General features: G+C 72.4%; 53 protein-coding genes (2 of these 53 only partly in view). 23 read left to right on the forward strand and 30 right to left on the reverse strand.

From position 1 onward, the window contains the following. The 3 genes from ACIPRD_RS11865 to ACIPRD_RS11875 all read right to left on the reverse strand — a co-directional run. On the reverse strand, positions 1–25 hold the 5' end (the start) of the coding sequence (locus tag ACIPRD_RS11865) for an ArsR/SmtB family transcription factor (protein ID WP_401563169.1). The gene continues 743 nt to the left of window position 1, outside the view; the window shows 25 of its 768 coding nt (coding positions 1–25); its start codon is at positions 23–25; the stop codon falls past the left edge of the window. Between the two features lie 55 nt (positions 26–80). Further along, positions 81–605 carry a GNAT family N-acetyltransferase gene (locus ACIPRD_RS11870; RefSeq protein ID WP_401562381.1) on the reverse strand — a complete coding sequence of 175 codons (525 nt, stop codon included), beginning with the start codon at positions 603–605 and terminating at the stop codon, positions 81–83. 87 nt (positions 606–692) lie between these two features. Next, complete coding sequence (locus ACIPRD_RS11875) at positions 693–2153, reverse strand: APC family permease (RefSeq protein ID WP_401562383.1); 1461 nt, start codon at positions 2151–2153, stop codon at positions 693–695. 134 nt (positions 2154–2287) lie between these two features. Between ACIPRD_RS11875 and ACIPRD_RS11880 the strand changes: the two genes are divergently transcribed. Both ACIPRD_RS11880 and ACIPRD_RS11885 read left to right on the forward strand, forming a co-directional pair. Further along, a complete protein-coding gene (locus tag ACIPRD_RS11880) occupies positions 2288–3499 on the forward strand; it encodes an ROK family transcriptional regulator (protein ID WP_356407206.1) in 1212 nt (403 codons plus the stop codon). A 236-nt stretch (positions 3500–3735) separates the two neighbouring features. Next, positions 3736–6531 carry a glycosyl hydrolase 2 galactose-binding domain-containing protein gene (locus ACIPRD_RS11885; RefSeq protein ID WP_356407209.1) on the forward strand — a complete coding sequence of 932 codons (2796 nt, stop codon included), beginning with the start codon at positions 3736–3738 and terminating at the stop codon, positions 6529–6531. 38 nt (positions 6532–6569) lie between these two features. On the opposite strand, the gene ACIPRD_RS11890 is transcribed toward ACIPRD_RS11885, so the two are convergent. Next, positions 6570–8015 (reverse strand): hydrolase, encoded by a 1446-nt coding sequence (locus ACIPRD_RS11890; RefSeq protein ID WP_401562386.1) that lies wholly within the window; start codon positions 8013–8015, stop codon positions 6570–6572. 216 nt (positions 8016–8231) lie between these two features. Here ACIPRD_RS11890 and ACIPRD_RS11895 point away from each other — a divergent pair, with 216 nt between their 5' ends. Further along, positions 8232–8495 (forward strand): GlsB/YeaQ/YmgE family stress response membrane protein, encoded by a 264-nt coding sequence (locus tag ACIPRD_RS11895; protein ID WP_356407215.1) that lies wholly within the window; start codon positions 8232–8234, stop codon positions 8493–8495. A 3-nt stretch (positions 8496–8498) separates the two neighbouring features. On the opposite strand, the gene ACIPRD_RS11900 is transcribed toward ACIPRD_RS11895, so the two are convergent. The 3 genes from ACIPRD_RS11900 to ACIPRD_RS11910 form a co-directional block, all read right to left on the reverse strand. Beyond that, on the reverse strand, positions 8499–9275 hold the full coding sequence (locus ACIPRD_RS11900; protein WP_401562388.1) for a GNAT family N-acetyltransferase: 777 nt from the start codon (positions 9273–9275) through the stop codon (positions 8499–8501). A 115-nt stretch (positions 9276–9390) separates the two neighbouring features. Then, entirely contained in the window at positions 9391–10245 is an 855-nt protein-coding gene (locus tag ACIPRD_RS11905) for a GNAT family N-acetyltransferase (RefSeq protein WP_401562390.1), read from the reverse strand. 225 nt (positions 10246–10470) lie between these two features. After that, on the reverse strand, positions 10471–11124 hold the full coding sequence (locus ACIPRD_RS11910) for a chaplin (RefSeq protein WP_401562392.1): 654 nt from the start codon (positions 11122–11124) through the stop codon (positions 10471–10473). Positions 11125–11476: 352 nt separating this feature from the next. Here ACIPRD_RS11910 and ACIPRD_RS11915 point away from each other — a divergent pair, with 352 nt between their 5' ends. Beyond that, positions 11477–13165, forward strand: coding sequence for an alpha/beta hydrolase (locus tag ACIPRD_RS11915; RefSeq protein WP_401562394.1), 1689 nt, complete (start codon positions 11477–11479; stop codon positions 13163–13165). A 131-nt stretch (positions 13166–13296) separates the two neighbouring features. Beyond that, a complete protein-coding gene (locus ACIPRD_RS11920; protein WP_401562395.1) occupies positions 13297–13869 on the forward strand; it encodes a DUF4232 domain-containing protein in 573 nt (190 codons plus the stop codon). Here the strand turns inward: ACIPRD_RS11920 and asnB are convergent. Beyond that, complete coding sequence (gene asnB / locus ACIPRD_RS11925; protein ID WP_401562397.1) at positions 13842–15683, reverse strand: asparagine synthase (glutamine-hydrolyzing); 1842 nt, start codon at positions 15681–15683, stop codon at positions 13842–13844. The two genes, ACIPRD_RS11920 and asnB, sit on opposite strands and share 28 nt — an antisense overlap. Before the next feature lie 445 nt (positions 15684–16128). Here asnB and ACIPRD_RS11930 point away from each other — a divergent pair, with 445 nt between their 5' ends. After that, entirely contained in the window at positions 16129–17154 is a 1026-nt protein-coding gene (locus tag ACIPRD_RS11930) for a Gfo/Idh/MocA family oxidoreductase (RefSeq protein WP_401562399.1), read from the forward strand. A 149-nt stretch (positions 17155–17303) separates the two neighbouring features. Here ACIPRD_RS11930 and ACIPRD_RS11935 read toward each other — a convergent pair whose 3' ends face one another. Then, positions 17304–17717 carry an SsgA family sporulation/cell division regulator gene (locus ACIPRD_RS11935; protein ID WP_356407239.1) on the reverse strand — a complete coding sequence of 138 codons (414 nt, stop codon included), beginning with the start codon at positions 17715–17717 and terminating at the stop codon, positions 17304–17306. 350 nt (positions 17718–18067) lie between these two features. Here ACIPRD_RS11935 and ACIPRD_RS11940 point away from each other — a divergent pair, with 350 nt between their 5' ends. Further along, positions 18068–19549 carry a PP2C family protein-serine/threonine phosphatase gene (locus tag ACIPRD_RS11940; RefSeq protein WP_401562401.1) on the forward strand — a complete coding sequence of 494 codons (1482 nt, stop codon included), beginning with the start codon at positions 18068–18070 and terminating at the stop codon, positions 19547–19549. Between the two features lie 43 nt (positions 19550–19592). Here ACIPRD_RS11940 and ACIPRD_RS11945 read toward each other — a convergent pair whose 3' ends face one another. Further along, complete coding sequence (locus tag ACIPRD_RS11945) at positions 19593–21086, reverse strand: hypothetical protein (RefSeq protein WP_356407245.1); 1494 nt, start codon at positions 21084–21086, stop codon at positions 19593–19595. Between the two features lie 487 nt (positions 21087–21573). On the opposite strand from ACIPRD_RS11945, the gene ACIPRD_RS11950 reads away from it, so the two are divergent. After that, the gene (locus ACIPRD_RS11950; protein WP_356407248.1) at positions 21574–22719 is read left to right on the forward strand and encodes an aminoglycoside phosphotransferase family protein; all 1146 of its coding nucleotides are present in this window, start codon (positions 21574–21576) and stop codon (positions 22717–22719) included. A 382-nt stretch (positions 22720–23101) separates the two neighbouring features. Then, positions 23102–25102 carry an N-acetylmuramoyl-L-alanine amidase gene (locus ACIPRD_RS11955; RefSeq protein ID WP_401562404.1) on the forward strand — a complete coding sequence of 667 codons (2001 nt, stop codon included), beginning with the start codon at positions 23102–23104 and terminating at the stop codon, positions 25100–25102. Positions 25103–25232: 130 nt separating this feature from the next. Here ACIPRD_RS11955 and ACIPRD_RS11960 read toward each other — a convergent pair whose 3' ends face one another. The 4 genes from ACIPRD_RS11960 to ACIPRD_RS11975 all read right to left on the reverse strand — a co-directional run bounded on the left by ACIPRD_RS11960 (position 25233) and on the right by ACIPRD_RS11975 (position 28193). Further along, positions 25233–25730, reverse strand: coding sequence for a hypothetical protein (locus ACIPRD_RS11960; RefSeq protein ID WP_356407253.1), 498 nt, complete (start codon positions 25728–25730; stop codon positions 25233–25235). Positions 25731–26030: 300 nt separating this feature from the next. After that, entirely contained in the window at positions 26031–26270 is a 240-nt protein-coding gene (locus ACIPRD_RS11965; RefSeq protein WP_356407256.1) for a DUF397 domain-containing protein, read from the reverse strand. Between the two features lie 133 nt (positions 26271–26403). Then, positions 26404–27108: an alpha/beta fold hydrolase gene (locus ACIPRD_RS11970; protein WP_401562406.1), complete on the reverse strand. Its 705-nt coding sequence runs from the start codon at positions 27106–27108 to the stop codon at positions 26404–26406. Positions 27109–27266: 158 nt separating this feature from the next. After that, complete coding sequence (locus ACIPRD_RS11975) at positions 27267–28193, reverse strand: alpha/beta fold hydrolase (RefSeq protein ID WP_401562408.1); 927 nt, start codon at positions 28191–28193, stop codon at positions 27267–27269. Between the two features lie 309 nt (positions 28194–28502). Here ACIPRD_RS11975 and paaK point away from each other — a divergent pair, with 309 nt between their 5' ends. After that, positions 28503–29795, forward strand: a complete 1293-nt coding sequence (gene paaK, locus ACIPRD_RS11980) for a phenylacetate--CoA ligase PaaK (RefSeq protein ID WP_356407263.1) — start codon at positions 28503–28505, stop codon at positions 29793–29795. A gap of 71 nt (positions 29796–29866) precedes the next feature. On the opposite strand, the gene ACIPRD_RS11985 is transcribed toward paaK, so the two are convergent. Continuing rightward, the gene (locus ACIPRD_RS11985) at positions 29867–31363 is read right to left on the reverse strand and encodes an acyl-CoA synthetase (protein ID WP_356407266.1); all 1497 of its coding nucleotides are present in this window, start codon (positions 31361–31363) and stop codon (positions 29867–29869) included. A 201-nt stretch (positions 31364–31564) separates the two neighbouring features. Between ACIPRD_RS11985 and ACIPRD_RS11990 the strand changes: the two genes are divergently transcribed. After that, entirely contained in the window at positions 31565–33418 is a 1854-nt protein-coding gene (locus ACIPRD_RS11990) for a serine hydrolase (protein WP_401562411.1), read from the forward strand. 92 nt (positions 33419–33510) lie between these two features. On the opposite strand, the gene ACIPRD_RS11995 is transcribed toward ACIPRD_RS11990, so the two are convergent. Further along, entirely contained in the window at positions 33511–35070 is a 1560-nt protein-coding gene (locus tag ACIPRD_RS11995; RefSeq protein ID WP_401562412.1) for a phytoene desaturase family protein, read from the reverse strand. Between the two features lie 136 nt (positions 35071–35206). After that, complete coding sequence (locus tag ACIPRD_RS12000; protein WP_356407275.1) at positions 35207–35581, reverse strand: ferredoxin; 375 nt, start codon at positions 35579–35581, stop codon at positions 35207–35209. Positions 35582–35722: 141 nt separating this feature from the next. Between ACIPRD_RS12000 and ACIPRD_RS12005 the strand changes: the two genes are divergently transcribed. Next, positions 35723–36097: a DUF6479 family protein gene (locus tag ACIPRD_RS12005; protein ID WP_356407278.1), complete on the forward strand. Its 375-nt coding sequence runs from the start codon at positions 35723–35725 to the stop codon at positions 36095–36097. Between the two features lie 135 nt (positions 36098–36232). Here the strand turns inward: ACIPRD_RS12005 and ACIPRD_RS12010 are convergent, their stop codons facing one another. Further along, the gene (locus tag ACIPRD_RS12010; protein WP_401562414.1) at positions 36233–36688 is read right to left on the reverse strand and encodes an RpiB/LacA/LacB family sugar-phosphate isomerase; all 456 of its coding nucleotides are present in this window, start codon (positions 36686–36688) and stop codon (positions 36233–36235) included. A gap of 172 nt (positions 36689–36860) precedes the next feature. Then, positions 36861–37034, reverse strand: a complete 174-nt coding sequence (locus ACIPRD_RS12015) for a CsbD family protein (protein WP_356407284.1) — start codon at positions 37032–37034, stop codon at positions 36861–36863. Between the two features lie 272 nt (positions 37035–37306). On the opposite strand from ACIPRD_RS12015, the gene ACIPRD_RS12020 reads away from it, so the two are divergent. Both ACIPRD_RS12020 and ACIPRD_RS12025 read left to right on the forward strand, forming a co-directional pair. Further along, on the forward strand, positions 37307–38407 hold the full coding sequence (locus ACIPRD_RS12020) for an NADH:flavin oxidoreductase/NADH oxidase (protein WP_401562416.1): 1101 nt from the start codon (positions 37307–37309) through the stop codon (positions 38405–38407). Between the two features lie 187 nt (positions 38408–38594). Then, positions 38595–38948 (forward strand): VOC family protein, encoded by a 354-nt coding sequence (locus ACIPRD_RS12025; RefSeq protein WP_356407290.1) that lies wholly within the window; start codon positions 38595–38597, stop codon positions 38946–38948. 28 nt (positions 38949–38976) lie between these two features. Here the strand turns inward: ACIPRD_RS12025 and ACIPRD_RS12030 are convergent, their stop codons facing one another. Continuing rightward, a complete protein-coding gene (locus ACIPRD_RS12030) occupies positions 38977–39924 on the reverse strand; it encodes a GNAT family N-acetyltransferase (RefSeq protein WP_401562418.1) in 948 nt (315 codons plus the stop codon). Positions 39925–40153: 229 nt separating this feature from the next. Here ACIPRD_RS12030 and ACIPRD_RS12035 point away from each other — a divergent pair, with 229 nt between their 5' ends. Together ACIPRD_RS12035 and ACIPRD_RS12040 are read left to right on the forward strand one after the other, a co-directional pair. Then, on the forward strand, positions 40154–41581 hold the full coding sequence (locus tag ACIPRD_RS12035; RefSeq protein WP_401562420.1) for an alkaline phosphatase family protein: 1428 nt from the start codon (positions 40154–40156) through the stop codon (positions 41579–41581). Positions 41582–41912: 331 nt separating this feature from the next. Then, on the forward strand, positions 41913–42899 hold the full coding sequence (locus ACIPRD_RS12040; protein WP_401562422.1) for a DUF4232 domain-containing protein: 987 nt from the start codon (positions 41913–41915) through the stop codon (positions 42897–42899). A gap of 140 nt (positions 42900–43039) precedes the next feature. Here ACIPRD_RS12040 and ACIPRD_RS12045 read toward each other — a convergent pair whose 3' ends face one another. The 3 genes from ACIPRD_RS12045 to ACIPRD_RS12055 are packed head-to-tail and all read right to left on the reverse strand — an operon-like array spanning position 43040 to position 46103. Next, positions 43040–43435, reverse strand: a complete 396-nt coding sequence (locus ACIPRD_RS12045; protein WP_356407300.1) for an STAS domain-containing protein — start codon at positions 43433–43435, stop codon at positions 43040–43042. Further along, a complete protein-coding gene (locus ACIPRD_RS12050) occupies positions 43432–44520 on the reverse strand; it encodes a B12-binding domain-containing protein (protein ID WP_401562424.1) in 1089 nt (362 codons plus the stop codon). The genes ACIPRD_RS12045 and ACIPRD_RS12050 overlap by 4 nt, the downstream gene beginning before the upstream one ends. After that, positions 44517–46103: a PP2C family protein-serine/threonine phosphatase gene (locus ACIPRD_RS12055; RefSeq protein WP_356407497.1), complete on the reverse strand. Its 1587-nt coding sequence runs from the start codon at positions 46101–46103 to the stop codon at positions 44517–44519. Before ACIPRD_RS12055 ends, ACIPRD_RS12050 begins: the two co-directional genes overlap by 4 nt. Before the next feature lie 448 nt (positions 46104–46551). Here ACIPRD_RS12055 and ACIPRD_RS12060 point away from each other — a divergent pair, with 448 nt between their 5' ends. Both ACIPRD_RS12060 and ACIPRD_RS12065 read left to right on the forward strand, forming a co-directional pair. Further along, positions 46552–46878, forward strand: a complete 327-nt coding sequence (locus ACIPRD_RS12060; protein ID WP_356407305.1) for an STAS domain-containing protein — start codon at positions 46552–46554, stop codon at positions 46876–46878. Beyond that, a complete protein-coding gene (locus ACIPRD_RS12065; RefSeq protein ID WP_356407307.1) occupies positions 46875–47372 on the forward strand; it encodes an ATP-binding protein in 498 nt (165 codons plus the stop codon). Before ACIPRD_RS12060 ends, ACIPRD_RS12065 begins: the two co-directional genes overlap by 4 nt. On the opposite strand, the gene ACIPRD_RS12070 is transcribed toward ACIPRD_RS12065, so the two are convergent. Then, positions 47347–48279 carry a YihY/virulence factor BrkB family protein gene (locus tag ACIPRD_RS12070; protein ID WP_356407310.1) on the reverse strand — a complete coding sequence of 311 codons (933 nt, stop codon included), beginning with the start codon at positions 48277–48279 and terminating at the stop codon, positions 47347–47349. The genes ACIPRD_RS12065 and ACIPRD_RS12070 overlap by 26 nt on opposite strands. 492 nt (positions 48280–48771) lie before the next feature. Between ACIPRD_RS12070 and ACIPRD_RS12075 the strand changes: the two genes are divergently transcribed. Beyond that, positions 48772–49080 carry a DUF4235 domain-containing protein gene (locus ACIPRD_RS12075; protein WP_356407313.1) on the forward strand — a complete coding sequence of 103 codons (309 nt, stop codon included), beginning with the start codon at positions 48772–48774 and terminating at the stop codon, positions 49078–49080. A 132-nt stretch (positions 49081–49212) separates the two neighbouring features. On the opposite strand, the gene ACIPRD_RS12080 is transcribed toward ACIPRD_RS12075, so the two are convergent. Next, positions 49213–49749, reverse strand: a complete 537-nt coding sequence (locus ACIPRD_RS12080; protein ID WP_401562427.1) for a DUF4240 domain-containing protein — start codon at positions 49747–49749, stop codon at positions 49213–49215. Positions 49750–49815: 66 nt separating this feature from the next. After that, entirely contained in the window at positions 49816–50040 is a 225-nt protein-coding gene (locus ACIPRD_RS12085; RefSeq protein WP_401562429.1) for a hypothetical protein, read from the reverse strand. Between ACIPRD_RS12085 and ACIPRD_RS12090 the strand changes: the two genes are divergently transcribed. Continuing rightward, positions 50039–50779, forward strand: a complete 741-nt coding sequence (locus ACIPRD_RS12090; RefSeq protein WP_401562431.1) for a VOC family protein — start codon at positions 50039–50041, stop codon at positions 50777–50779. The two genes, ACIPRD_RS12085 and ACIPRD_RS12090, sit on opposite strands and share 2 nt — an antisense overlap. Positions 50780–50911: 132 nt before the next feature. Here the strand turns inward: ACIPRD_RS12090 and ACIPRD_RS12095 are convergent, their stop codons facing one another. After that, entirely contained in the window at positions 50912–51304 is a 393-nt protein-coding gene (locus ACIPRD_RS12095; protein ID WP_356407325.1) for a VOC family protein, read from the reverse strand. A gap of 168 nt (positions 51305–51472) precedes the next feature. Between ACIPRD_RS12095 and ACIPRD_RS12100 the strand changes: the two genes are divergently transcribed. Beyond that, a complete protein-coding gene (locus tag ACIPRD_RS12100; RefSeq protein WP_401562433.1) occupies positions 51473–52045 on the forward strand; it encodes a hypothetical protein in 573 nt (190 codons plus the stop codon). A gap of 10 nt (positions 52046–52055) precedes the next feature. Here ACIPRD_RS12100 and ACIPRD_RS12105 read toward each other — a convergent pair whose 3' ends face one another. Next, the gene (locus ACIPRD_RS12105; protein ID WP_356407332.1) at positions 52056–52436 is read right to left on the reverse strand and encodes a VOC family protein; all 381 of its coding nucleotides are present in this window, start codon (positions 52434–52436) and stop codon (positions 52056–52058) included. A 140-nt stretch (positions 52437–52576) separates the two neighbouring features. Beyond that, entirely contained in the window at positions 52577–52945 is a 369-nt protein-coding gene (locus tag ACIPRD_RS12110) for a nuclear transport factor 2 family protein (protein ID WP_356407335.1), read from the reverse strand. 115 nt (positions 52946–53060) lie between these two features. Between ACIPRD_RS12110 and ACIPRD_RS12115 the strand changes: the two genes are divergently transcribed. Continuing rightward, positions 53061–53981: a LysR family transcriptional regulator gene (locus tag ACIPRD_RS12115; RefSeq protein WP_401562434.1), complete on the forward strand. Its 921-nt coding sequence runs from the start codon at positions 53061–53063 to the stop codon at positions 53979–53981. A 275-nt stretch (positions 53982–54256) separates the two neighbouring features. On the opposite strand, the gene ACIPRD_RS12120 is transcribed toward ACIPRD_RS12115, so the two are convergent. After that, entirely contained in the window at positions 54257–54880 is a 624-nt protein-coding gene (locus ACIPRD_RS12120; protein ID WP_401562436.1) for a histidine phosphatase family protein, read from the reverse strand. Between the two features lie 223 nt (positions 54881–55103). Here ACIPRD_RS12120 and ACIPRD_RS12125 point away from each other — a divergent pair, with 223 nt between their 5' ends. Further along, positions 55104–55276: the start of a GH12 family glycosyl hydrolase domain-containing protein gene (locus ACIPRD_RS12125; protein ID WP_356407344.1), read on the forward strand. 604 nt of this gene lie beyond the right edge of the window; 173 of the gene's 777 nt are visible here — the first part of the coding sequence; its start codon is at positions 55104–55106; the stop codon falls past the right edge of the window.

The raw sequence follows: 55276 nt of genomic DNA on the forward strand, positions 1-55276 counted from the left end.
CCAGCGCCTTGAAGACCTTGTCCATCCTGATGCCGTCCTCCGATCGCACGCTTCACGTTATGCAGGCAATCGCCTGCATGTCAATCGGCGCAGCCGTCCGCCACCGCGAAGGAGATCCACACGTCCGGCGGCAGGTCCGGCCGCCCCGGGACCGGCCGGGCCTCCCGCTCCCAGGCGTCGCCGGAGACCTCCTGGGCCACGCGGTGCCAGAAGCTCACCGCGGCCGCGTTGTCGGGCTGGAACGCGACCTCCCACCGTCCCGGGTGCCGGGCCAGGACCTGCCGCACGGCGCGCAGCCCCACGCCGGCACGCCGGGCGCCGCGCACCACGAAGAAGCTGTTGAGCACACGCGTGGGGCCGGTGAGCCCCCGGACGAACGCGAAGCCGACAAGGTGTTCGCCGCAGTTCATGACGTAGGGCGCCCATCCGGTGTCCGTGAAGGCCGAGTCGAGCCACTCCCGGCGGAACTCGGCACCGGGGCCCGGCAGGACGCCCCTCAGTCCGGACAGGTCGTGACGGAACATCAGCCACAGCCGCTCGACGGCGGGGCGGTCCTCGACGGCCGCGGGACGGACGGTGAGATCGGAGAGCAGGGTTTCAGACATGAAAAAAGCCTTCCCGGCGGGCTTGCGGGCCCGCCGGGAAGGCTTGAAGTATGGGTGAACCCTAGCATGTGCCAGGGCAGTCGGGGTTCAGGTCGCCGCGGGTTCGGCGGCCGGGTCGGCGTCCGCGCCGGTCTCGGACTCCTCGGTGATCTCCTTCGCGCCGAACGGCCACACCCGCTCCCGCCGCGCCCACACCACGAAGGCCACGCAGCCGAGGGCGAGCCAGGCCAGGGACCACTCGATGGGGTGGCGGCCCGGGGAGTTCCTGTCGGCGTACCCGTAGATCACGAGCCAGCCGACGAACGCGACGGCGCTGGGCAGCGGGTAGAGCCACATGCGGTACGGACGGCGCAGGTCCGGCCGCCGCTTGCGCAGGACCGTCAGGGCGACGATCTGGGCGAGCGCCTGGACGATCACCATCACGGTGGTGAGCAGCTGGATCAGGGTCGCGAGGTCGGTGTGCCGGCCGATCAGGAAGCCGATCGCGGTGATCACGCCCATGGTCGCGAGGCCCAGCACGGGGAACCGGTGGCGGGCGTGCAGCTTCGCGTACGGGCGGAAGAAGACCCGGTCGCGGGCGGCGTCGTAGGGCACGCGGGACCCGCCCAGCAGGCCCGTGAAGACGGACGCGAACGCGGTGATCAGGATCAGCACGGTCACCGTGTCGGCGGCGCCCTTGCCCCAGGTCTGCTCCAGCACGGCGGAGGCCACGGAGGTGGCGGCGATGTCGTGCGGGTCGGTCATCCGGTGCCAGTCGACGACGCCGAGGGTGCCGATCTGGAGCAGCAGGTAGATCGCCATGATGCCGAGGATCGAGAAGAGGACGGAGCGCGGCAGGGTGCGGCCGGGATCCTTGATCTCGGCGCCCATGTAGGCGGTGGTGTTGTAGCCGAGGTAGTCGTAGATGCCGATGGTCAGGCCCGCGGCGAACCCCAGCCAGAAGTGGTCGCTCGTCAGGTCGAAGGCGTGGGCCGGGTAGGTGAAGGCCAGGTGCGGGCTGAAGTCGCTCGCGGCGGCGGCGATCACGAGCAGCACCGAGGCGATCATCACGGTCCACATCACGGCGGTGATGCGGGCGATGTGCTCGATGCCGCGCCAGAGCAGGAGCACCACGAGGGCGATGACGCCGAGGCCGACGAGGTCGCCGGAGGTCTGCCCCAGGCCGGGGGCCAGGTAGCCCAGGTACTGCACGAAGCCGACCACGCCGGTGGACATGATCAGCGGGATGAAGAGCATCGCCGTCCACACGAACAGGAACGGCATCAGCCGGCCGGTGCGGTACTGGAAGGCCTGGCGGAGATAGACGTAACTGCCGCCCGAGCCGGGCAGCGCGGCACCCAGCTCGGCCCAGACCAGCCCGTCGCACAGCGCGAGCACGGCGCCCGCGGCGAACCCGAGCACCGCCTGGGGGCCGCCGAACGCGGCGACCATCAGCGGGATCGTCACGAACGGGCCGATGCCGCACATCTGGCTCATGTTGATGGCCGTGGCCTGGAACAGGCCGACACGGCGGGCGAAGCCACCGGAGGGTGGCGGACTTCCGGACATGGGACTCCTGACGCGACGGACGCACGGACCGTGTGCGTGACGGTGCATCACCCGGACCGGATGACTGGCCGATAAAGTTAAGGAGCCTTACTAGAGGCGTCAAGTATCCGTCAGAAACACGTGAGAATGGTCCGATGCCCGCCGGTGACGCCATAGAGCCGCAGGAACAGCCCTGGAGCCGCAGCCGCCTGCGCTCCGCCAACGAGCGGCTGCTCCTGGACCGGCTGCGCTCCCTGGGCGCCGCCTCCCGCGCCCAGCTGGCCCGCGAGACCGGGCTGTCGAAGCCGACGGTGTCCAGCGCGCTGGCGTCGCTCGTCTCGGCCGGACTGGTCCACGAGGTCGGCACGCACGCCCCCGAACGGGGCCGGACCGCGGTGCTCTACGCCCCGGACCCGGCCGCCGGGTACGTCCTCGGCGTGGACATCGGCCGCGGCTGGCTGCGGGTGGCGGTCGCCGGCCTGGACGGCACGGTGGCCGCCCGCTCCGACGTGCGCAACCGCGCCCGCACCTCCGCCGCGCTGGCCGACCTGGTGGTGGGCACCGCCCGCCGGGTCGTCGGCGATTCGGGGGTGGACCCGGCGGAGGTGGTGCACGGCGTGGCCGGCACGCCCGGCGTGTACGACGAGGAGCGCCGCCGGGTGCGGTACGCGATGCATCTGCCGGGCTGGGGCCGCGCGGGGCTGTTCGACCGGATGCGCGAGGAGCTCGGGGTGCCGCTGGAGGTGCACAACGACGCCAACCTGGCGGCGCTCGGCGAGTACACGTACGGCGTCGGCGCCGGCAGCCGGCTCTTCGCCTACATCCTGATCGGGACCGGCCTGGGGATGGGCGTGGTCAGCGAGGGGCGGCTGTTCACGGGGGCGCACGGGCTGGCCGGGGAGATCGGGTTCCTGCCCTGGCCGGGGCTGCGGCCGGGGGCGCGGGAGCCCGGTCCGCAGCGGCCCGAGCGGCTGGAGGACGCGGTGTCGGGGGTGGCCGTCGTGGAGGCGGCCCGGCACTTCGGGATGAGCGGGCAGCTGACCGCGAAGGCGGTGTTCGACGCGGCCCGGCGGGGCGACCCGGCCGCGGTGCGGGCGGTGGAGCTGGAGGGCGAGCGGATCGCGCACACGGTGGCGGCGGCCGCCGCCGTCCTGGACCCGGATTTGGTGGTGCTCGGCGGCGGTGTCGGCCACAGCGTCGACCTGCTGCTCGGTCCGGTCCGCGCGCACCTGCGCACGCTCACGCCGCTGCGCCCGGCGATCGCCCCGAGCCGGCTCGGCGAGGACGCGGTGCTCCTGGGCGCGGTGGCCACGGCACTGGGCACCGCCCGGGACCTGGTCTTCGCCCGCCGGACGGGCGAGGGCTGAGCGGCCCGGCGGCCACCGCCGCGCCCCCTGGCGGCCACGAACCGAGCAGGTCGCGGTCCCGGCCGGAGTCCCGGCGGACGCCGCCGAGCGGGGGCGCGGACGTGGCGGCCTGGGCCGGCGCGGTCTCACCCGTCGTCAAGGTGGCGCTCGGCCCGGATCGTTGACACGGCTTCGCCGTCCCCCTACGTTGACGCGGGTTAGTAAAGTTTCCTAACTTTACGAGGCTGGAGCTCATCGTGTCCCCTCGCCCCGCCCCCGGCCACCGGCTCGTCACCGCAGCCGCGCTCGTCGGCCTGATCGGCACGCTCACGACCACCGCCTGGGCCGACCCCCGGGACCGGGAGGCACCTCGCGGGGCCGCGCCGCACGGACAGGCGAGGGCGGCCGTCGACCGCACTCCGCCTCACCCGCGCACCACCGCGGCGCGCGGCCACGCCGCGGTGACCCGCGTGCCGTCGTCGGCCGGCTCCGTCACGCCGCTGGCCGGGTTCGCGATCCAGTCCTCGGCGAAGGTGGGCGACCCGGCGGCCGCCGTCTCCTCCCCCGGCTATCCGGCGACGGGCTGGTACCCGGCGGGGCCGCGCTCCACGGTCCTCGCGGCGCTGCTGGCCGACGGCGTGTACCCGGACCCCTTCCACTCGACCGACCAGCAGCGGATCCCGCGCGCCGACTTCCAGGTCCCCTGGTGGTACCGCTCCGACTTCACCGTGGACGACACCGGCCGGAACACCCGTCTCGACTTCAGCGGTGTGATCTCGGCGGCGGACGTGTACGTCAACGGCCGGCAGGTGGCGAAGGCCGCCGACGTGACCGGCGTCTATCCGCGCCACGAGATCGACATCACCTCGCTGGTGAAGCCCGGCACGAACACGGTGGCCTTCCGGGTCCAGCCGAACGAGCCGCTGAAGAACCTCACCATGAGCTGGCTGGACTGGCTCCAGCCGCCGCCCGACCGGAACATGGGCCTGGTCCGCGACGTGCTGATCCGGCGCGACGGCCCGGTGGTCCTGCGCGACGCGCACGTGGTGACCGCCCTCGCCGTGCCGTCGCTGGCCACGGCCGACCTGACGGTCAGGGCGCAGGTCCGCAACGACAGCGCCGCGGCGGTCACGGCCGAGGTGTCCGGCAGTGTGGCGGGAACCCGCTTCACCCGGTCCGTGCCGCTCGCCGCGCACGAGTCCCGGACCGTCTCCTTCTCCCCCGCCGACACCCCCGGCCTGCGGCTGGACTCGCCGAAGGTGTGGTGGCCGGCCGGCATGGGCGGTCAGCCCCTGTACGACCTGGACCTGGCCGTCGCCGTGGCCGGCGCCACCTCGGACACCGCCCGCGAGACCTTCGGCATCCGCGACGTCCAGGCGCCGCTGAACGCCGACGGCGCCCGCACGTACCGGATCAACGGCCGCAGGCTGCTGATCAAGGGCGGCGGCTGGTCCCCGGACGAGTTCCTGCGCTGGGACCGCGGTTACGCGGAGGACCGGCTCAAGTACGCCGTGGACCTCGGGCTGAACACGATCCGCCTGGAGGGCCACCTCGAACCGGACGAGTTCTTCGACCTCGCGGACCGCCTCGGCGTGCTGACACTGCCGGGCTGGGAGTGCTGCGACAAGTGGGAGGGCCAGGTCAACGGCACGGAGGCCGGGGAGACATGGACCGCCGCCGACTATCCGGTGGCGAAGGCCTCCATGGCCGCCGAGGCCGCCCGGCTGCGTGATCACCCGAGCGTGATCTCCTTCCTCGTCGGCAGCGACTTCGCACCCGACGCGACGATCGAGAAGAACTACCTGGACGCCCTGAAGGCAGCCGACTGGACGCTCCCCGTCGTGCCCGCGGCCTCCGACAAGTCCTCACCCCAGCTGGGAAGTTCGGGGATGAAGATGACCGGCCCCTACGACTGGGTGCCGCCCGGCTACTGGTACGCCAAGCGCGAGGGCGGCGCGACGGGCTTCAACTCCGAGACCAGCGCGGGACCCGACATCCCCACGCTCGACACCCTGCGCCGCATGATGACGCCCGCCGAGCTCGACACCCTCTGGAAGAACCCCGAGGCCCAGCAGTACCACCGCTCCCCGTCACCCACGTTCAACACCCTGAAGCTCTACGACGCCGCGCTCACCGGCCGTTACGGCGCCCCGACGGGTCTGGACGACTACGTGCGCAAGGCCCAGCTGGCCCAGTACGAGAACGTCCGCGCCCAGTACGAGGCCTACTCCCGCAACGCGACGGACGCCTCGAAGCCGTCCACCGGGGTCGTCTACTGGATGTTCAACAGCGGCTGGACGTCCCTGCACTGGCAGCTGATGGACCGCTATCTCGACCAGGGCGGCGCCTACTTCGGCGCCAAGAAGGCGAACGAGCCGCTGCACGTCCAGTACTCCTACGACGACCGCACGGTCGCCGTCGTGAACAACCAGGACGGCCCGGCCTCCGGACTCACCGCCCGGGCGACGCTGTTCGACCCGGACGGCACCCAGAGGTACGACCGGACCGTCACCGGCCTCGCCGTCGGCGGCGGTGGCGCCCACGGCACCGCGCTGACCCTGCCGTCCTCGGTGAGCGGACTGCCCTCGACCTACCTGCTGCGGCTGGTCCTCACCGACGCGGCCGGCAAGGAGGTGAGCCGGAACGTGTACTGGCTCTCCGGCAAGCCCGACACGCTCGACTGGGCGCACACCGACTGGTACTACACGCCGACGACGTCCTACGCCGATCTGAAGGGCCTCTCCTCGATGGCGAGGGTGCCGGTGACGGCGGCGGCGTCGACCGTGACCACAGGCGACACGTCGACGACGACCGTGACGGTGCGCAACTCCGGTACGGGCACGACGCCTTCGCTGTTCACCGACGTCCATCTGGTCGACGCGCAGGGCCGGCCGGTGCTGCCGGTGCGCTGGTCGGACAACGAAGTGGGCCTGTGGCCGGGTGAGTCGGTGACGCTGACCGCCACCTACCGCACGTCAGATCTGCGCGGCTCGGCGCCGCGCGTGCGGGTGTCCGGCTGGAACACGCCGGAACAGACGGTCCCGGCGGGATGACCGCGGGGGCCCGGCACCACGGCCGGGCCCCCGGTCCGTCAGCTCACGGCGAGTGACGTGTCGTCGACGACGAACGAGGTCTGCAGGGTGGATCCCTCGGTGCCGGTGAACTTGAGGGTCACCGTCTGCCCGGCGTAGGCGCCGAGGTCGAAGCTGCGCTGGGTGTAACCGCTCCCTGCGTTCAGGTTGGAGTACGTGGCGAGCGTCGACAGCACCGTGCCGCCGCTGTTCAGCACCTGTGCCTTGATGGTGTCGTAGGCCGTGGACGTGGTGGTCTCGGCGGTGTCGATGTGCAGCCAGAAGCTCAGCGTGGCGTTGGTGCAGCCGGCCGGGATGGTGACCGTCTGGGCGAGTGTGTCGGTGTGGGCGGCGCCGTAGCCGTTCAGCCACGCCTTGTAGGAGCCGGTGCGGGCGGCCTCGCCGGTGTCGTTGGTGACGACTCCGCTGGACGCCGTCCAGGAGGTGGCCCCGGACTCGAAGCCCGGGTTGGCCAGCAGCTGGGAGGCGGTGCAGGTGCCTCCGCCGCCACCGCCCGTGGTGCCGGAACCGGCCAGCCAGGCGGTCGCGTTGAGGGCGAGGGCCGCGTTGGTCGCCCCGGTGTCGTGCCAGCCGTCGTAGAGGGTGTTGCCCGACTGGCCCGTGCCGTCGTCGACGGGAGAGCTGTCGCCCCAGAAGGCGACGCGGCCGCTGCCGAAGGCGGAGGTGAGGAAGAAGGCGCCGGTGTTGCCGGAGGAACCGGTGTGGTAGACGAGGCCCTTGACGGCCGGGTTGTCCGCGGGCTTGAGCGTGGCGGTCGTGCCGTTGGCGATGAGGCTCTTGGTGACGTTGCCGAAGGCGCCGTGCAGCACGGGGTCGGTGCTGTCGCCGATCGCCGGCGGGTAGTCGGAGTCGATGTTCAGCGAGTCGATGGAGAAGCCGAACGGGTCGGTGGAGTCGACGCTGTTGTTCGTCATCAGGTCGTTCAGGATCTTGACCGCGTCGGCGCCGTCGTTGTTGCGGTCGGAGCCGGTGTGGTCGGAGATCATGAACAGGCCGCCGCCGTTCTTCACGAAGTTCATGATCGCCGTCTTCTCGGCGGCCGTGAACAGCGTGTTGGGCTCGGGCAGCACCAGCGTGTCGAAGTTCGACAGATCGGTGGCCGAGCCGCCGCCGTAGGCGAGGGCGGATCCCGTGGGCAGCGTCTTCAGGCTGTAGCCGCCCGCCTTCTGCAGCGCGACACCCCAGGACGACAGGGCGCCGGTCCAGTCGGTCTCCGCCGACGGCGAGGCGTTCTGTCCGAGCGGGTCGGGCTGGCTGGTGGAGATGATCCAGTCGGCGTTGCCCGCCGTCTCGGCGTGGGCGTTGTCGAACAGGATCCGGTGCGTGGTGGCCGCGTGGGCGGGGGCCGCGCCGGCGCCGACCTGAAGGGCGGCGGAGGCGACGAACAGGCCGAGTCCGGCCAGTGCGGTGCCGAATCTGCGGCGGAACCTCGTGGATGCGGGCATCCGGCGAACCTCCATGGGGAGTGGGGAGAGGCAGTGGGGGCGCCAAGTCTGCGCGCGTAGAACCTGGTTGAGCCTTCTACACGCGTCGAACGGTTGAAAGGTACATGGCATGACCATGCGGTGAACAGAAAGACGGGGCAATAACAGAAGGGGACTGACTCCGCTTACAGCGGGCACATGGCAGTCAAATGAGGGACGGGACCCGAAGGGGTGGAGATGGAAGTCTCAGGCATCATCAGCGCCGTGGTCATCGGTCTGGTCGTCGGCGTGCTGGGCCGTCTCGTCGTGCCCGGCCGACAGCACATCGGCGTGCTGCTGACCATCGTCGTCGGCATCGTGGCCGCGCTGCTGGGCTCGGCGGTGGCCGCCGCGTTCGGGGTCGCCGACACCAAGGGGCCCGACTGGATCGAGTGGTTCATCCAGATCGCGCTGGCGGCACTCGGCATAGCCGCCCTGGACCGGTCCCGGGGCCGCCGCTGACGGTCAGACTCCGTACAGATACGGGGTCGTGGTGGTCAGTGCGTGGAAGCCCAGCCGTTCCAGGATCGGGCGGCTCGTGGGCAACGCGTCCACCTGCAGATAGCGACAGCCCTGTGCGGCGGCGACACGGGCGCGATGGGCGACCAGGGCACGGTAGACGCCCCGGCCGCGCCACGCGGTGACGGTGCCGCCGCCCCACAGGCCCGCGAAGACGGTCCCCGGGACCGTCTCCAGCCGGGCCACCGCGACCGGTTCGTCTCCGGCCAGCGCGATCACCGCGACGACCGTGCCGGGTTCGGCGTCCAGCCGCCCCAGCAGGCGGTGGCGGAGCACGGTGCCGTCCGCGCCGAAGGCCCGCTCGTAGGCGTCGACGGCGAGTGCGGCACCGGTCCGGTCGGTCACCGGCACGAGACGGACGCCCGGGGGCGGTTCGGCGTCCAGCGCCAGAGCCGCCACCTCGGCGACCATCAGCGTCTCCGCGGGCCCGGCCCGGAAGCCGGCGGCGGTGAGCCGGGATCCGAGATCCTCCGGCCGGTCATGGCCGTAGACCTTCCACTCGAAGTCCCTGCCCAGTGCGGTGAAGCAGGCGATCTGCTCACCGATCACGCGGTCCGCGTCCGAGTCGTCGAGGCCGCTCCACACGACGCCGTTCCAGCCCTGCGCGTCGGCCACCTGGCGCACCACGCCGCCGGCCCGTTCGACCCGGGCCCCGGGTCCGTCGGGCAGGGCGCCCTCGCGGGCCTCCCGGTCGTAGCGGGCCAGCACCGCGGCAGAGTCCATGGCACCACTCCAGCATCCCGTGTCCCGGCGGGGCAACCGGATTACCGCACGCCCGCGTTCAGGCTCCCGGGAACGCGGCCGCCGGGCGTGGCGGGACCGGCGGCCGCCGCAGGCGTCAGCCCAGTTCGAGTGTCGTCACGCCGAACACCCGCTCGGCGGCGTGCTCCCGCACCGGGCCGGTGTACATGCGGGCGGTCTCGAACGACGGGCTGAGCCCGGCCTCCTCGGCCAGCGCGACACCCGCCGTGTTCGGTTCGGGTATGTCGAGGGCGATCTCACGCCCCGCGATGCCCGCCGTGAGCGCGGCGAACAGGGCGCGGGCGTCGTCGGCGGTGTCCGCGAACAGCGGGCCGACGCGCAGGGTGTCGCGTCCGGGGCGGATCACGCCGTAGCCGGTGAGACGGCCGCCGTCGTGGCGGACGAAGGAGCGGTGGGCGGGGGCGGTCAGCCACTGGCCGAGGAAGCGCGGGCGGTCGGCCGGGAAGCAGGCGCTGTCGTAGGCCGTGATGGCGGCGAGGTCGTCGGGGCCCGCGGCGCGGACCCCGGTGGGTGCGTCGCTCTCGGGGGCGGCGCCGGTGAAGCGGATGGTGCGGTGGGCGAGCGTGAAGCCGGACTGGCGGTAGTTGTCCTGCTGGGCGACGACGCCGTCGAGGCCGACGGTCCGGTTGCCCGCATGGGCCAGAGCGGTCTTCCAGGTGGCGAACCCGTGGCCGTTGCCGCGCAGGTCGTGACGGACCAGGTAGCAGCCGAGGAAGGCGTAGTCGGAGCCGTAGTTCACCACCGAGATGGCGGAGGCCGGCTCACCGTCGACCCGGCCGAGGAAGAATCCTCCGGGGTCCTGGGCGAAGAAGGCGGGACCGTCGGACAGCCCGGGGTTCCAGCCCTCCTCCGCCGCCCATCCGCTGATCAGCGGCCAGTCGGCGGGGGTGGCCTGCGTGACGACGAGATCCTGCGGGGCCGCTGACGTCATCGGTTCACTCCGTGTTCCGTGTGGTTCGGGCTGGGTCCGGCGCGGCGGTCGTCACCGCGCCCTGATCATCCTTCCCGATCCACCGGCGCCCCCGCCATGCCGGGTCGGCCCGGCGGAGCGTCAATCCTCCCTGCCGTCAAAGCCGTTCGACTCCGGAGAGTGCGGCCTCTGGCATGGCGGAGCCCCACCGGGCCGGCGTCCGGTGGGGCCATGGGGTGCCATGGGTCAGCTGTCGCTGCCCGGGCGGAAACGGCGGAACAGCACGACGCCCGTGGCGATGAGCGCGGCACCGCCGGCCAGGGCGGGAGCCGTCAGGTCCGCACCGGTGTGGGCGAGGGCACCCATGGGTTCCGGCGCCGCGGGCTGCGGCGGGAGCGGGGCCGGGTGGGCCTTGACCGGGACGGACCGCGGCGGGGCCAGGGTCTCGGGCTCCGGAGCGGGCGGCGTCTCGGCCGACCCGTTGACGGAGGAGTTGCCGAAGACCGGGTTGCCCACCCCGACCACGTCGACGCTGTTGCCGCTGAGGTTCACCGGCAGGTGGACCGGGAGCTGGATCCCGTTGCCGGAGACCACTCCGGGCGAGTCGTTCGTGCTGCTCGTCGCGGTCGCGCCCCCGGACGTGGAGGACGCGCCGGTGCCCGTGCCGGCACCGCCGCCGCCGTTGGCGCACTTGTTGCCCATGGCCGGGTTGAGCAGCCCGACCACGTCGACGGTGTTGCCGCACACGTTCACCGGCACATGGACCGGGAGCTGCACGGTGTTGCCGGAAATCACCCCGGGCGAGCCGGCCGCGGTGCCGTCGGCGGAGGCCCCGTCGGCCGCGAGAGCGGCGGACACCGGCAGCGCCATGGCCATCGCCCCAGAGGCGGCGACAGCCATCACACCGTTTCGGGTAGCCCGTCTCATAGCTTCCTGCCTTCCGTGATCATCGCGGGAACGTACCCGCGTCTCATGAAGCGAGCAGTCACCCGCACCACATAAAACGCAGGCGAACCATCCGAGTTATGGCCAAACGGCCATTCACTCCCATGAGTGACCTACATATTCGAATCACTCGTGAAGACATCGATCGGTCGTCGACCGAACATGTCCGCGCCGATCGGCGGCGGGCGGCGGAGCGTACGGCACCTCCGGCCGCCCCGCCCGCCGGGAGGCGGGCCTCGAAGCGCCCGCTTATGGTGAGGGGGGCGCCGGCCCCGGTCCACCTCGGATGCGCCCCGGGAGGCGATCGATGCTGGCCAAGCTGTCCTCACGGCCCGTCGCGCGGCGCGGCGCCGGCGCCGGAGTGCTCGCCCTCGCCCTTCTCGGGGCGGGGCTGCCCGTGGCCGCCGCCGGCCCGGCGGACCCCGGCCTGTCCCGGTTCTACCGGCAGAAGGTGACGTGGGCCGCCTGTACGGATCCGAAGGCGCCCGACGACATGCAGTGCGGGAAGGTCACCGTTCCGCTCGACTACGCGCGGCCCGGCGCGGGCACGCTCGATCTGGCGCTGGCCCGCTACCGGGCGACCGGCCCCTCCCGCGGATCGGTGGTGCTCAACTTCGGCGGCCCGGGCGCGCCGGGCGTGAGCCAGCTCGCCGAGCAGGGCAAGGACTTCATGGACCTGACCAACGGCTACGACGTGGTCTCGTTCGATCCGCGCGGCGTCGGCCGTTCCTCCCCCGTCAGCTGCGGCGAGGGGGAGGACGCGGCCGCGGCGGCGGGAGAGGTGGACACGGCCCGCCCGCAGGTGATGCTGTCGCAGCTACGGAAGTCCGTGACCCTGTGCACCCGGTACTCGGGACCGGTCCTGCAGCACATCGGCACGGTCGACACCGCCCGCGACCTGGACGTCGTACGCCAGGCCCTCGGCGACAGGAAGCTGAACTACCTGGGGTTCTCGTACGGCTCGCGGCTCGGTGCGGTCTACGCCGCCCGGTTCCCGCACGACGTCGGCCGGATGGCACTCGACGGGGTGGACACCCTGACCGAGTCGCTGGCCGAGCAGGGGCTGGCCGGCGTGCAAGGACAGCAGACGGCGCTGGACGACTTCCTGAGCTGGTGCACGACGGACATCGCCTGCCCGTTCGGCCAGGACCGGCGGACCGCCGGGGACCAGGTGGCGCAGGTGGTGCACTCACTGGACGCGGATCCCGTGCCGAACCCCTTCGGCGGCTCCTTCTCCGGCCAGGACCTCGTGGGCGCGATCGGCCAGGCGCTGTACAGCAAGCAGCTGTGGCCCTCCCTGGAACGCGCCCTGGCCTCCCTGACCCAGGACGGCGACATCCAGGGCGTGTTCAACTTCGCCACCGGCGGCGTCTCACTGCCGTTCCGCGCCACCGCGCCCGGCGCCCGGGGCGACAGCGGCGGCACGAAGGAGGACAGCCCGGGCGCGAAGGCCGGCGACGGAGCGAAGAACGACCGTCACAGCGCGAAGAACGGCGGACTGGTCGACGCGCAGGACGTACCGACCGACAACCTTCCCGCCGCCCTGATGGCGATCAACTGCGCCGACGACCCCGACCGGCCCACCGCCGCGCAGATAGGCAAGGACCTCAAGACGCTCGGCGCCGCCTACGCGGAGGCGTCCCCGGTCTTCGGCCGCTACCGGCTGACGCAGCTGCTCATGTGCTACAGCCGCCCACGGGGCACGGACTACATCCGCGATCAGGTCAAGGACGTCCACTCGGCGAAGATGCTGCTGGTGGGCACGCGCGGGGACCCCGCGACGCCGTACCGGTGGACCGTGGAGACGGCCGCGCGGCTCGGCCCCTCCGCCGTGGTCCTCGACAACAAGGGCGACGGGCACACCGGCTACACCTCGTCCCGGTGTGTGCACCGCAAGATCGACGACTTCCTGCTGTACGGCTACCTGCCGCCCAGCGGCAGTTCCTGCCTGACGCAGAACACCGGCTGGAGCTCCGGCACCGAGGCCGTCGACTGAGCCCGGCCGCCACACGAACGGGTGATGACGGAGATCCCGGTACAACCCCGCGGCCGGGCCCCGCGTCCCACCAGGTGGGCGTGCTCCGGCACCCCGTACCCGTACCCGCCCGTGATCAGGGGGAATGCGCCATGCGTCTGCGCGCCGCCCACGCCGTACCCGCCGTCCTCTCCGCGGCCGCGGTTCTGCTGCTCACCGCGCCCGAGGGCCGGGCCGCCCCGTCCCACCTCCCCCGGTCCGCCGCCGCGGAGCACCTCCCCCGGGTCGCGCGGTGCGCGGAGGGGGCGCTGACGCTGCGGGCGAAGGCCGTGCCGGACGCCCCGTCCGTGATCCGCGTCAGTGTCACCAACCGGGGCGCCGCCTGCGCCGTCGACCGCTTCCCCACGGTCACCTTCGGCGATCTGGACGGCGCCGCGCTGCCGGTACCGGAGACCCGGGGCGGCGCGTACCGGCTCGCGTCGGGGGCGACGGCCCACGCGGATGTCCGTACCATCGCCGACCCGGCGGACCCCGAGGCCCGCCGGGTGGACGCGGTCACGGTGGCCGCGTCGGCGTCGCAGTGGGGCCGGACGTTCACCGCCGCGCGGCTGGGGACCGGCGCGGACGTCCGGGTCTGGGAGCCGGTGACCACCTGGTGGCAGCCGACCGCGGCCGCCGCGGACCGGGTGCCCGGGGCTCAGCCGAGGACCAGCTCCGGGGAGTAGAGGTCCAGCCAGTGGGCGAGGTCGAGGGCGCGTTCCAGGCCGCGCCGGGCAGCCTGGCCGCCGAGCGCCGCCCCGTCGTCCGCGGCCGCCCGGAGCCTCTCCCGGTCGACCAGCCCGAAGACGGCGTGGGAGGGCTGGGCGAGGAGGTCCTTCACCTGCTGCTGCAGGGCCCGGGCGTACAGCGGGTCCTGCGTCGAGGGGTACGGGCTCTTGACCCGGTCGTAGACGGAGCGCGGCAGAACGTCGGCGGTGGCCTCGCGCAGCAGGCTCTTCTCCCTGCCGTCGAAGGACTTCAGCGCCCAGGGGGTGTTGTACACGTACTCCACCAGCCGGTGGTCGCAGAACGGCACCCGGACCTCCAGCCCGACGGCCATGCTCATCCGGTCCTTGCGGTCGAGCAGGACGCGGACGAAGCGGGTCAGGTGCAGATGGCACATCCGCCGCATGCGGTACTCGAAGTCGCTCTCGCCGTCCAGGCGGCGCACCTCGGCGACGGCGGTGCGGTGGCTGTCGGCGATGTACGCCTCCAGGTCGAGGGACTCGGCCAGGTCGGGCCGCAGGACGCCGGCGTCCTCTCCGAAGTGCCGGCGGGCGCGCACCAGCCAGGGGAAGGTGTCGGCGGTGCGGGCGTCCTCGTCGAAGAACTGGAGGTAGCCGCCGAAGACCTCGTCGGCCGACTCGCCGGACAGGGCGACCGTGGACTGGTCGCGGATGGCGCGGAAGAGCAGCAGCAGGGAGGCGTCCATGTCGCCGAATCCGGACGGCAGGTCACGGGCGCGGACGACCTGCCGCCGGACGGCGGGATCGGCGAGGGTCTCGGCGTCGAGGACGATGTCCTGGTGGTCGGTGGCGGCGTGCCGGGCCACGTCGTGGACGAACGGCGTGTCGGGGGTGCCGCGCAGTTCGTCGGGGACGAAATGGTCGCTCTGGCCGGCGAAGTCGACGGCGAAGCTGCGCACCTTCTCGCCCCGTTCGGCGAGCTGCCGGGCCGCGAGCGCGGTCATGGCGGAGGAGTCGAGGCCGCCGGAGAGCAGCGTGCAGCGCGGGACGTCGGCGACGAGCTGCCGGCGCACGATGTCATCGAGGAGGTCCCGCACGGTGGCGATGGTGGTGTCGCGGTCGTCGGTGTGCTCGCGGGTCTCCAGCCGCCAGTAGACGCGGGTGCTCGGCCCGGAGCGGTCGACGGTCACGACGGTCCCCGGTTCGACTTCGCGCATGCCGTCCCACACGGCGTGACCCGGTGTCTTGATCATGGTGAACAGCTCGCGCAGGCCGTCCTGGGTGACACGGGGGCGGGCGAGCGGGTTGGCGAGGATCGCCTTGGGCTCGGAGCCGAACAGGACGCCGTCCGGGGTCCGGTGGTAGTAGAAGGGCTTGATGCCCATGCGGTCGCGGATCATCACGAGCTTGTCGTGCCGGCCGTCCCACACGGCGAAGGCGTACATGCCGTTCAGCCGCTCGGCGACGGTGTCACCCCACTCCAGGTAGCCGCGCAGGACCACCTCCGTGTCGGAGTCGGTGGTGAATCGGTGACCCCGGTCGGCGAGTTCACGTCGGAGCTCGGTGAAGTTGTACGCCTCCCCGGAGTAGACCAGGGCGACCGTTCCGCCGGGGGTCCGGGCGGACATCGGCTGCCGGCCGCCCGGGAGGTCGATGACGGCGAGCCGGCGGTGTCCGAGGGCGGCGGGGCCCTCGGCCCAGGTGCCGCGGTCGTCCGGGCCCCGGCAGGCCATCGTCTCGGTCATCGCATCCAATACCGTGGCCTCGGCGGCGAGGTCGCGGTCGTAGGAAACCCATCCGGTGATGCCGCACATGCGCTGCCTCCTGCCTCCGGCAGGTCTCCGGGCCCTCTCTCACCTGCGCTTTCGGGGATGGGCACCGGACGGCCGCCGAACCAGTTGTATCGAGCACCTATACATCGAGCGTCCGTCTTCCGGGCTCCGCGGTCAACGCGGCCGTAACACGGGAGCCGCCCGCTCCCCCACGGTTTCGGCCGGACTTTGCCCGCGCGTCAGCCGCGTATCTGCCGGACACGGGGTCGGAGGGACGGGAATCCGCCATGGGCAAAGACTTGTCCAAGAGGGTGGCGTGTGTGCCCCGGGCGGGACCGGGGCGTGTTCGCGGCACGTTTGCGGCGGGGGCACCGTGGCGCCGGTGGCCGGCCGGCCTCTCCTGCTCAGCCTGTGGCTGCGCCTCCACCTCCGCCCACATGCCGCACAAGATCTGCGACACACTGCGGTCAAGCGGAAGGGAGCACCGATGGGTGACCTGCTGGGTGTGGCGGTACTGGGTGCCGGACACATGGGCGCCGACCACATAAGGCGACTCGACGAAGTGGTGAGCGGCGCGAGGGTGGCGGCCGTCGCCGATCCCGACGTCGACCGGGCGAAGGCGGCGTCGGCGGGGCGCGACGGGGTGAGCGTCCATACGGATCCGCTGGCCGCGCTCGACGCGCCCGGGGTGGCGGCCGTACTGATCGCGTCTCCCGGTCCCGCGCACGAGGAGGCGCTGCTCGCGGCCTTCGCGCGTGGTCTGCCGGTGCTGTGCGAGAAGCCCATGGTGCCGGACTCGGCCGGTGCGCTCCGGATCGTGGAGGCGGAGGCCCGCCTCGGGCGCCGACTGGCGCAGATCGGGTTCATGCGGCGGTTCGACGCGGGGTACCGACGGCTGAAGTCCCTGCTGGACGACGGCAGCCTGGGCCGTCCGCTGATGCTGCACTGCGTCCACCGCAACGTCTCCTCACCGGCCGGTTTCACCAGCGCCATGCTGATCAACAGCTCCGTCTCGCACGAGATCGACGCGGCACGCTGGCTGCTGGGGCAGGAACTGACGGCGGTCACGGTCGTCCGCCCGGCGTCCTCGGCGGGGGCGCCGCAGGGGCTGTCCGACCCGCAGTTCGCGCTCTTCGAGACCGAGCGGGGCGCGCTGGTCGACGTGGAGGTGTTCGTCAACTGCGGTTTCGGATACCAGGTGCGCTGCGAGGCGGTGTGCGAGGCGGGAAGCGCCCGGATCGGGGACGAGCACACCATGGTCGTCACCGCCCGGGGCGGCGCGGCCCAGGAGGTGGCACAGGACTATCTCGTCCGGTTCGCCGACGCCTACGACCGGGAGGTCCAGGCCTGGGTCGACGCGACCCGGCGCGGCGAGGTGACCGGTCCGACCGTGTGGGACGGATACGCCGCCTCCGTGGTCGCCGAGGCGGGGGTCCGCTCACTGGAGAACGGCGGCAGGGTGCCCGTCGAACTCGCCTCCCGCCCTGAGCTGTACACCGAACCCGGCCGCTGACGCCGTCCGGACCGGAACGCCGAACCCAGCCGCTGCATCCGCCCGGACCGGTCCGCCGGTCCCGGCCGGTGAGGTGCCCGCGCGTGACGGGGCGCCCTCGGCCGGCCGGGCGGTCCCGGTCGGCGCCGGCGGCCCGGCACCGGCGGGGCTCACACCCCGCCGAACAGGGCGCTCAGCCCCTGCTCCAGGGCCCCCGTCACGTCCTCGCTCCCCGCCCCGACCACCGCGTAGGTGCACAGCAGGAACCGGCGCAGTGCCGAGGTGGGGAACCGGAGCATCGCGAGGCCGCCCGGCGCGTGGAACTCCACGACCGTACGGGTGCGGCCGAACGGCCAGATCCGTACGTCACCGCAGCCGGCCGGGGTGCGCAGGCCCTGGTCCAGCAGGGAGCGCGCGAAGGTCCAGGTGACCTCGCCGCCTTCGAGCGTGGCCTCGGGCGGGAAGTCCACGAAGACGGCCAGGGGGTCGGCGGCGGTGTAGCGCAGGATCACCGGCACCGGGACCTCGCGGTCCTCGACGGTGAGGAGGTGGGCCCGGGCCGACTGCTCGATGAGGATGTCCATGCCTATAAGGAGTCCTCAAAGGCCTCTTCGAGGACGTGTGATCCGGACAGAGTTGACGCGCGTCGGCCGGTCCTCACCGCCAGAGAACAGGTGAGCGTCGAACACCCGCCCGGACAGCACGCCGAAACACCGTCGAATGGGTCAAGTCCCGTACGTCTCCTACGCCTTGACCGGCGCCGTGCGTACGCACCGATCGTGCGCGGACCACGCCGGAAAGACTCTGGCATATGCCTTAAGCACCACCGTATCGTGTGTTGCCAAATCCCTTACGAGGCGTCGCGGGCTGTGCCACAGTCGTAACGGTCCTCCGTCCCTCCCGCCCGTCGTACCGTTCCCCATCGGAGTGCTTCATGCCGTCCCCTGTCTCCGCGGACCGCCCAGCCGCCCAGCCGCCGGGGCGCGGCGCGGTCGAGGCGTTGATCTCGCAGACCCGGCGGCTCAAGGGCGATGTGGACGCCGTACGACGGGACGCGAGGAGCGGCGGATCGGACCCGGAGGATCGCTGGCAGCGCGCCCTGTGCGACCTGGCGCTGCACCAGCTCGACGACCTGGACGCCCACTTGGCGCAGCTCCGCGACGGTCCGGCACCGACAGGGACCACCACGGACACGGCCGACCAGGCAGCGGCGGACACCGGCAATACGACCGACGCGCCCGACACGGTGTCCGCTCCGTCGGCCGGGCCGGAGGGGCCGCGGCACGAGTCCCTGCTCAGCCGGGTCGGCAGCGCGGAGTGGAACCTGCTCACGGACGAGGCCAGCTGGTCCGGGGAGTTGTACCGGATCCTGGGTCTGGAGCCGGCCTCGCCCGCGCTCACCCTGGACGAACTCCCGGCCCTGGTCGTGGAGGAGGACCGGCCCAAGCTCACCTCGATGGTCACCGACTGCCTGGTGGACGCCAGGTCCATCGACGGCGAGTTCCGGGTCGTCCGGCCCGACACCTCCGTACGGACCGTGCACATGATGGGCGAGCCCGTCCTGGGCGAGGACGGCAGCACCGCCTCGATGTGGGCGGTGCTGCGGGACGTCAGCGAACTGCGCCTGCACCGGCGGACCGTGCTCGAGAGCAGCGACTCGGTACGGCGCCACCGCCGCCAGGACCGCACCGAGCGGCGGCTCGCCGCCGAGGTGCAGGAAGCGGTGTTGCCGGCCTGGACCGGTTCCCTGCGTCTGCCCCACGGGGGGCCGCGCGCGCTGGACCTCGCCGCCCGCCACCTGCCGGCCGCGACTCCCGGGCTCATCGGGGGTGAGTGGTACGACGCGCTCGAACTGGGCGACGACACGACCCTGCTCAGCGTCGGTGATCTCACCGGGCAGGGGGTGGCCGCCACTTCGGGCATGGCGATGGTGCTGGGCGCGGTGCGCGGCATGGCGATGGCCGGCACCTCTCCCGGCCGTCTGCTGTCCCTGCTGAGCCAGTTGCTCGACACCGCCGCGCAGCCCGCCCTCGGCAGCGCCCTGTGCTGCCACTACCGGCCCGAGACCCGCACCCTGGTGTGGGCGCGCGCGGGACACCCCGCCCCGCTGCTGTTCCGCGACGGGACGGGGCGCGTCCTGCAGGCACCGGACGGCGCACCGCTCGGCGTCACCCCGAACGCCGCGTACGGGCAGGCCGAAGTGACCCTGGAGCCGGGCGATCTGCTCCTCCTCCACACCGACGGGCTGCTCTCCGGGCACCCCGGGACCACGGTGATGGACCGACTGCTCGGCCTCGCCCCACGTTTCACGCGCACGTCCACCGCACAGGACGGTTTACGCACGGTGGTCGAGGAGTTCGGCGGGACAGAACGTGTGGACGCCGCCTGTGTGCTCGTCGCGAAGGTCACCGGCTGAAGCGCACCGCACCGGGCGGTGGCCGTGACGGCGCGGGACCGCCCTATGCCGGCACTCCGCTGTCCCCCTTGCTCCTGGGCTTGGGCAGCGCGAGCCGGATCTCCTCACGCAGCTCATGGATCTTCGGGTAGCCGGAGTACTCCGCGGTGAGCCGGTACATCTCCCGCAGCCGGTCCCAGGTGCGGCGGGACGAGTTCGACCCCATCGACATCAGCGCCAGCCGGGCGTAGCGGTCGGCCTGTTCGGGGTCGTCGGCGATGAAACAGGCCGAGGCCATGGACAGATGGTCGAAGATCTTCGACCGCTCCCGTCCGTCGACGCGCAGGGACAGGGCCTTCTCCGCGTAGTACTGGGCCTGCGTGGCCGCCGCAGGGTCGAACTCGGCGAGCGTCCGGTAGGCGAGGGCCTGCATGCCGTACAGATCCTCGTGCTTGAAGGTCTGCATCCAGTCCGGCGCCTCCGTGCTCGTACGGTCGGAGACGAAGAGGTCCTCCGCCTGTCCGAGCGTGCGGCGCATCGCCTGGCCTCTGCCCATGGAGGCCTGTGCCCAGGCCTCGATGGTGTGGAACATCGCCTTCGTACGCGGCTGCAGGCGCTCGCCCGAACCGGACTGGGCGAGCTTCATGAGGTCCAGCGCGTCGTCGGGCCGTCCGAGGTGGACCATCTGCCGGGCCGCCCGGGACAGTGCCTCGCCGGCCCGCGGCCGGTCCCCGCCCTCGTGGGCGGCATGGGCGGCGATGACGAAGTACTTCTGGGCCGTGGGTTCCAGGCCGACGTCGTGCGACATCCAGCCGGCGAGGACGGCGAGGTTGGCCGCGACGCCCCACAGGCGCCGCTGGAGGTGGGGTGGGTGGCGGTAGGCGAGCATGCCGCCCACCTCGTTGAGCTGGCCCACGACCGCCTTGCGCTGCAGGCCGCCGCCACGAGCGGCGTCCCAGGCGCGGAACACCTCGACCGAACGCTCCAGTTCCTCGACCTCCTGCGACCCGATGGGGGCGGCCTCATAGCGGTCGAACCCGGCGGAGTCGGCGTGCAGGGGGTCGTCGAGGACGGGGGCGTCGGCCCTCAGGGTGGGGTCGGTGTGCAGCCAGTCGTGCATGGCGCTGCTGAGCGTGGATCCCGCGGCGAGCGCGGCGCCCGCGCCCACCAAGCCGCGTCGGTTGAGCATGAGGTCCATTCCCGTGAATTCGGTGAGGACCGCGGCGGTTCGTTCGGGCGCCCACGGCACGCCGTCGGGATGTTCCTCGTTCCCGTCGCCCTGCCGTTTCCCCGCACGCCCGTGCCGTACCAGACCGAGGTCCTCAATGGTCACGACACGGCCGAGACGCTCGGTGAACAGAGCCGCCAGCACCCGCGGCACCGGATCGCGCGGGATCTCTCCCGTGTCGATCCACCGCCGCACCCGCGAGGTGTCCGTCGACAGCTGGGGGTGGCCCATGGCCGCCGCCTGCTTGTTGACGAGCCTCGCCAGTTCCCCCTTGGACCAGCCGGCCAGGCCGAACAGGTCCGCCAGGCGGGTGTTGGGTTGTCCGCTCACGTCAAGCCCCCAGGTTCTCGGCTGAGTTGACAGTAGCCCCGTGCGGGTTGCCGGGCGACTATTCGCCATGGTTCGCCAGGGTGCGCCAGATGGTGTGCCAGTGGCCGCCGGGTGTCAGGTAGGAAAGCGCCACCCCGACCCGGTCACCGCAAGGACACTCCCCAGGGTGCACCCGGGCGACCGGGACGGGTGGGCGCATGCGTCAAGAGCACTCGGACGTGAGCGCGGGGCGCTCCGGGACGCGGGAGACCGCGGACCGGACGCGACCGCCGAACGACCGCGGAGGACCGGAGAACCTCTCCGCGCCACCGCGGCACAGCACCACCGCAGCACAGCACAGCACCACAGGAGCACAGCACCACAGGAGCGCGACAACTCCACAGCAGGACAGCTCCACAGCTCCACCCGAGCACCACCACTGCACCAACGCACCACAGCTGGACTTACAGGCAGGCACCGCAGGCACACGAAGGGATCTGTATCTCCCATGTACGCAGCATCATCCTCCGTGTCCGCCCCGCCCCGGCCGCTGCGTCCCCGCCCCGCGGGCGGCGCGCCGTACCTGGATCCGGCGGCGCGGCCGGCGGCAGCCGTGCTGGGTGCGGGCCGTCCACGGCGCATCCCGGCACAGGGCGGACTCCAACCGCTCAGCGGAAGGATCGACTTGTCCGGTCCGCAGGGAGCGCAGCTGCGCGCCGCGATCGCCTCGGTGCACCGCATCTGCCCGGAGTTCGCTCCGGTCCAGGTGCTGCGCCGCAGCGGGCGGTCCGTGCTCCTGGTCGGGACGACGGGGCGCACCACGGCCGTGGCGAAGTGTCTCCTGGACCATTCTCCCGCCTGGGCCGACCGGACCCGGCACGAAATAGCCGCATACCGCTCGTTCGTCCGGCACCGGCCGCCGGTGCGGGTGCCGAGGCTGATCGCCGCGGACCCGGACAACTGCACCCTGGTGATCGAGCGCATGCCCGGCCGGGTGGCGGCGCTCCAGCGGCACCCCTTGGAGGCGCCGCCCCGCGCGGACATCCGCGCCGCGCTCGGCTCGATCTGCCGGCTGAACGCCTGGCGCCCCCCGGCGGGCACGTTCGACGCCCCGCTGGACTACGCCGCCCGCATCTCCCGCTACCACGAACTGGGCCTGCTGACCGACCGGGACCTGGGTGACCTGCAGAAACTGCTGCATGGCATCGCGCACGCGTCCGGCCGCCAGGGCATGGGGCAGTTCTGTCACGGCGACGCCCTGCTGTCGAACATCCTGCTCTCCCCTGCCGGGCCGGTGCTCGTGGACTGGGAGCACGCGGGCTGGTACCTGCCGGGATACGACCTGGCCACGCTCTGGCTGGTCCTCGGGGACGCCCCGATGGCCCGCCGCCAGATCAGCCAGATCGCCCAGTCGGCCGGCCCCGCCTCGCGGGACGCGTTCCTGGTCAACCTCATGCTGGTGCTGACGCGGGAGATCCGTACCTACGAGACGGCCGTCCAGCGTTCGATGCACGACACGGCCCCGGCGGCCCCGGGTACGGCCCACCCGGGCGCCGCGCCGTCCGGCGAGGAACAGCGGCTGCTGCTGCGGCGGCTGCACGACGACTGCCAGCTGGCCCGGCGGGCCGTACGCGCGGCGGTCGGCACTCGCTGACGGGGACGACGGTTCCGCGGTGCGCCGAGAGCGGCGGCGCACCGCGGACCTTCGTATGTACGGGCCGTCTCCCCCTCACCTGTGTACGGACCCTTTCCCCTCACCCGCCCTCACCCGCTCCCCGGACCGCGCGGGCTCTCCTCGGCGTGCTCCCGCTCCTCGCCGCGCGGCTTCCGCTCTCTCCCCCGGCGTGCGGCCACTGGTGTAATCCACTGACGCCGCGCAGGCCCGGGCACCGCCGTGGCGAAACCCGTCCGCCCCCTCCGTGACATGGGAAGTCGCCCTCCTGAAGACATCATTGACGGATCGTCGGCAAGCCGGTACCACTGTCCGAGTTCGGCCCCGCCCGCCCCGCCACGCCCGTCCGTCACTGGAGGCCGCATTGCGAGGATCCGCCACCGACCCCACGTCCACTCCCGGCTCCAGACATCGGAGGCGGACGGCCGGCACGCTCGTCTCCGCCGCCCTGCTGCTGCCCCTGCTCGGCGCCGCCCCGGCCCAGAACACGGCCGGCGCCCACGCCGCGGCGGGTTCTCCCGCCGGTTCCGCGCCGGGGAGCCTCCAGCACGCCTTCGCCGCGGCGTCCGCCGAGTACCACGTGCCGCAGAGCGTCCTGCTGGCCGTCTCCTATCTCCAGTCCCGCTGGGACTGGCACGCGGGGGCGCCCAGCGTCAGCGGTGGCTACGGCCCGATGCACCTGACCGACGCCCGCACCGCGCTCGCCACCACCGAGCACTTCGCCGAAGGCACCGAGGACCCCCGCGGCGACAGCGCCCGCCCCGCCCTGCGCCCCGCTGCCACGGCGCCCGCGGACCAGGCGCTCCCGGCCCGTATGAAGACGCTGCCCGAGGCGGCCGGCCTGACCGGGCTGCCGGCGGAGCGGCTGCGCACCGACCCGGCGGCCAACGTCGCCGGGGGTGCCGCACTGCTCGCCGCCGCCCAGAAGCACCTCGGCGAGCCGCTGAGCGCCGACCCGGCCGCCTGGTACGGCGCGGTGGCCCGCTTCTCCGGCGCCGACGACACCGCGACGGCGGCGGCGTACGCGAACGACGTGTACGACGTGCTGCGCACCGGTGAGAAGCGGACCACGGACGCCGGCCAGCAGGTGACGCTCGGCGCTCAGCCGGGCCTCGCCGCCGACACCGCGCAGCTGGGGCGGACCGGGCTGCGCAAGGGCAAGGCGGACGACGGGCTGGAGTGCCCGCGTTCGGTGTCCTGTGTGTCGGTCCCGGCGCCGTACGCGGAGTTCGGGGACAACGACTACGGCAACCACGACCTCGGCGACCGTCCGGTCTCCCAGCGGATCAAGTACATCGTCATCCATGACACGGAGGGCGGCTGGGACGGGGTCATGAACCTGATCCAGGACCCGACCTATGTGTCCTGGAACTACACCATCCGCTCGACCGACGGGCTGATCGCCCAGCATGTCAAGGCCAAGGACGTGGCCTGGCACGCGGGCAACTGGGACGTCAACGCGCGGTCCGTCGGCATCGAGCACGAAGGTTTCCTCACCGCCCCGGACAGCTGGTACACGGAGGCGATGTACCGGTCCTCCGCGCGGCTGGTGAAGTACCTGGCCCGTAGGTACGACATCCCGCTGGACCGGCAGCACATCCTCGGCCACGACAACGTGCCGGGCCCGACCGCCTCGACCGTTCCTGGCATGCACACGGACCCCGGTCCGTACTGGGACTGGCGGCACTACTTCCAGCTGCTCGGCCACCCGTTCAGGCCGACGGGCGGCAAGCACTCCTCGCTGGTGACGATCCTGCCCCGCTACGCCTCGAACCAGCCGGTGTACACGGGCTGCGTCACCGCGGGCCGGCCGTGCACGGCGCACGGCTCCAGCGAGGTGCGGCTGTACTCCGACCACGACGTGACCTCGCCGCTGATCAAGGACATCGGTCTCAAGACGAATCCGACCGACGGGGTCAACGACCTGTCCTCCCGGGTGTCCACCGGCCAGCAGTACGCGGTGGCCGACCGCTGGGGCGACTGGACGGCCGTCTGGTACCTCGGGCAGAAGGCCTGGTTCCAGAATCCGCGCAAGCACCCGACGGCGGTACGGGCCGGCGGCCGGGTCGTCACCCCGAAGGACGGCGCGGCGAGCATCCCGGTGTACGGCCGCGCCTACCCGGAGAAGGAGGCCTTCCCGGCGGGCGTCCCCGTCCAGTCGGTGGTGCCCCTGCCGTACACGATCCCGGCCGGACAGAAGTACGTGGTGGGCGACGAGGTGGCGGGCGAGTACTACTACGCGGTCACCTTCACCACCGACTCGCACCGGGTCGTGGTGGGCAAGGACCTGTACTACGAGATCCAGTACGGCCACCGGGTGGCGTTCGTCCGCGCGGCGGACGTCGACGTGGAGGGCTCCCACTAGGAAGCCTGAAGGGGGGCCGGACCCTGCCCTGCGGGTCCGGACGACCTGCCTTGTGGATCCGGGCCTGCCCTGCGGGTACGGGTGTGCCCCGCGGGTTCCGCCGGATCCGCGGGGCTCGGTGCCGCCGGGCTCAGCCCTGCTGGAAGAGCTCCGCCGGGAGCGGCTTCAGGAGGGCGTAGAGATCGTCGGTGATGGGCCGGTCCCAGGCGGCGATCGTCACGAGGACGCCGTCGCTGCGGTCGAACTGCACGCAGGAGATGCGGCCTTCGGAGAGCTTCAGGCGGCGCACGATCAGGAGGTTGTCGCCCTGGAGGACGGGGGTGTCCTCGGTGCCGACGACGGTGATCTCCTCGTCGTTCTCCAGGGCCAGGAGCAGCTGGCCCACCTCGAAGGGGATCTCGTCCTCGGCGACGTCACGGGCGGGCGAGCCCTCGGGCAGGTTGCCGATGATCATGGCGGGACCGCGGCCGCCGAACAGGTCGTAGCGCAGGAAGACGCCCTGGCAGGATCCGTCGGGGGCGGGCAGCAGGCCCGCGCCGAGGTTGCCGGGCCAGTCGCCCGGGTCCATGGCCAGCACGTCGAAGTCAGGTCCGGCGGGAGTGGCGCTGCGGCGGCGGAGGAACGACATGCCGCCATGGTACGTGCCCACGCGTGATCGACGACGTGCGGGCGCCCCACCGGGGTGACCCGCCCGGGACCCGCCGGCCCTCTGTGGGCCCCTGTGGGCGCCGCACCCATGTGCTCGCGCCACAGGACGTACGCCCCACGCAGGCGGACGGTGTCACTCCTGCGGCGGACGCCCTGTTCGCTCAGGGTCCCGGGGGTGCCCGCACGTCGCCGCCGCGCCGCCTCCGTGTGCGGGCTCGCCCTGCCGGGGCGAGCCCTGTGCGGATCTCGGCCCCGGCGGGCGACACGATCGCCCCGGACGTCAGGTCAGGTCGAACTCGCCCTCGCGCGCGCCGGAGACGAACGCACCCCATTCGGCGGGGGTGAAGATCAGGGAGGGACTTTCCGGCCGCTCACTGTTGCGCATCGCGATGAAGCCCTCGACAAAGGCGATCTGGACATCCCCCAGACCTCGGCTGCCGGACTGCCACTCGGCCCTGCTGAGATCCAGTTCCGGCTTGTCCCAGCCCACGAGCGGCTGCTGGATGGTGCTCTCGGCCACGTCCCTGCTCCTCCCGGTTCCGTCGTCCGCGGATCAGCCTAGCGACCGGTCCCCACCTCGCACAGGCCACGCGAGGGGGACCTTCGGAACGTGGCGCGAGGTCGCGTCCGGGCCGGTCGCTTCGGCGGCGGTGTCACGCGTCGAGGAAGGGGGCCAGCAGGGCGAGGAACTCCTCCGGCCGCGTGGCGTGGACCAGGTGACCGGCGTCGAGTGTCTCCAGCCGGGCCCCGGGGACGAGTTCGGCGAGGTGCGCCACTTCGTCCTGGGGGATGGGACTGGTGTGCCCTCCTGCGATGACCAGGGTGGGCATGGTGATCCGGCCCATGTGGTCCAGCCACATGGGATCGGGCGCGTTGCGCTGGCCGTCGGTCGCCCGGATCATCGCCCAGTCGAACGGCAGCTCCCCCTCGGGCCGTTCGGCGGGTGCGCGGGGCGGGTCGAACGGCACCGGAAGGGGCACGTCCTCCAGGACGAGGCGCCGTACGACGCCGGGATGGCGCTGGGCGAGCAGGCACGCCACGATGCCGCCCAGCGAGTGGCCGACGACGTCGGCGCCGTCCGCGCCGAGAGCGTCGAGCAGGGCGCGCACGTCCTCGCACATGGTCTCCAGCGCGTAGTCCCCGGGCCAGTCGCTGCGGCCGTGGCCGCGCAGGTCGGGGGCGTACACGCGGCGGGGGTGCGGGGGCGCGGCGAGCCGCCGCGCGACCGTGGTCCAGTCCGCGCCGTCGGCGCCCCGGCAGTGCAGGAGCAGGACGGGCGGGGCGTCGGGCGGGCCCCAGGTGCGGCAGGCCAGGGTGATGCCGTTCGTCTTGACCGTGTGCATGTGCGCGGCGTCCATGGCGGCACGCTACGGCTGCCGTACGGGACGGGGTGTGGGCTTCGCCGAGGGCAGAGCGACCGCCGGACGGTGGGCGTGGCCGGTGCCGGCCGGGGCGACGGTGGCGCCGCCGCTGTCACTGCCGGCCGGCGCCCCGGCCACCACCGTTGCCTTCGCTGTCACTGCCGTCCGGCGCCGGGTTCACCGTCACCTTGGACGTCGCCTTGGCCCTCGCCGTCGCCGTCGCCCTCGCCCTCGCCCTCGCCCTCGCCCTCGCCGAGGAACGTGAGGACGGTCCGGGCGAAGTGCTCCGGGTCGTCGAGCCACGGGTAGTGGGCGGCGCCGGTCCGGACGGTCAGCCGTCCGTCCGGGAAGGCCTCGGCGATGCGGCGGGCGAGCTCGGGGCGCGGGCCGCCGTCGAGGGCTCCGGCGTACACGAGAACCGGGGCGGCAAGTGCGGCGAGCGCGGTCCGGGTGGCGTCCGGGGTGAAGGCGCCGTCGGCGAAGTACACCTCGCCCGCCTCGTCGTTGGTCTGCTCCTCCTCCTGCTCGGTGTGGGCGCGGGCGATCTCGTCCCAGCGGCCGTGGAAGAAGGGCAGGAACACCTCGTCGAAGTCGGCGTCGCCCGTGAGCCACGCCTCGAACGCGGGGTACGCGTGCGCGAACCACGGCTCGTCCGCGCGCAGGCGCGCCGCGGCCAGCCGGTCCTCCGGGGTGGCCCGCAGCCCGAGCGCCGCCCCGTTGGGCGTGACGAGCACGAGCCTGCGCACCCGGTGCGGATGACGGGCCGCGTAGAGCATCGCGAGGCTCGCACCGGCCGAGTGGGCCAGCAGATCCATGTGCTCCAGCCCCATGTGGGCCCGCCATACCTCCACGTCCTCGACCATGCGGTCGCAGCGGTACGTCGCCGGGTCCGCCGGCGTCCCGGAATCGCCCGTGCCCCGCAGATCGAGCAGGGCCAGCCGGCGGTGAGCGGCCAGGCCGCCCAGGTCGCCGAGGTAGGCGGAGGCGCGCATGGGTCCACCGGGCAGGACCACCAGGGGCTCCCCGTCACCGCGGAGGTGCCAGGCGAGCCGGGTGCCGTCGGACGCGATGAGGTGGGGCATGGGGACGATCATGCGTTTCGGCGCACCGGGAGCGCAATGGCTTTCACGGACGGGACGCGGCGGTGCACCCGCCCGCACCGCGCAGGGCACTCGACGGGACCGGGCCGGGGACCCCGCCGGGGGGACGGCCGGAGAGGATGGCCGGAGGGGCAGGCCGGGAAGGCCCCGGTGGAAGGCCTCTGCGCGGTCTCCGGGAAAAATCCGGGGCCACCTCTTGTCTGGAGCGCGATGTCCTGAATTACTGGCCCCGAGCACGGCGACCGAATGATCGGTCGTCCGTAATGTATGGCGGACGAGGGAGAAGTCCCGATGGCGGATGTGAGGGACCTGGACGCGGGCGAGCGGCTCGGACCGGAGGAGCTGCGGGAGCTCCAGCTGAAGCGGCTGCGCACCTCGCTGCGGCACGCGTACGACCATGTGCCGTTCTACCGGGAGTCCTTCGACAAGGCCGGCGTGCGCCCGGAGGACTGCCGCTCGCTGGCGGACCTCGCCCACTTCCCCTTCACGACCAAGGCCGACCTCCGGCAGAACTACCCGTACGGCATGTTCGCCGTGCCCCGGGATCGCGTCCGGCGCCTGCACGCGTCGAGCGGGACCACGGGGCTGCCCACGGTGGTGGGCTACACGGAGAACGACCTTTCCATGTGGGCCGACATGGTGGCGCGTTCCCTGCGCGCCGCGGGCGCCCGCTCCGGCGACATCGTGCATGTGGCCTACGGGTACGGGCTGTTCACGGGGGGTCTGGGCGCCCACTACGGTGCCGAACGGCTCGGCTGTACGGTCGTCCCCGCGTCCGGCGGGATGACGGCCCGGCAGGTCAGGCTCATCCAGGATCTCGAACCCGGCGTCATCATGGTCACCCCGTCCTACATGCTGACGCTGCTGGACGAGTTCGAGCGTCAGGGTGTGGACCCGCGCGGCACCTCGCTGCGGGTGGGCGTCTTCGGCGCCGAGCCGTGGACCGAGCAGATGCGGCGGGAGATCGAGGAGCGGTTCGCGATCGACGCCGTGGACATCTACGGGCTGTCCGAGGTGATCGGTCCGGGTGTCGCCCAGGAGTGCGTGGAGACCAAGGACGGTCTCCATGTGTGGGAGGACCACTTCTACCCGGAGATCGTCGACCCGGTCACCGGTGAGGTGCTGCCCGAGGGTGAGCAGGGGGAACTGGTGTTCACCTCGCTCACCAAGGAGGCCATGCCGATCGTCCGCTACCGCACCCGTGATCTGACCCGGCTGCTGCCGGGGACGGCCCGCGCGTTCCGGCGCATGGAGAAGATCACCGGGCGCAGCGACGACATGGTGATCCTGCGCGGGGTCAATCTGTTCCCGACGCAGATCGAGGAGATCGTGCTGCGCACCCCCGGAGTGGCGCCGCACTTCCAGTTGCGCCTGACCCGTGAGGGCCGCCTGGACGCGCTCACCGTCCGCGCCGAGGCCCGCCCGGACGCCACGCCGGAGGCCCGGGACGCGGCGGCCCTGTCCATCGCCGCGGCCGTGAAGGACGGCGTCGGGGTGTCGGTGTCCGTGGAGATCGTCGAACCGGAGTCGCTGGAACGCTCGGTGGGCAAGATCCGCCGCATCATGGATCTGCGGCCGCGCTAGGGACACCCCCTAGGGGGCGGTGCCGACTGCCGGCGCCGGGGTGGCGACCGAGGTCGTCCCGAGCCCGGCGGTCAGTTGCCGAAGCGGTCGCGCAGTTCGCGCTTGAGGATCTTTCCGCTGGCGTTGCGGGGCAGTTCGGGGACGAACAGGACGCGTTTGGGCGCCTTGAAGGGCGTGAGCTTCTCGCGGACGTGGGCGATGAGCTGTTCCTCGGTGACCTCGCCGCGCGGGACGACGACCGCTGTGACGGCCTCGACCCAGCGCTCGTCGGGCAGGCCGATCACGGCGGCCTCCGCGACGCCGTCGTGGGTGTACAGCGCGTCCTCGACCTGGCGTGAAGCGACCAGCACGCCGCCGGAGTTGATGACGTCCTTCACCCGGTCGACGATCGTGAGGTAGCCGTCGGCGTCACGCACCGCGAGATCGCCGGAGCGGAACCAGCCGTCGCGGAAGGCCTCGGCGGACTCCTCGGGCTTCTCCCAGTAGCCCTCGCACAGTTGGGGCGAGCGGTAGACGATCTCGCCGGGTGTGCCGGGCGGCACGTCCTTGCCCTGGTCGTCGACCACCCGGGCGTCCACGAACAGGACGGTACGGCCGCAGGAGTCCAGGCGTCCCTCGTGCTCGTCGGGGGCCAGCACGGTGGCGAGCGGCCCGATCTCGCTCTGCCCGAAGCAGTTGTAGAAGGCGAGCCGGGGCAGCCGTTCACGCAGCCGCTCCAGCACGGGCACCGGCATGACGGAGGCGCCGTAGTAGGCCTTGCGCAGGCCGCTCAGGTCGCGGTCGGCGAAGTCGGCCCGGCCGGCCAGGCCGATCCACACGGTGGGCGGCGCGAACAGGCTGTCCACGCGCCCCGATTCGATCAGGTCGAAGATCCGGTCCCCGTCGGGCGCGTCGAGGATGACGTTGGTCGCGCCCACCGCGAGGTACGGCATCAGGAACACGTGCATCTGCGCGGAGTGGTACAGCGGGAGCGCGTGCGCGGGGCGGTCTCCGGCGCTCAGGTCGAGGGCGGTGATCGCGCTCAAGTACTCGTGCACCAGGGCCCGGTGGGTCATCATCGCGCCCTTGGGCAGCGCGGTGGTCCCGGAGGTGTACAGCAGTTGCACCAGGTCCTCGGAGCGCGGCTCGGGACCCTCGTACGGCGGGGTGTCCGGCAGCCGGCCGAGGAACGAGCCGTCCGCGTCCCGCAGGGGCATCGTCCGTACGCCGTCCGGCAGCCGTCCGGTGAGGTCCGGGTCGGCGAGGACGAGCGCGCTGCCGGACTGGCCGACGATGTACGACAGGTCCTCACCGGTCAGGTTCTGGTTGACGGGGACGTGGACCAGGCCGGCGCGGGCGCAGGCGAGGAAGGCGATGAGGTAGGCGTCGGAGTTGTGGCCGTAGGCGCCCACCCGGTCGCCGGGGGCGAGTCCCTCGCCGAGCAGCAGGGCGGCGGCGCGGGAGACGGCGTCGTCCAGTTCCGCGTACGTCCAGGTGCGCTCGCCGTGGTGCAGCGCGATGCGCGCCGGTGTGCGTCGGGCGCTGCGCCGCAGCACCCCGTCGACCGTACTGCCGTGTCCCTGCGTCATGACAGCCGATCCTCGGCGCGACGGACGCCCAGGTCAAGCACCTGACGGCCGCGACGGGGGACGGCCTCCCCGCGGGCCGGGTCCGCCGAACGGCGGAAGCGCCCGCCGGACGGGCCGTCAGCACGGTTGGCCGGGTAGTGCTGTTGACAGGATTCACAGCCGAAACGATGGTTTCACAGGCGCCACGACGGGAGGTTCCTGATGAGTGGACACGCAGCGGGCGACGAGACCGGGACGGGTCGCGGAAGTCCCACGCGACGCCGATGGGGGCAGGGCATCATGGCCTTGGCCGGAGCCCTCGTCCTCGCGCCGCTCCCCGCCGGGCCCGCCGCGGCCGCCGGCCGTCCGTCCGGCCCGGCCCCCGGACCCGCCCCGGGATCCCCCGACACGGCGCCCGCGTCCGTGCCCAGGGCTCCCACCCTGCGCCACGGCACCGCCGCCCGGGCCGGGCTCCTCGCGCCGCACCTGCGCCAACTGGTGACCGACGCCGAGGCCTTCCTCGGCCCCTCCCCCAGGCATCCGTGGTACGCGGGGGCCGTGCTGCTCGCCGGGCGCGGCGGGACGGTGGCCCTGCACCGGCCGATCGGCATGGCGGTGCGCTACGAACGGTACGACGAGAAGACCGACACCGGTGTCGAGTTCCCGCCGGAGCGGCAGATCCCGATGGCGGCGGACACGGTCTTCGATCTGGCCTCGGTCTCCAAGCTGTTCACCTCGCTGCTCGCGGTGCGGCAGATGGAGCGGGGTGCCCTGGAGCTCGAGGCGACGGTCGCCTCGTACCTGCCCGACTTCGGCCGTGCGGGCAAGCAGGGGATCACGATCCGCCAACTGCTCACGCACACCTCGGGGTTCCGGGCCTGGATCCCGCTGTACAACGCGCCGACCCGCGAGGGAAAGCTCGAACTCGTCTGGAACGAGGCCCCGATCAACCCGCCGGGAGCGGTCTACCTGTACTCGGACCTCAATCTCATCTCGCTCCAGCTCGTCCTGGAGCGGATCACCGGGCGTTCCCTGGACACGCTGCTGCGCGAGGAGATCACCGGCCCGCTCGGCCTGCACAGCACCCGCTACAACCCGCCCGCGTCGTGGAAGCCGCGGATCGCGGCCACCGAGGACGCCCGCAAGCCGTGGTCCGGCCTGGACCGCGGTCTGGTCTGGGGCGAGGTGCACGACGAGAACGCCTTCAGCCTGGGCGGGGTCGCGGGCCACGCCGGGGTGTTCTCCAGCGCCTGGGACCTCGCCGTCCTCGGCCGTACGCTGCTCAACCGCGGCGCCTACGGGCGGACGCGCATCCTGGCGCCGGAGTCGGTGGACCTGATGTTCACGAACTTCAACACCGCGTTCCCCGGCCACGACCACGGTCTGGGCTTCGAGCTCTACCAGCACTGGTACATGGGCGCGATGGCCACCCCGCACACCGCCGGCCACACCGGGTTCACCGGAACCTGCCTGGTGCTCGATCCGACGACCGATTCGTTCCTCGTCGTGCTCGGCAACTCGGTCCACCCGGTGCGCGACTGGCGGTCCGGCTCGGCACCCCGCGTCGCCGCGGGCACGAACCTGGCGCGCGCGGTCGCGGTCCGTCCGGAGCACGGCCGTACCGCCTGGTTCTCCGGGACGGACAGCGCGTCGACGGCGACGCTCACGCTGCCCGCCGTCGACGTCTCGTCCGGCGGGGCGCGGCTGTCGTGCGCGCTGTGGTGGGACACCGAACCGGCCGACGTCCTGGTCCTGGAGACCTCCGTGGACGGCGGCGACGTCTGGCGGCCGCTCCCGTTCACCACCAGCCGGCACGGCGAAGGGCCGCAGGAGCATCCGTCCGGCTCGGTCGGCGGCTGGTCGGGCCGTGTCTGGCACCGGGTGACCGCCGCCCTGCCCGCGGGCCGCGGCGTCGCCGTGCGCTGGCGCTGCGCGACCGACCAGTTGTACGTGGGCCGGGGGGTGTACGTCGACGGCCAGCGGATCGAGGACGGCGGGCGGGTCGTCTTCGACGAGGTCCGGCCGGCGGACGCGGCACGGATCCGGCCGGCGGGATGGACGGCCTCGGCCGACTGACGTCCACCGCCGGGCGGTACCGCGCCGACGCCCCGCCCCGCGGCACGGACCCGGCGGCGGGACGGCACCCCACCCCCGGCGGGAGGCGCGGGCTACGGCTCAAGCACTGCCATCGCCGCGTTGTGCCCGGGCACTCCGCTGACGCCGCCGCCGCGCACCGCGCCCGCGCCGCAGAGCAGGACGTTGGCGTGCCGGGTCTCCACGCCCCAACGGCCGGTGTCCTCCTGCTCGTAGGGCCACGACAGGGCCCGGTGGAAGATGTTGCCACCGGGCAGGCCCAGGTCGCGTTCGAGGTCCAGCGGGGTCTTGGCCTCGATGCAGGGGCGGCCGTCGGCGTCGGTGGCCAGGCAGTCCGCCAGGGGTTCGGCGAGGTGGGCGTCGAGCTGGGCGAGCGTGGCCTTCAGCAGCTCCTCGCGGACGGCGTCGTTGTCGTGGGCGAAGAGACGCGCGGGGGTGTGCAGTCCGAAGAGGGTGAGGGTCTGGTAGCCGCGCCCGGCGAGCTCGGGGCCGAGGATGGTGGGGTCGGTCAGGGAGTGGCAGTAGATCTCCGAGGGCGGGGCGGTGGGCAGCCGGCCGGCGGCGGCCTCGGCGTGGGCGGCCGCGAGCTGCCCGTACCCCTCGGCGATGTGGAAGGTGCCGGCGAAGGCCTCGCGCGGGTCGACCGAGCTGTCGCGGAGCCTGGGCAGGCGGGTGAGCAGCATGTTGACCTTGAGCTGGGCGCCCTCGGCGGCCTCGGGGGCCTCGTCCCCGGTCAGGCGGGCCAGTTCGCGGGGCGAGGCGTTGACCAGGACGTGCCGGGCGGCGGCGACGCCCTCGCCGTCGGCCGTGCGGTAGGTGACCTCGGCGGTGTGCCCGTCGGTGTCGATGCGGACGGCCTCGCGTCCGGTCTCGATCACCGCTCCGGCCTCGCGCGCGGCGGCGGCCAGCGCGTCGGTGAGCGCGCCCATGCCGCCCACGGGCACGTCCCAAGCGCCGGTGCCGCCGCCGATGACGTGGTAGAGGAAGCAGCGGTTCTGGGCCAGGGAGGTGTCGTGGGCGTCGGCGAAGGTGCCGATCAGCGCGTCGGTGAGGACCACGCCGCGGACCAGGTCGTCGCTGAAGTTCTCCTCGACGGTGACGCCGATCGGCTCCTCGAACAGCGCCCGCCAGGCGGTCTCGTCGCCGACGCGGCTGCGCAGTTCCTCACGCGTGGGCAGCGGCTCGGTGAGGGTCGGGAAGACACGCTGGGCGACCTGGCCCGTCATGCCGTAGAAGCGCTCCCACGACGCGTACTCGCGTTCGCCGCCGGTGAGCCGGGCGAAGGCCTCCCGGGTGCGCGTCGCGCCGCCGCCGACGAGCAGTCCCGTGGCCTGTCCGGCACGTTCCACCGGGGTGTACGAGGAGATGGTGCGGCCGCGGACCTGGAACTCCAGGCCGAGGTCGCGCAGGATCTTCCGCGGCAGCAGGCTGACCAGGTAGGAGTAGCGCGACAGACGGGCGTCGACCCCGGCGAACGGGCGGGTGGAGACGGCGGCGCCGCCGGTGTGGTCCAGTCGTTCCAGCAGCAGTACGGAGCGGCCGGCCCGGGCCAGATAGGCGGCGGCGACAAGGCCGTTGTGACCGCCACCGACGATGACGGCGTCGTACGTCCGGGTTCCCTCGTGTGCAGGCATGGCCCTTCGTAACATGTGATGATCTTCGGCCGCCAGGGGTCGGCACGGCCCGGCGTCGTCCGGGAAGTGTTCAGAATCGGCCGACCGTCACCCACGGGAAGCGTTCGGGAATCGGTCGACCGTCACCCCGGAGCGATCAGTCCAGCAGCGCCATGAAGTCCGCGCACGCGGCGGCGCAGGCGCGGCAGGCCTCGGCGGCGGACTCGGCGCCGGCGGCCCCGTCGAAGGCGCGGGCGCAGTCGAGGCAGATCGAGCGGCACCACTCCAGCCGGACCTTGATCCCGTGCACGTCGTGGGGGCTCTGCTCGGACAGCATGCCGCAGGTGGCATCGCACACCTCGGCGCAGATGACGCCTGTCTTACGGATGCGGTCCAGGCTCTCGGTGCCGTCAGGGTCCAGCAGACTCACCCGCACCGCGCAGGCCCGTGCGCACTCCGAGCAGGCCTGGGCACAGGTGAACCTGTCTTCGAGGAAGCGGTAGAGCTGCTGCTCCGAAGTCTGCGGGGTCACACCGGGCGGGTAGCCGGGGAAGCGGTCGGGCAAACGTACGGATCTCCCGCGCGTGCCCGCGAAAGCGGGGTGGCGGAGGGTACCTCACCTGACACGCAAAGTATCTGATTTACCCCATAACGGGCGGGGTATTCCTCTCGTATGAGTCCTACGAGTACCGCGCCGGTGCAGCTGGCCGCGGCGAGCGGCCTCATGAGCCTCGTGCTCTTCCTGGTGGCCGTGGCGCTGCTGGGTCTGCTCGCCGGAGGCTTCTGGTTCAATTCGCGCATCAAGTACCTCGAGTCCAGCCGTCCACGCCCCGAGGAACAGCCGCACCTGCCACCGGAGGGCGCGGTGCACGAGATCAGGGAGAACAGGGAGCCGGACGAGATTCCGCACATCCCCAAGGGCGAGCGCCCGCTCACCCCGTACGAGCTGACCAACAAGGGCACGAAGCCGAGCACGGCCACGGAACGTCCGCGCTGGAGCAAGGGTTCGAGCGGCTCGTTCGGTGGCGGCGGACTCGGCGCCCACTGACACAGCCCACCGATTCCGGGCCACCGCTCCCGGATCATCGGTCCCGGATCACCCCGGCCGGCACGGCGCGCCTCGGCGCACGTGCCGGCCGGACGACGTGCGCCCCGGCCCGCGACGGACCGTCGTACGACCCCGTCAGGAGTCCTTCCTCGCCGCGTCGAGGCGGCCGACGCGGGCCACGTTCGAGCGGTCCTCCCGGTCATCGCTCACCTCGGCCGCGAACCAGGCGTCGAGGATCTCCTTGAGCACCGGCGCCGAGGTGAGCCGCAGCCCGAGCGCGAGGACGTTGGCGTCGTTCCAGCGGCGGGCGCCGTCGGCCGTGTAGGCGTCGGTGCACAGGGCGGCGCGCACGCCCGGCACCTTGTTGGCGGCGATGCTCGCACCCGTGCCGGTCCAGCAGCACACGACGGCCTGGTCGGCCACGCCGTCGGCGACGTCCCGGGCCGCGGCCTCCGAGCAGGCGGCCCACCGCGGGTCGGCGCCCTCGCGCAGCGCGCCGTGCTCACGCACCTCGTGCCCGCGCCGGCGCAGTTCCTCGACGAGGAGACGGGCGACCGGTTCGTCCATGTCGGAGGAGACGGAGATCTTCACGGCGGGCTCGATCCTCTTCGGGGCGGGGGTCGCGGTCCCGGTCGCACGCACCGGCCGGGCCCGGCCGTCATCCTTCCGGCCGGGCCCGTTCACGTCACCCCCGCAGTCACCTCCGGCCGCTCGCCACGTCAGGCGCGGCCGGGGACAGCGGTCGTACGCGCTCGCGCGCGAGTCAGTCCTTGAAGGTGTCCTTGATCTTCTCCTTGGCCTGACGGGCGTCGCCCTTGGCCTTCTCGGCGCGGCCTTCCACGGTCATCCTCTCGTTGCCCACCGCGCGGCCGACCGTCTCCTTCATCTTGCCCTTGGCCTGCTCGCCCTTGGCCCGGCTCTTCTCACCCTGCGACATGGTCGATCACTCCCGAACGTAGGAACAAACCGTGCAGGGTCCGGGTGGCCGGGATTCGCGCCGCCAAACCTCACACCCCCGTCCACCTGGCCGCCCCGTACCGCCGCGAGGTTCGTCCCGCCCTCCGGGAATTTACTTGCGCACGCTGGCATTCTGCTTGTGTAAAATAAAAGCGTACGCATCTACATGGCGGTCCTCGCCGGGCCGGCCCGCGGCTCGTGCGCCCACCGACCGCCCTCACCGGCCGGCCCCAGGCTCACCAGGAGTTGGACTTGACCACGCTCTTCACCCCCCTCACGCTCAGGTCGCTGACCATCCCCAACCGCATCTGGATGCCCGCGATGTGCCAGTACAGCGCGGCGCCGGAGGGCGAGACGGCCGGCGCCCCGACGGACTGGCACTTCACGCACCTCGCCGCGCGCGCCGCCGGCGGCACCGGCCTGATCATCACCGAGGCCACCGCGGTCGCCCCCGAGGGCCGGATCAGCCCGTACGACCTCGGGATCTGGAACGACACGCAGGTGGCCGCCTTCCAGCGGGTGACCGCGTTCCTGAAGTCCCAGGGGACCGTTCCCGGCATCCAGCTGGCCCACGCCGGCCGCAAGGCCTCGACCGAGCGCACCTGGGTCGAGCGCGGCCGCCAGATCGCCCCGGACGAGACCCACGGCTGGCAGCCGGTCGGCCCGAGCGCCCTCGCCTTCAGCGAGGCGTCGACGACGCCGGACGAGCTGAGCCGGGAGCAGATCGCCCTTGTCGTGCGGCAGTTCGCGGAGGCCGCCGAGCGCGCGCTCGCCGCGGGGTTCCAGGTCGCCGAGATCCACGGCGCGCACGGCTACCTGATCCACCAGTTCCTCTCCCCGCACAGCAACCGGCGCGCCGACGAGTACGGCGGCTCGTTCGAGGGCCGGATCCGCTTCGCGCTGGAGGTCGTCGACGCCGTCCGCGCCGTGTGGCCCGAGGATCTGCCGGTCTTCTTCCGCATCTCCGCGACGGACTGGGTGGACGAGAACCCCGAGGACGACCGGGACGGCTGGACCGCCGACGACACGGTCCGCTTCGCCAAGGAGCTGCTGGCCCGGGGCGTGGACCTGATGGACGTCTCCACCGGTGGCAACCTCCCCGACGCGAAGATCGTGGCGGGCCCCCACTACCAGGTGCCGTTCGCCGAGCGGATCCGCCGCGAGACCGGCATGCCCGTGGCCGCGGTCGGCATGATCAGCGAGCCCGCCCCGGCCCAGGCCGTCGTCGCCTCCGGCGAGGCGGACGCCGTCCTCCTCGGACGTGAGCTGCTGCGCGACCCGTACTGGGCGCGTCACGCCGCCGCCGAGCTCGACGGCGAGGTCTCCGCTCCCGTCCAGTACCACCGCGCCTGACGGCCCCTGCCGGCGAAGCGGCCTCCCCCGCTCCGCCGGCGCGGGGACCGTACGCCGCACCCGCCGGCCGCACGTCCAGCCCGGCCTCGCGGGGGACGGGCTGGGCTCCGCGCGGGAGAGAGCCCCGGCACCGGCCAGGACCGGCCGGTGCCGGGGCGGACGATCTCCGTCCTGGCAAGATGGCCGCATGGAACGTGTACTTGGAATCGGTGGATACTTCATGCGGGCCGCCGACCCCGCCGCCCTGAACGCGTGGTACCGCGACTGCCTGGGCCTGGACGCCGACGAGCACGGGTTGTGGCAGCAGGGAACCGGACCGACCGTGTTCGCGGTGTTCGAGTCCGGCACCGACTACTTCGGGTCCCCCGCCCAGCAGTCCATGCTCAACTTCCGCGTCCGTGACCTGGACGCGATGCTCGCGCAGTTGCGCTCCAAGGGCGCGGACGTGGCGGAGGAGACGCAGGACATGGCGGGCGTCGGCCGGTTCGGCTGGGTCACCGATCCGGAGGGGAACCGCATCGAACTCTGGCAGCCCGCCTGAGGGCACCGGGGAACATCACGCCTCACGACTACGGCGTCCTGCCGAGGTCCAGGTGCCAGTCCTGGCCCACGAGGTCCTGACCGAAGGAGCGGTGCGGCTTCTCTCCGACGAGGGTGAATCCGTACCGCTGGTACAGGCGGCGGGCGCCGCTGAGCACGTCGTTGGTCCACAGCACGAGGTGGCGGTAGCCGGCGTCGCGCGCGAAGCCGACGACGGCCCCCACCAGCCGGTCACCCACGCCGTGCCCGCGGGCTCCGGGCTCGACGAGCAGCAGGCGCAGCCGGGCGGTGCCCGGCGCCTCGTCGCGGACGCACATCACACAGCCCACCGGCCGTCCGTCCAGCTCCGCGATCCACACGCGCTCCAGCGCCGGATCGTGGTCCTCGGCGAAGCCGGCGACGATCCTCGCCACCAGGCCCTCGTACTCGGCGTTCCAGCCGTACTCGGCCGCGTACAGGACGGCGTTGCGCTGCACGATCCAGCCGAGGTCGCCCGGGAGGGGCTCCCGCAGCACCACCTCGCCCGGGTCTGCGGCGCCCTCTCGGCGCCGCTCCGGCTCGTCGCCGAGGATGCCGCGGATCTCGCGCATGGCTCCCGCGAGCCGCACCCGGTCGTCCGGGGCGACGGCCTCCAGGAGTTCCCCGACCCGCTCCCGGGCCCGCTCGTCCAGCGTGGCGGCCGCCTCGCGGCCGCGGTCGGTGAGCGTGACGCGCCGGCGCCGTGAATCGGCACGGGAGGGGGCGCGCCCGATCAGTCCGGCCTCCTCGTACTTGTTGAGGATGCGGCTGAGGTATCCGGCGTCCAGGGAGAGCCGTTCCCGCAGGTCGGCCGCATCCAGTTCCCGGTCGTGAGCGAGTTCGTACAGGACGCGGGTCTCCGTGAGCGTGTACGGCGCGTAGAGATGGCGGCCGTAGTCGAGGGCGCCGATGAGGCGCGTGTAGAAGCGGTTGAACGCGCGGACGTCCTGGACGGTCATGACCACTCCCCGGATACTTGACTCAGTCAGACATATATCAGAAGCGTACGTCACCACGTGGCAGTGCGGCGGAAGCCGCGGCGGGCGCCCAGCCCGGACCGGCACCGCTTGACCGGGCCCATGCCGCGCGTTGCCCGCATGTTCACCGTCCGCCCCCTGACGCCACCCGCCCCTCGTGGCACAGAGTGTCCGTCGACCCACTCAGCGAGCACGACAACGAAGGGGCATCATGACCGGGTTGACTCGCCGCAGACTGCTGGGTTCGGCCGCGGGCGCGCTGGGGGGTGCCGCCGCGCTCTCCCTCCTCCCGCCGAGCGTGCAGAAGGCGGTCGCCGCCGAACCGCCCGGACACCGTTCGCTGCGGGACATCGAGCACGTCGTCCTGCTGATGCAGGAGAACCGCTCGTTCGACCACTACTTCGGCACGCTCGCCGGGGTGCGCGGGTTCGGCGACCCCCGCGCGTTACGGCTGGACGACGGGCGAAGCGTCTTCCACCAGCCGGACACCCAGAACCCGAAGGGGTACCTGCTCCCCTTCCACCTCGACACCCGCACGTCGAGCGCCCAGGCCATCCCGTCCACCAGCCACGCCTGGTCGGTGCAGCACGCGGCGTGGAACGGCGGCCGGATGGACCAGTGGCTGCCGGCCCACCGCAAGGCCGACGGCGTCAACGGCCCTTATGTGATGGGCTACTACACGCGCGAGGACATACCGTTCCAGTTCGCCCTCGCCGAGACCTTCACCGTCTGCGATCACTACTTCTGCTCCGTCTTCGGCCCCACCTGGCCCAACCGGCTGATGTGGATGACCGGTTCGATCGACCCCGGCGGAACCCTGGGCGGCCCGGTGATCAGCAACTCGGCGCCGCAGCCGTACCGTTGGACGACGTACGCCGAACGCCTCCAGGCGGCCGGGGTCGGCTGGAAGGTCTACCAGCAGGACGACGACTACGGCTGCAACCTGTTGGAGCAGTTCGCCGCCTTCAGGAACGCCCAGCCCGGGTCCGAGCTGTACGAACGCGGGGTGCGTCCGCAGCCCGAGGGCACGTTCGAGGACGACGCCCGGGCCGACCGGCTGCCGGCGGTGAGCTGGATCATGCCGACCAGCCATCAGTCGGAGCACCCCGACTATCTGCCCGCCGCGGGGGCGGACTTCGTCGCGTCGAAGATCGAGGCGATCGCGTCCAACCCGAAGGTGTGGCGGAAGACCGCCTTCATCCTCAACTACGACGAGAACGACGGCCTGTTCGACCATGTGGCCCCGCCGACGCCGCCCACCGGCACGACGGACGAGTTCATCGGCGGTCTGCCGATCGGCGGGGGCTTCCGCGTCCCGGCGATCATCATCTCGCCTTGGACCGTGGGCGGCTGGGTCGCCTCCGAGCCCTTCGACCACACCTCGGCCCTGCGCTTCCTGGAGCACTTCACGGGGGTCGCGGAACCGAACGTCAGCGACTGGCGGCGGGAGACCTTCGGCGACCTCACGAGTGCCTTCCGCTTCCCCCACGCCCGCCGGCGCCCGCCCCGCCTGCCGCACGACACGGCGGAGCAGCTGGAGAAGGCCAAGGAGGAGGTGGCGACGCTGCCGAAGCCGACCCTGCCCGGCGCGGACCAGTCCTTCCCGCACCAGGAACGAGGACACCGGCCGCACGTCTGAGCGGGCGGCCGGCGGCGGCCCCCGGACGACAGCGGGCCGCCACGCACGACGGTCCCCCGCCCGGATGGGCGGGGGGCCGCAGGAGGTGGACGGGGGACCCGCAGGAGGCCGGGGACCGAGGGGGCCGTCCGGTGGTGGCGGGCGGACCTCCCCGGCCGCGCGGGTCGCCCAGTGGTGTCGGGCGGGCTTCCCCGGCCGCGCGGGTCGCCCGGGACGGCACCGGGCGGTACCGGCGGCACGGAGCGGCGAGTCGGGGTCCTGTGACAGACCTGTTACCGGAAGGATGGCTTCCGCCACAGCGCGGACGGGCCCGGACTGGTCAACTCCCCTGATGCGCAGACCATTTGGTGACCGTGCCGTCGTCGGTACGCTCGCCCTGACAGCGACACTCGCACTCGCCGGATGCGGCGCCGGGCAGACCGCCTCCCCCGGCGCCTCCGGCGGAACGAGCCCCCGGCCGGCGTGCACCTCCGGCGCTCCCGGGCACGACGCACCCTCCCTCGCACGGCCGACCGTCACCGCCGACGTCCCCCGTCCGCCGGGCAGCCCCAGCCCGGTGCCCTCGGCCGCCCCGGGCGCGGCGCAGGACGGGGTGCGGATCACCGGCATCTACTCCGGTGCCGTGGACGAGGACGGCACCTGCCGGCAGAGCTCCCTGACCGCGGCGTTCTCGCTGACCAACCCGAGTAGGCGGGAGATGACGTACACGATCGTCTTCGACGCCAGGGGCTACACCGGGGCGACCCGCGTCGTGGGCTCGGTGAAACCGGGAAGGACCCTGCACGGCACGGTGGCGATGGCGCGCTCCTACGGCGACGTGGCGCAGGGTGCGAACGTGTCGGTCCTTTCCGTGCGCAGCGTCCCCACCGCGGAGGCCCCGTCCACGGGCGGCTCCTGCCCCGCTTCCGGTGTCCGCGTGTACGCCGACCGGGGTGACGCCGCGATGGGGCTGCGGGTCATGGGCCTGCACCTGGAGAACTGCGGCAGGAGCCCGTACACGCTGGAGGGCCGCCCCCTGCTGCAGATCGTCGACGCCGACCACGAGCCCGTCGAGGGGATACGCGTCGTCCCCGGGGAGCAGGTGGCCCTCCTCGACAACTCGCCCGACCTGGTCCGCCCCCTCACCCTGCGACCGGGCGAGCGCGCGCGGGCGGACATCGCCTGGCGCAACACCGTGGAGGCCTTCGGCGGCGCCGTGAACGCGCCCTATCTCCGCGTCCGGGCGAAGGCGGGCGCCGCGCCCGTGATGGTGACCCCGGAGCTGGACCTCGGCACGACGGGGAGGCTGGGCGTCAGGGCGTGGCGGAAGGAGCCGTGACGGACGGACACGCGCCGGCCGGCGCCGGGGTGCCGGCCGGCGCGGACCGGATCCCGGCACGCGGCACCCGGCACCCGGCACCCGGTCGGACGCCGCGGTCCGGTCGGGCGCCCCGGCCCACGGTCGGGAACGCGGCCCGGTCAGGTGGCTCCCGCTTCGGTGACATCGCCGTCGTCCGCCAGTCCCGGGTCGCCGGCCCGCGGCGCGGGTGCGGTGAGGTGCTCCAGGACGTCGGTGAGGCGCAGGATCCGGTCCAGGCGCTCCGGCCGGTTGTCCAGGTGCAGGGTGACGCCGGCGGCGCTGGTGCGGCGGTGGATCATCAGCAGGGCGGACAGCCCGGTGGAGTCGATCAGGGTCAGCTCACGGAAGTCCAGCCGCAGGTCGCGGAGCCGTTCCTGGCCGGACAGATGTCCGGTGACGACATGGACGAAGTCGTCGCTGGTGTCGTAGTCGAGTTCGCCGGACACCCGCACGGAGAGCGTGGTGGGGTCCGGGAGAACCTTGACGGTGAACTGGGTGGGTGTCAGGTCGGTCATGCGCAGATGTCGGGGCCGGGGTGAGCAGGGGCGGGGCTGCCGGAGAGGGCGCGGGAGCCGTCACGGATCATGTGCACGCAGCGGGGGAAGTCGCGGAGCCGTTCGGCCATGATGTCCAGGCCGGTCCGGAGCGGGTGGGCCGGGATGTTCCGGGCCTCCAGGATCACGGCGCTCCAGGCGACGAACTCGGTGAAGACCAGGGCGTCGTCGACGTAGAGAGCGGTGGCCAGGTGGTCGATGATGCGGCCGATGTCCTCGGCGGTCCGCTCGCGTCGGACGTCGTCGTACTCCCGCACGGCGGGGAACCGTGCCTCCAGCTCGACGAGGGTCTGCTTGACCAGCTGGAAGCGGGACTGGGCGACCATGGTGTACTCCTGGTCGGCCAGGTGCGGCAGGTCGTCCGCCGGCTGACGGATCATCGAGGGGCGGGGCCGCGGCAGGCCGGCCTCCAGCACGTCGGCGGCGCCCCGTGCGTCGGCGGCCCACCGGTCGGCGCCCAGCGCCCGCGCGTGGCGGCCGCCGGGGCCGAAGGCACGGCCGCCGGCCAGCACGGGGACCCCGATGGCCTGGCAGGCGGTGATGGCCGCGTGCGCGGTGGGCAGATGGGTGGGGACCGAGCCGGACAGCAGGACGGCGTCGGGCGCGGTCCGGTGCAGGTGGGCCACCAGGTGCGGGGTGGGGATCTGCGTACCCAGGTAGTCGACCTGCCAGCCGCGCAGTCGTACGACCTCGGCGACGAGCCGCGCGGGAAAGGCGTGCCACTCGCCGTCGACGCAGCTGACCGTCACCCTCCCCCGGACCGGTCCGGGCGGTCCGGCGGCAGGTGCGCGGTGGACCAGGGCGGAGATGACCCGCTCGTTGATGGCGGTCGCGGCGTGCTCCTGGGCCACGGTGAAGCGGTCGGCCGCCCATTCGGCGCCGACCCTCTCCTGGACCGGGGCGATCGCTTCCAGCAGCAGCGTCTCCCTGTCCACGCCGTCGGCCAGTGCCTCGTGGACCGCGGTGACCGCCGCGTGCTCGTCGCCTTCGGCCACGGCCTCCCACAGCCGGTCGCACAGACCGGCCGCCGCGGTGGGGTGTCTCACGCCTTCCTCCTGCTCTCCTCCGAGCCCGCGTGCCCGCCCACGACCGTGAGCATGCCCGTCCTGGGCGCGCTGACGGCGACGGCGGCCATGTCGTCGTGCCGTCCCGAGCCGATCCACTGGGCGGCCAGCATCTGGACCCGCTCCACGACCGCCTCGGCCGGCATGCCCGCGCACTCCGCGAGCACGCGCCGCAGCCGGCGCTCACCGAAGAACTCGTCGCCCAGCGGACCGCCGCGCGCCTCGGTGATGCCGTCGGTGTAGAGCAGGCACGTGTCCCCCGGTGCGAGCGTCGCCGGCACGGTGCGCGCCGTGACGTTCGGCAGGGCGCCGACGAGGGTGCCGTGCGTGGGCACCTCCTCCACCGTCCCGTCGGCCCGCACGATCAGCGGCGGCAGGTGCCCCGCGCTGGTCAGCCGCAGCTGGACGCGGGCGCCCCGGCGGCGCACGGAGGCGAGCACGAGGGTGGCGAAGCGGGTGTGGTGGGAGGAGAGCAGGGCCCCGTTGAGCAGGTTGAGCACCCGTTCGTGGTCGTCGGCCAGCGGCAGCAGGGCGTGCAGCGTGTTGCGGATCTTGCCGGTCAGCACCGCCGCCTCCAGCCCCTTGCCCGCGACGTCCCCCAGGACGACGAAGGTCTCCTGGGAGGGATCGGAGCCGGGGTGGACGTCGTAGAAGTCACCACCGACCCGCTCCTGGTCCTTCGCGGCGCGGTATCCACCGGCATACTCGACGGCGTGCACGCTGCGGAGCGCCGGGGGCAGCAGCTCGCGCATCAACGTGGCCGTGACGTCGGCCTGTTCGCTGTAGAGGCGGGCCGCGGAGAGTGCGGCGCCCGCCCTGGCGGCGAAGAGCCGGGCAAAGACCTCCTCGCCTTCGGTGAAGGCCTTCTCGGTGCTGGAACGCAGCAGGACCAGCGCCCCCGCGGGCACCCCGTGACCGGGCAGCGGGGCGACGATCACGGAGCCCACCGGACCGGCGAACCCGTCCGGGACGATCCAGTCGGGGATGTCCTCGGGGTTGAGCCAGCGGGCGGGCACGGGCGGGAACCCCTGGAGTGCCTCGGCGAGGCCGGGCACCTGGGAGACGTCGAGGTGCCGTGAGACCTGCGTGACGGGACCGCCCTGACAGGCCGAGGTGACCCAGTGGCGCCGCCCTTGCGGCGGAGCCACGAGCACGACGGCCTCCGCCAGATGTTCTGCCGCCATGGACGCGGCCACCTCCGCACAGCGCGGTACGTTCAGTGTGGACAGCAGCGCGCTGGACACCTCCGAGAGGATCTCGGACCGCATCCGCGCGTCGCTCAGCGCGTGCTCGGCCTGGCGCCGGTCGGTGTCGTCGAGCAGCCACCACACCACGTCGCCGTCGCCGGCCGGGGTCGGATGCGCCTCGAAGAGACGTCCGTTGATCGCTCCGGTGAGCGGACCGGCGGCCAGTTCGGCCGATCCGTCACGGGCGCACGCGTGTGCCCCGGCGAGCCAGTACGGCACTCTCTCGTGCAGCGGGTCGCCCTCGCCGGCGGCCGGGAGCAGCGTCCGGGCGGCCTCGTTGATCCGGACAAGGCAGCCGTGCCGGTCGACCACCAGCACAGGACAGGGAGCCTCGATCCACGCCGCGCCGACCCTGTGGTCGGCGGCGGGCGGACGGGCGGAGAAGCCTCGGGAACCAGACACACCGGAGGCACGCGCCGTGCGCACCCCACCACCTTCCTACCGCGGGAACAGATGTACTCGGCAACCGTCCCGCACAAAGCGCCAGAATCGCAAGCCGCCCCCGGAAGGCACACACGAGGCGCACAATCATCACATTCGCCCCGCGGACACTCTGATGAGCGCATCGTGGGCGGCAGGCGGCTGAAACACACAGGTGAACCGCCCGTGCGATGGCTCGGAGGTCCCCACGCGAGGGGCTCCGCACGGGGTGTTCGTCACCCCTAGGCAGATGTTCGATCGGTCGCTCGTACGCGAAAACCGACCCGCTCCGCGTTCCGGATCGTTGAGCGTGGTGATGATGAACGAAGGTGACGACCATGGCCTGGTGACCGACGCGTGTGCCGTCCACGTGGACGCCTCCCGCGACGGACGGCAGGTGGTGATCAGACTCAGCGGCGAATTCGACGTCGAGGCCGAACTCGACCTGGAACTCGTCTTCGAGACCGCTTCGGCGGCACGGTCCGTGGAAGTCCATGTGGCGGACGTGCGGTTCGCCGACTCGACGCTGCTCAACCTGTTGTTGCGCATGGTGGACAGGTTCGACGTACGTCTGGTCGGGCCGCTCCCGTCCCAACTGGCCCGGATCATGCGCCTCACCGGTGTGCTGGGCCTGTTCTGCATCCGCGGCCGCGAGGGCGAGGAACCCGTATGAGGACCGAGAGCGTCGAGCACTGGCCACCACCGGAGGAGAGCGCGGCACGAGGCGACGACGGTTGCCTCTCCTGCCGCCGGAGCAGATGGAGCGGTTCGCGGGCGCACGGCGAGTGTCCCGCGCTGCTCATACTGGACAGCGACGGCGCCACCATCGGCGACGCACGTCGGGACGCGGCACGGTACGCCGCGGCGTGCTGCCCGTGGGCGGACCCGGACGACATCGAACTGATCGTCTCCGAACTGTGCACCAACGCGTTCCGGCACGCCACGGGCTGGTGGCGGCTGCGGCTGCACGCGCACACGGATCAGCTGGTGCTCGACGTGGACGACGCGTGTCCGGCCCTGCCCCGCCAGAAGGAACCGGACCTCGTGCACGGTACGGGCGGCCTCGGCATGCACCTCGTCGAGCAGCTCGCGGCCAAGTGCGAGTTCCTGCCGCACGCGGAGGGCAAGACCGTACGCGTGATCATGGCCTGCGGCTTCGCTCCGTGAGCGCGATACCCGCGGTTCGGCCCGTGCCCTTCCCGCTCCCCGCCGGGGTGCCGCTCGGCGGGGAGCACGGCCCGGACCCGGACGGACGGCCGCCGGCGACGGCCCGGTGCCGCAGCGCCTGCGCGTCGAACTCCAGGCCGAGCAGAATCGCCAGGTTGGTGATCCACAGCCAGACCAGGAAGACGACCACGCCGGCCATGGCGCCGTACGTCTTGTTGTAGGAGGCGAAACCGGCGACGTAGACGGCGAAACCCGCCGACACGGCCATCCAGATGACCAGCGCCAGGAAGCTTCCGGGTGTGACCCGCCTCAAGCCCCTGCGCCGGGCGTGGGGGCCCGACCGGTACAGCACGGCGATCATCACGGTGACCAGCAGGACCAGGACGGGCCACTTGGCGATCGCCCATACGGTCAGCGCGGTGTCGCCGATGTGCAGGGCGTGGCCGGCCCGCCGGGCCACGGCTCCGGTGAAGACGACGATGAGCGCGCCGGCCACGGCCAGCACCATCAGCACCGCGGTGACACCGACGCGTACCCGCAGGATCCTCCAGAACGGCCGGCTCTCGCTCATGCCGTGGACGGCGTTCGCGGCGCGCATGAAGGCGGCGACGTAGCCGGAGGCGGACCACACCGCCAGGGCCACGCCGACGACCGCCAGCACGGAACCGGCTCCGGCGTTGCCCTGCATCTGCTCGACGGCGCGGGTGATGATGTCCCGCGCGGAACCCGGGACCAGCCGGCCGACCTGGTCCAGAAGCCGGTCGGTGGTCGAACGGCCGGTGACCCCCAGCAGGGACACCAGCACGAGCAGCGCGGGAAACAGCGAGAGCACGCCGTAATAGGTCAGCGCCGCGGCCCGGTCGGTGAGTTCGTCCTCCTTGAACTCCCTGAGGCTGTCTTTCAGCATCGCGCTCCACGTTCGCCCGGCGAGGCGGCCGGACGTGTCCGACGCGTGCTCCTCCACGGTCCGGCCGGCTTGCCGGTCCTGTCCGGCCCCGCGGTCCGCCCCGGAGTCCTCCGCTTCCGGGCGCGGCCGGGCTTCCTCCGCGTCCCGGTGCGGCTCGGTTTGCTCCGCGTCCCGGTGCGCATCGGTTTGCTCCGCCTCCCGGCGCGGCCCGGTTTGCTCCGTCTCTCGGCGCGGGCCGGTTTGCTCCGCTGCCGTGCGGGGCGGTGCCGCGGGGCCGGGCGCGTGGTCTTTTCGCCTGGGGAGATGAGGGTTCGCCATACGGGGCGGATAACCGCAGGCGGCCCGCTCATGCCCCGGCGCCGGGAACTGCGGACGGTGGTCGGAAGGCGGTTGGCGACAGAGACACGCAGGCAGCCGCCGGCACGCGGGCAGTGGCAGACCGCACGCCGGGAAGCCCCGCATGAGGATGGCCTGACGAGGAAGAAGTCCCCCATGGCGAAGAACACAACCAAGAGCAAGAAGCTCCCGCTCGTCTACCAGCCCGTCGGCTTCGTACTCAGCTGGGCCGGGGGCGCCCTGGCGGGCAAGGCGTTCCGCAGGGCGTGGATGACGATCCGGCACGAGGAGGACGCGCCCGACGCGCTCGACCGGGACCGCGGCTGGGGCGAGATCCTCCTCGCGGCGGCGCTCCAGGGCGCGATCTTCGCGGTGGTCCGCAGCGCCGTCGACCGCACCGGGGCCAAGGCGATAGAGCGGTCGACGGGGGTGTGGCCGGTCACGGACAAGGGCGGCAGGGACTGAGAAGGAGGACTCGCGAGGGGGGTCGAGCCGGAGGACTCGCGGGGGCGGGTGGAAGGCGCGTCAGGGCGAGTGGGAGGCGCGTGGGAGGCGACCGCAGGGCGGCCGAGGCGCGGCCTCGGCGCGCCGCGCGGCTCAATCGACGCAGAGGGCGGCCAGCCGCGGCAGCCGGCGGGCCAACTCCGCGGAGTCGTCGAAGGCGAGAGCCCAAGCCGGGTCCAGCGGCGGATAGCGGATGGTGAATGCTTCCGGGGGTAGTTCCTCACCCGTCGCCGCGAGGTGCGCGTTCCAGGCGATGCCCAGCACCTCCTCGGCTTCGAGGTCGACGCGGTCGGCCGCGGCGTCCCGGACGACGGGAAGTTCCGCGAGGGCGTCGGGATCGGCGACCACACGCTCGAAGGTCTCGCGCCCCTGCGCGATCAACCAGGCACGGAAGTATTCGAAACCGTCGTCCGAGCATCCGCCGTTCAGCAGGTAGGCGGCGGCCCACAGCGGATTGGTGTACGACTCGGCCATCAGGTCCCACAGTGCCTGCTGAGCGGCGACGATCTCCTCGGCCGAACGGGCGGCCAGCATCGCGGTCGCCTCCCGGGCGACCGATTCGCCCTCCTGCGGGTCGGCCGCCCGGTCACGAGCCGCGGCGACCAACTGCCAGAACTGATCTCTGTCCATGACGGCAGAGCTTGTCACCGACCACTGACAACGTGAGGGCTGACGGTTCCCGTACGGCGCAGCGGCTCAGCTGTCCGTCACGCGGGCGGCCGCGAGGGGACGCCACGACAGGCCGAGATCGCGACAGAGGCGGACGGCAGCGGTGTCGCAGCCGTCGACCATCGGCGCGGCAAGACCGTGACCGGCCACCAGAGCGTCCGGGACGAAAGCGCGCACGGCGGTGCCCGTACCGCGCCCGCGCGCCGGTCCGGCGGTGGCGACCCCGGAGCGGGTGCATAAGATCGCCGGCATGGCACTGCGACCTGTCCAGGTGAACATCAAGGCTGTCGACTGCCGCTCCCTCGGCCGCTTCTGGGCGGAGGCGCTCGGATGGACCGCCTACGCCCCCGGTGTGACGACCTACGTCGGACCCGACGACGGTCTCGTCTGGCCGGACCCCGTCGGTGTCGGCATCGACATCGTCCCCGTGCCGGAACCCGGGACGACGGCGAAGAACCGTGTGCATCTCGACCTCGCCACCAAATCCACCGCGCATCAGGCGGAGTTGGTCGCACGGCTGCGGTCGCTCGGTGCCACACCCGCCGACGTGGGCCAGGGCGATGTGCCGTGGACGGTCCTCACGGACCCGGAGGGCAATGAGTTCTGCGTACTGGAGCCTCGCGAGGTCTACCAGGACACCGGGCCGATCGCCGCGGTGGTGGTGGACTGCGCGGACCCTCGGGCCATGGCCAGCTTCTGGGCCGAGGCGACGGGCTGGACCTTGCGCCAAGTGACGGACACACAGGCGGTGTTGCGCTCGGCCGACGGTACAGGCCCCTTTCTGGAGTTCATCCGCACGCCGGACACGAAGACCGTGCCGGACCGTGTCCATCTGGACCTGCTGCCGTACCCCGGAGACGACAGGGCGGCGGAGGTGGCCAGGCTGCGACGCCTCGGCGCCACCGACCTCGACGTCGGTCAGGGGGAGGTTCCGTGGACGTGCCTGGCCGACCCGGAGGGCCATGAGTTCTGCGTCCTCGCCCCGTCCTGACGGGGGCCCGGGGCGCACCTCGGCATGCCGACGCAGTCCGCCGACGACCGTGGCCTCCGGGCCCGTTCCACGCTTGGCCGGTGCCCTGCCCGACCTGCGCCCCTGCCCGTGTCCGCCCTCCCTGGTGCGGCCTCAGCCCTGTTTGGGTGCGGCCGGCGGAACGAGTCGTACGGTGAAGGAGTGGCCCGCCGGATCGGAGTAGCCGCGCTCCTCGTACCGTCCCGCGGGGTCACGGGTCTCGATGGGGCGCCCGCCGAGCGTGACGATCCGGCGTTCCGCCTCGTCCAGGTCCTCGACCAGGAAGTCGAGATGGGCCTGGAGGGAGTTCTCCGGACGGGGCCAGCTCGGAGGCGTGGCGTTGACATCGCGGCGGAAGGCGAGCCGGACGCCGTCCGCGCCCTGGATCTCGACCAGGTTGGCGGACCCGTGGGTCTGTTCGCCGTCCAGCAACTCCTGGTAGAACACGGCGAGTTTCTCGGGCTCCGCGCAGTCGAGCATCACCACGCAGGCATTGACCAGTGTCATGCTTCCTCCCGGGGTTTTTCCTCTCCTGTCCGGATATCCCGGCTCCGCGGATTCAGTCGGTGCCGACGGCCGGTGGCGCAAACAGTCCTGAGGCCCGGGAGAACGGTGTGCCGGCGGACCCGTCGAGCGGCCCGCGCGAGCGTGACACCGGCGCGTACCGTTCGCCCCATGAACGCTCTCGACGATCTCGTCCGCATCTGCCCGCCGCCCGGCCGGCCGCCGTCCGCGGTGGACTGGACGACGACGGAGGACACCCTGGGTACCGCGCTGCCCGCCGACTACAAGCGGCTCGTGGAGACCTACGGCGAGGGCGTCTTCGACGACACGATCTGGCTGCTCTCGCCGGGGTCGCCTCACCCCGGGTGCGACCAGCTCGCCCAGACCGCCGAACGGGACGAGATCCTCGGCGGGTTGTGGGAAGCGGGCGAGGAGCAGCCGTCCCAGTTCCTGGAGCCGGGTTCACGCATCCTGCCGTGGGCGTACGAGGAGGGTACCGGGGCGTTCCTCTACTGGTGGGTGCGGCCCGGGCAGCACCCCGACGAGTGGACGGTGCTCTACAACGAGGGACGTGGACCGCTGTGGGAGCACCACGACTCGACGTGCGCCGCTCTTGTCCTCGCCGTACTCACGGGAACGGCGCGGACGGACTACTTCGCCTACCTGTACAACGTGCTGAAGCCGGTGGAACACCGGTTCCAGCCGGCCGGCGAGATCTTCGGCGCGACCGAGACCGCGGTGTGAGCGGCGGTCGTCAGAGCGGGTTGAGACGGGCCTTGAGCAGACAGAACTCGTTGCCCTCGGGGTCCATCAGCACATGCCACTGCTCGTCCCCCGTCTGGCCGATGTCCGCCGGGCGCGCGCCGAGCTTCAGCAGGCGTTCGAGCTCGGCGTCCTGATCGCGGTCGGTGGCGTTGACGTCGATGTGCAGCCGGGACTTGCCCTCCTCCGGCTTGTCCCGGCGGCTGAGGATGATCGTCGGCTGCGGGCCGCCGAACCCCTCGCGCGGCCCGATCTCCAGCGTGCCGTCGTCCTCACGGCCGAGTACGACGAAGTCGAGGACCTCGCACCAGAATCGCGCCAGCACCTCGGGCTCTCGGCAACCGAGTACGAGTTCGCTGATACGGCATGCCATGACGAAACCTGCTCTCGGTCCGGGAACCGCCGGGTGAGCACGGGCGAGCCTCGTGGCTCCCGGCGGTGAAGACGATCACGCGACCGTACCGGAAGAAGCGTGCGCGGGCGAGCGGTTTGCCAAGGGCGCGCCCTGGCACCTCACTTGGGGGTGGGCGGGCGGAACTCCGGCTGGTCGATGACGCGCAGCCACGTGCCGTCCGGCTGCCGTCGGACGACCTGCGCCCGGGCTCCGGTACCGTCCTTGGGCGGCGTCGAGGTGAGGGCGATGTCCCCGCAGACGAGCGTCGGGAGCGGCTGCTCCACCTCGAATCGGGGCGAGTTGGCGAGAATCTTCTCCCACAGCTCACGGATGGCGTCGCGGCCCACGGTCACGCTTCCCGGCGGGTAGGCCATCACCGCGTCCTCTTCGTAGAGTGCGGCGAGACCGGCGGCGTCAGCGGCGTTGGCACGCTCGACGAAGAGGCGGGTGAGGTCCTCTGGCTTCAGAGCCTGCTCGTTCTCGGACACGAAGATCCCTTCCTGCGGGGCGGCGTGGGTGCGCGGTGCGCGGTGTGTCCATCTTCGACCGGCGCTTCAACCGAAGTCCAATTAATCGTCACAATCATTTTTATAATCAGGAGTTATGGAACTCAGGCAGTTGAAATACTTCCTCGCTGTCGCGCAAGAGGCGAATTTCACCCGCGCCGCCGAACTCGTCCATGTCAGCCAGCCAGGGATCAGCACGCAGATCCGTCAGCTGGAGAGCGATCTCGGGGCCACGCTCATCGACCGTTCGGGACGCGGCGCCCGCCTGACGGCGGTCGGCGAGGTCGCGCTCGGCCACGCCCGGTCCGTGCTGGCCGCCGTGGACTCGCTGCGGCAGGCCGTGGAGGAGATGAACGGCCTCGTCCGGGGCAGGCTGGTCGTCGGGATGGTCACGGCGTGCACCGTCGCGCCGCTGTTCGAGGCGTTGTCCAGCTTCCACCGGGCACATCCGGGCGTGGAGCTCAGTCTCGTCGAGGACGACTCCGCCGGCCTGGTCGAGCGCGTCCGGGAAGGTTCGCTGGACCTGGCCCTGGTCGGTACCGCGGGCAAGCCACCGGCCGGCCTCGACGCCTGGCAGATCGTCGCCGAGCCGGTGGTCGCCGCGGTGCCACCCGGACATCCGCTGGCCGCGCGGGAGTACGTCGCTCTCGCCGAGCTGGGTTCATACCCTCTCATCTGCCTGCCTCGCGGGACCGGGATCCGTGCGGTGCTCGACCAGGCCGCCGCCGCGCTGGGGCTCTCGCTGCCCATCTCCCTGGAGGCCGGCGCCCCGGGAGCGGTGGTGAACCTCGCGGAGCGCGGACTCGGGGTCGCCGTCCTCTCCGCGTCCATGGCCGGCCAGGACAAGGGGCTGCGCCCCCTCGCCATCACCGATGTCGACACGCTCGCGGTGCTGTCACTGGTCTCCACGCCGTCCGGGAGCCCGGCACTACGGGAACTGATGGCGCACTGCCGACGGGCCTTCGGCGCGGAGAGCCGCGAGGAGCCGGTCGCGGCGAGCGGAGCGACCGCCCGGTAGCGGTGCGACGTTCCACCGGCGGCGGGACCGACGGGCCCATGTAGCAGTACGGCACGTGTGGCCGTATGCCACGTGTGGCTGTAGGACACTACGGCTGTAGGACACGTGCGGCTGTACGGCACATGTGGCGGGGGCATGCGTGGCGGGGGCACCCCTGGCAGGGGCACGCCTGGCGGGTCGGGGGTGCGGACGGATTCCAGGCCGAGCCCCCCTCCCCCTCCCCTCCGTCCGCACCCCGGATCACCCGCCCTCGCCGGTCGAGCAGGGGTGGCCGGTCAGATGTGCACCTCGGGCGGGAATCCGGTCCAGCGCAGATCGGCGGGCAGATGCCGCATGTCGTTGGAGACGAGGACGGAGGCTGGGCGCCCCGGCATGTACCGGATGACCGTCAGCGCAGCGTTGCCGTGGTTGAGGCCGAGCCAGCGCCACTCGGGGGCGTACATGGCGTCACGGACGAGCCAGGCGATCAGGAAGTTGTGGGTGACGACGAGTTCGTGCCGGTCCTCCTCGCCCTCGACCGGCCCGGTGAACAGTTCCTGTGCGCGCCGGGCCAGCGCAGGGCCTTCCTCCAGTTCCTCCTCCGTCGCACCGGAGAGGAACCGGAGGAAGAAGTCCGCGGACTCCGGCGGCAGTTCCTCGCGCGCCGGCATGTACGGCACATAGTCCCCGGCCACGTCCGAGCGGGTCAGCGGAACTTCCTTCAGCTCGTCCCCGATCAGGCGCGCGGTCTGCTCCGCACGCGGCAGCGGGCCATGGTGAACCGCCGCGAAGGGGATGTCACGCAGGCGCTGACCGAGCAACGTCGCCTGCCGACGGCCACGTTCCGTCAGTCCGCTCTCCTCCGACGACGCCTCGCCGTGCCGGACGAGATAGAGGTAACGCGTGGCGGTGGCGGTCATTCTGCAACTCCCCTGCACTCATGATCAGTTGTGTACCGACGGACGCATCCCGGCGCGGGGCGGTTCCCGCACTCCTTCCGCATCAGCGTCATGTTCACGCCAATCGCGCACCGGTGCTTGTCGCCGTCCTGGTCGCTCCGTACGGTGCGGTCTGGGAGTGGGAGCGCTCCCACATCACAGAGGTCCCACGCCTCATCCCCCACGTTCGGACGGAGGAACTCTTGTGATCACGAAACTCCGTGCACGTCGCCCGTTCCGGCTGCTGGCGGCAGCCCTCGTACTGGCCGCCACCCCCGTCACGGCGATGACCGCCACCGCGGGTTCGGCCCGGGCGGACACACAGGTCTGCGACAAGTTCGGCTCGGCCACCACACCGGGCCGGTACGTCGTGCAGAA

Origin of the sequence: Streptomyces sp. NPDC090108, assembly GCF_044747185.1 — a bacterium.
In the GTDB taxonomy this organism is placed as follows: domain Bacteria; phylum Actinomycetota; class Actinomycetes; order Streptomycetales; family Streptomycetaceae; genus Streptomyces.

Excerpts from the sequence above, each read along its gene's own strand:
- ACIPRD_RS11960 (WP_356407253.1), bottom strand. The coding sequence starts at position 25,730 with ATGTCGTTCCTCCGCCGCCGCAGCGCCACTCCCGCCGGACCTGACTTC.
- ACIPRD_RS11920 (WP_401562395.1), top strand. The coding sequence starts at position 13,297 with ATGCGTCTGCGCGCCGCCCACGCCGTACCCGCCGTCCTCTCCGCGGCC.
- ACIPRD_RS11975 (WP_401562408.1), bottom strand. The coding sequence starts at position 28,193 with ATGCCCCACCTCATCGCGTCCGACGGCACCCGGCTCGCCTGGCACCTC.
- ACIPRD_RS11940 (WP_401562401.1), top strand. The coding sequence starts at position 18,068 with ATGCCGTCCCCTGTCTCCGCGGACCGCCCAGCCGCCCAGCCGCCGGGG.
- asnB (WP_401562397.1), bottom strand. The coding sequence starts at position 15,683 with ATGTGCGGCATCACCGGATGGGTTTCCTACGACCGCGACCTCGCCGCC.
- ACIPRD_RS11880 (WP_356407206.1), top strand. The coding sequence starts at position 2,288 with ATGCCCGCCGGTGACGCCATAGAGCCGCAGGAACAGCCCTGGAGCCGC.
- ACIPRD_RS12090 (WP_401562431.1), top strand. The coding sequence starts at position 50,039 with ATGGCACTGCGACCTGTCCAGGTGAACATCAAGGCTGTCGACTGCCGC.
- ACIPRD_RS11935 (WP_356407239.1), bottom strand. The coding sequence starts at position 17,717 with ATGGACATCCTCATCGAGCAGTCGGCCCGGGCCCACCTCCTCACCGTC.
- ACIPRD_RS11875 (WP_401562383.1), bottom strand. The coding sequence starts at position 2,153 with ATGTCCGGAAGTCCGCCACCCTCCGGTGGCTTCGCCCGCCGTGTCGGC.
- ACIPRD_RS12015 (WP_356407284.1), bottom strand. The coding sequence starts at position 37,034 with ATGTCGCAGGGTGAGAAGAGCCGGGCCAAGGGCGAGCAGGCCAAGGGC.
- ACIPRD_RS12035 (WP_401562420.1), top strand. The coding sequence starts at position 40,154 with ATGACCGGGTTGACTCGCCGCAGACTGCTGGGTTCGGCCGCGGGCGCG.
- ACIPRD_RS11910 (WP_401562392.1), bottom strand. The coding sequence starts at position 11,124 with ATGGCTGTCGCCGCCTCTGGGGCGATGGCCATGGCGCTGCCGGTGTCC.
- ACIPRD_RS12120 (WP_401562436.1), bottom strand. The coding sequence starts at position 54,880 with ATGACCGCCACCGCCACGCGTTACCTCTATCTCGTCCGGCACGGCGAG.
- ACIPRD_RS12075 (WP_356407313.1), top strand. The coding sequence starts at position 48,772 with ATGGCGAAGAACACAACCAAGAGCAAGAAGCTCCCGCTCGTCTACCAG.
- ACIPRD_RS11905 (WP_401562390.1), bottom strand. The coding sequence starts at position 10,245 with ATGACGTCAGCGGCCCCGCAGGATCTCGTCGTCACGCAGGCCACCCCC.
- ACIPRD_RS11970 (WP_401562406.1), bottom strand. The coding sequence starts at position 27,108 with ATGGACGCCGCGCACATGCACACGGTCAAGACGAACGGCATCACCCTG.
- ACIPRD_RS11990 (WP_401562411.1), top strand. The coding sequence starts at position 31,565 with ATGAGTGGACACGCAGCGGGCGACGAGACCGGGACGGGTCGCGGAAGT.
- paaK (WP_356407263.1), top strand. The coding sequence starts at position 28,503 with ATGGCGGATGTGAGGGACCTGGACGCGGGCGAGCGGCTCGGACCGGAG.
- ACIPRD_RS11870 (WP_401562381.1), bottom strand. The coding sequence starts at position 605 with ATGTCTGAAACCCTGCTCTCCGATCTCACCGTCCGTCCCGCGGCCGTC.
- ACIPRD_RS12105 (WP_356407332.1), bottom strand. The coding sequence starts at position 52,436 with ATGGCATGCCGTATCAGCGAACTCGTACTCGGTTGCCGAGAGCCCGAG.
- ACIPRD_RS12095 (WP_356407325.1), bottom strand. The coding sequence starts at position 51,304 with ATGACACTGGTCAATGCCTGCGTGGTGATGCTCGACTGCGCGGAGCCC.
- ACIPRD_RS12040 (WP_401562422.1), top strand. The coding sequence starts at position 41,913 with ATGCGCAGACCATTTGGTGACCGTGCCGTCGTCGGTACGCTCGCCCTG.
- ACIPRD_RS11995 (WP_401562412.1), bottom strand. The coding sequence starts at position 35,070 with ATGCCTGCACACGAGGGAACCCGGACGTACGACGCCGTCATCGTCGGT.
- ACIPRD_RS12025 (WP_356407290.1), top strand. The coding sequence starts at position 38,595 with ATGGAACGTGTACTTGGAATCGGTGGATACTTCATGCGGGCCGCCGAC.
- ACIPRD_RS11895 (WP_356407215.1), top strand. The coding sequence starts at position 8,232 with ATGGAAGTCTCAGGCATCATCAGCGCCGTGGTCATCGGTCTGGTCGTC.
- ACIPRD_RS11900 (WP_401562388.1), bottom strand. The coding sequence starts at position 9,275 with ATGGACTCTGCCGCGGTGCTGGCCCGCTACGACCGGGAGGCCCGCGAG.
- ACIPRD_RS11930 (WP_401562399.1), top strand. The coding sequence starts at position 16,129 with ATGGGTGACCTGCTGGGTGTGGCGGTACTGGGTGCCGGACACATGGGC.
- ACIPRD_RS12065 (WP_356407307.1), top strand. The coding sequence starts at position 46,875 with ATGAGGACCGAGAGCGTCGAGCACTGGCCACCACCGGAGGAGAGCGCG.
- ACIPRD_RS12080 (WP_401562427.1), bottom strand. The coding sequence starts at position 49,749 with ATGGACAGAGATCAGTTCTGGCAGTTGGTCGCCGCGGCTCGTGACCGG.
- ACIPRD_RS11985 (WP_356407266.1), bottom strand. The coding sequence starts at position 31,363 with ATGACGCAGGGACACGGCAGTACGGTCGACGGGGTGCTGCGGCGCAGC.
- ACIPRD_RS11890 (WP_401562386.1), bottom strand. The coding sequence starts at position 8,015 with ATGCCCGCATCCACGAGGTTCCGCCGCAGATTCGGCACCGCACTGGCC.
- ACIPRD_RS11915 (WP_401562394.1), top strand. The coding sequence starts at position 11,477 with ATGCTGGCCAAGCTGTCCTCACGGCCCGTCGCGCGGCGCGGCGCCGGC.
- ACIPRD_RS12070 (WP_356407310.1), bottom strand. The coding sequence starts at position 48,279 with ATGCTGAAAGACAGCCTCAGGGAGTTCAAGGAGGACGAACTCACCGAC.
- ACIPRD_RS12115 (WP_401562434.1), top strand. The coding sequence starts at position 53,061 with ATGGAACTCAGGCAGTTGAAATACTTCCTCGCTGTCGCGCAAGAGGCG.
- ACIPRD_RS12085 (WP_401562429.1), bottom strand. The coding sequence starts at position 50,040 with ATGCCGGCGATCTTATGCACCCGCTCCGGGGTCGCCACCGCCGGACCG.
- ACIPRD_RS11950 (WP_356407248.1), top strand. The coding sequence starts at position 21,574 with ATGTACGCAGCATCATCCTCCGTGTCCGCCCCGCCCCGGCCGCTGCGT.
- ACIPRD_RS12100 (WP_401562433.1), top strand. The coding sequence starts at position 51,473 with ATGAACGCTCTCGACGATCTCGTCCGCATCTGCCCGCCGCCCGGCCGG.
- ACIPRD_RS12045 (WP_356407300.1), bottom strand. The coding sequence starts at position 43,435 with ATGACCGACCTGACACCCACCCAGTTCACCGTCAAGGTTCTCCCGGAC.
- ACIPRD_RS12005 (WP_356407278.1), top strand. The coding sequence starts at position 35,723 with ATGAGTCCTACGAGTACCGCGCCGGTGCAGCTGGCCGCGGCGAGCGGC.
- ACIPRD_RS12030 (WP_401562418.1), bottom strand. The coding sequence starts at position 39,924 with ATGACCGTCCAGGACGTCCGCGCGTTCAACCGCTTCTACACGCGCCTC.